The 55299-nt window shown below is 60.5% G+C and carries 55 protein-coding genes and 1 riboswitch (2 of these 56 only partly in view); of the genes, 33 read left to right on the top strand and 22 right to left on the bottom strand.

Annotated elements, in window-relative coordinates; translation table 11 throughout:
• The 3 genes in view from ACEN2T_RS03610 to speB are tightly spaced (at most 21 nt apart) and all read right to left on the bottom strand, a layout consistent with a single transcriptional unit that may run on beyond the window.
• Positions 1-769, bottom strand: partial view of a purine-cytosine permease family protein gene (locus ACEN2T_RS03610; RefSeq protein WP_122754453.1) — the 5' portion only. Its footprint begins 743 nt before the window's first position; the window shows 769 of its 1512 coding nt (coding positions 1-769); the start codon lies at positions 767-769; the stop codon falls past the left edge of the window.
• A gap of 21 nt (positions 770-790) precedes the next feature.
• Complete coding sequence (locus tag ACEN2T_RS03615) at positions 791-1216, bottom strand: YybH family protein (protein WP_442116326.1); 426 nt, start codon at positions 1214-1216, stop codon at positions 791-793.
• Positions 1216-2166, bottom strand: coding sequence for an agmatinase (speB, locus tag ACEN2T_RS03620; protein WP_032887762.1), 951 nt, complete (start codon positions 2164-2166; stop codon positions 1216-1218). Before speB ends, ACEN2T_RS03615 begins: the two co-directional genes overlap by 1 nt.
• Before the next feature lie 150 nt (positions 2167-2316).
• Here speB and ACEN2T_RS03625 point away from each other — a divergent pair, with 150 nt between their 5' ends.
• From ACEN2T_RS03625 to ACEN2T_RS03655, 7 genes are all read left to right on the top strand, one after another.
• The gene (locus ACEN2T_RS03625) at positions 2317-3210 is read left to right on the top strand and encodes a LysR family transcriptional regulator (RefSeq protein ID WP_017134867.1); all 894 of its coding nucleotides are present in this window, start codon (positions 2317-2319) and stop codon (positions 3208-3210) included.
• Positions 3211-3216: 6 nt separating this feature from the next.
• Positions 3217-3822, top strand: a complete 606-nt coding sequence (locus tag ACEN2T_RS03630; RefSeq protein ID WP_442116327.1) for a tRNA-uridine aminocarboxypropyltransferase — start codon at positions 3217-3219, stop codon at positions 3820-3822.
• A gap of 230 nt (positions 3823-4052) precedes the next feature.
• Positions 4053-4955 (top strand): cysteine synthase CysM, encoded by a 903-nt coding sequence (gene cysM, locus ACEN2T_RS03635; RefSeq protein WP_442116328.1) that lies wholly within the window; start codon positions 4053-4055, stop codon positions 4953-4955.
• Entirely contained in the window at positions 4955-6307 is a 1353-nt protein-coding gene (gene rlmD / locus ACEN2T_RS03640; protein ID WP_442116329.1) for a 23S rRNA (uracil(1939)-C(5))-methyltransferase RlmD, read from the top strand. The genes cysM and rlmD overlap by 1 nt, the downstream gene beginning before the upstream one ends.
• A 121-nt stretch (positions 6308-6428) precedes the next feature.
• Positions 6429-8672: a GTP diphosphokinase gene (gene relA / locus ACEN2T_RS03645; RefSeq protein WP_032887770.1), complete on the top strand. Its 2244-nt coding sequence runs from the start codon at positions 6429-6431 to the stop codon at positions 8670-8672.
• A 132-nt stretch (positions 8673-8804) separates the two neighbouring features.
• A complete protein-coding gene (gene mazG, locus ACEN2T_RS03650; RefSeq protein ID WP_442116330.1) occupies positions 8805-9638 on the top strand; it encodes a nucleoside triphosphate pyrophosphohydrolase in 834 nt (277 codons plus the stop codon).
• Between the two features lie 25 nt (positions 9639-9663).
• Positions 9664-10209, top strand: a complete 546-nt coding sequence (locus ACEN2T_RS03655) for a DUF2058 domain-containing protein (RefSeq protein WP_014719402.1) — start codon at positions 9664-9666, stop codon at positions 10207-10209.
• Positions 10210-10330: 121 nt separating this feature from the next.
• Here ACEN2T_RS03655 and ACEN2T_RS03660 read toward each other — a convergent pair whose 3' ends face one another.
• The 4 genes from ACEN2T_RS03660 to purM form a co-directional block, all read right to left on the bottom strand.
• Entirely contained in the window at positions 10331-10519 is a 189-nt protein-coding gene (locus ACEN2T_RS03660) for a hypothetical protein (protein ID WP_032887774.1), read from the bottom strand.
• Between the two features lie 308 nt (positions 10520-10827).
• Entirely contained in the window at positions 10828-11541 is a 714-nt protein-coding gene (locus ACEN2T_RS03665; RefSeq protein WP_032887775.1) for a DUF3108 domain-containing protein, read from the bottom strand.
• 8 nt (positions 11542-11549) lie between these two features.
• Complete coding sequence (gene purN / locus ACEN2T_RS03670) at positions 11550-12200, bottom strand: phosphoribosylglycinamide formyltransferase (protein ID WP_032887777.1); 651 nt, start codon at positions 12198-12200, stop codon at positions 11550-11552.
• Positions 12200-13258, bottom strand: coding sequence for a phosphoribosylformylglycinamidine cyclo-ligase (gene purM / locus ACEN2T_RS03675; RefSeq protein WP_014719398.1), 1059 nt, complete (start codon positions 13256-13258; stop codon positions 12200-12202). Before purM ends, purN begins: the two co-directional genes overlap by 1 nt.
• A 343-nt stretch (positions 13259-13601) precedes the next feature.
• Between purM and ACEN2T_RS03680 the strand changes: the two genes are divergently transcribed.
• The 5 genes from ACEN2T_RS03680 to ACEN2T_RS03700 all read left to right on the top strand — a co-directional run bounded on the left by ACEN2T_RS03680 (position 13602) and on the right by ACEN2T_RS03700 (position 18183).
• The gene (locus tag ACEN2T_RS03680) at positions 13602-14642 is read left to right on the top strand and encodes a DUF2066 domain-containing protein (protein ID WP_032887779.1); all 1041 of its coding nucleotides are present in this window, start codon (positions 13602-13604) and stop codon (positions 14640-14642) included.
• Between the two features lie 35 nt (positions 14643-14677).
• On the top strand, positions 14678-15751 hold the full coding sequence (locus ACEN2T_RS03685) for an AI-2E family transporter (protein WP_032887781.1): 1074 nt from the start codon (positions 14678-14680) through the stop codon (positions 15749-15751).
• Between the two features lie 203 nt (positions 15752-15954).
• Positions 15955-16659, top strand: a complete 705-nt coding sequence (hda, locus tag ACEN2T_RS03690) for a DnaA regulatory inactivator Hda (protein ID WP_032887783.1) — start codon at positions 15955-15957, stop codon at positions 16657-16659.
• A gap of 213 nt (positions 16660-16872) precedes the next feature.
• Entirely contained in the window at positions 16873-17502 is a 630-nt protein-coding gene (locus ACEN2T_RS03695; protein ID WP_032887785.1) for a C40 family peptidase, read from the top strand.
• A 144-nt stretch (positions 17503-17646) separates the two neighbouring features.
• Complete coding sequence (locus ACEN2T_RS03700) at positions 17647-18183, top strand: C40 family peptidase (RefSeq protein ID WP_099602998.1); 537 nt, start codon at positions 17647-17649, stop codon at positions 18181-18183.
• A 134-nt stretch (positions 18184-18317) separates the two neighbouring features.
• On the opposite strand, the gene ACEN2T_RS03705 is transcribed toward ACEN2T_RS03700, so the two are convergent.
• Positions 18318-19631 carry a PQQ-dependent sugar dehydrogenase gene (locus tag ACEN2T_RS03705; protein ID WP_442116331.1) on the bottom strand — a complete coding sequence of 438 codons (1314 nt, stop codon included), beginning with the start codon at positions 19629-19631 and terminating at the stop codon, positions 18318-18320.
• Positions 19632-19730: 99 nt separating this feature from the next.
• Positions 19731-19983, top strand: a riboswitch (cobalamin riboswitch).
• A gap of 79 nt (positions 19984-20062) precedes the next feature.
• Here ACEN2T_RS03705 and cobO point away from each other — a divergent pair.
• The 13 genes from cobO to ACEN2T_RS03770 all read left to right on the top strand — a co-directional run bounded on the left by cobO (position 20063) and on the right by ACEN2T_RS03770 (position 31407).
• On the top strand, positions 20063-20674 hold the full coding sequence (gene cobO / locus ACEN2T_RS03710; protein ID WP_027603802.1) for a cob(I)yrinic acid a,c-diamide adenosyltransferase: 612 nt from the start codon (positions 20063-20065) through the stop codon (positions 20672-20674).
• Entirely contained in the window at positions 20671-21978 is a 1308-nt protein-coding gene (locus tag ACEN2T_RS03715) for a cobyrinate a,c-diamide synthase (protein ID WP_032887791.1), read from the top strand. The genes cobO and ACEN2T_RS03715 overlap by 4 nt, the downstream gene beginning before the upstream one ends.
• Positions 21975-22625, top strand: coding sequence for a 5,6-dimethylbenzimidazole synthase (gene bluB / locus ACEN2T_RS03720; RefSeq protein ID WP_099603000.1), 651 nt, complete (start codon positions 21975-21977; stop codon positions 22623-22625). Before ACEN2T_RS03715 ends, bluB begins: the two co-directional genes overlap by 4 nt.
• A complete protein-coding gene (cbiB, locus tag ACEN2T_RS03725) occupies positions 22622-23530 on the top strand; it encodes an adenosylcobinamide-phosphate synthase CbiB (protein WP_122754447.1) in 909 nt (302 codons plus the stop codon). Before bluB ends, cbiB begins: the two co-directional genes overlap by 4 nt.
• Positions 23523-24512, top strand: a complete 990-nt coding sequence (cobD, locus tag ACEN2T_RS03730; protein ID WP_032887797.1) for a threonine-phosphate decarboxylase CobD — start codon at positions 23523-23525, stop codon at positions 24510-24512. The genes cbiB and cobD overlap by 8 nt, the downstream gene beginning before the upstream one ends.
• Complete coding sequence (locus ACEN2T_RS03735; protein WP_442116332.1) at positions 24509-25960, top strand: cobyric acid synthase; 1452 nt, start codon at positions 24509-24511, stop codon at positions 25958-25960. Before cobD ends, ACEN2T_RS03735 begins: the two co-directional genes overlap by 4 nt.
• A 157-nt stretch (positions 25961-26117) precedes the next feature.
• Entirely contained in the window at positions 26118-26639 is a 522-nt protein-coding gene (cobU, locus tag ACEN2T_RS03740) for a bifunctional adenosylcobinamide kinase/adenosylcobinamide-phosphate guanylyltransferase (protein ID WP_095185414.1), read from the top strand.
• Positions 26636-27691, top strand: coding sequence for a nicotinate-nucleotide--dimethylbenzimidazole phosphoribosyltransferase (cobT, locus tag ACEN2T_RS03745; protein ID WP_442116333.1), 1056 nt, complete (start codon positions 26636-26638; stop codon positions 27689-27691). Before cobU ends, cobT begins: the two co-directional genes overlap by 4 nt.
• Positions 27688-28263: an alpha-ribazole phosphatase family protein gene (gene cobC / locus ACEN2T_RS03750; RefSeq protein ID WP_122764577.1), complete on the top strand. Its 576-nt coding sequence runs from the start codon at positions 27688-27690 to the stop codon at positions 28261-28263. The genes cobT and cobC overlap by 4 nt, the downstream gene beginning before the upstream one ends.
• Before the next feature lie 2 nt (positions 28264-28265).
• Positions 28266-28994 carry an adenosylcobinamide-GDP ribazoletransferase gene (locus tag ACEN2T_RS03755; protein WP_442116334.1) on the top strand — a complete coding sequence of 243 codons (729 nt, stop codon included), beginning with the start codon at positions 28266-28268 and terminating at the stop codon, positions 28992-28994.
• Positions 28995-29036: 42 nt separating this feature from the next.
• The gene (locus ACEN2T_RS03760) at positions 29037-29441 is read left to right on the top strand and encodes a MarR family winged helix-turn-helix transcriptional regulator (protein WP_442116335.1); all 405 of its coding nucleotides are present in this window, start codon (positions 29037-29039) and stop codon (positions 29439-29441) included.
• A 63-nt stretch (positions 29442-29504) separates the two neighbouring features.
• Complete coding sequence (locus tag ACEN2T_RS03765) at positions 29505-30704, top strand: MFS transporter (protein WP_163035004.1); 1200 nt, start codon at positions 29505-29507, stop codon at positions 30702-30704.
• A gap of 151 nt (positions 30705-30855) precedes the next feature.
• The gene (locus ACEN2T_RS03770; protein ID WP_032887814.1) at positions 30856-31407 is read left to right on the top strand and encodes a glutathione peroxidase; all 552 of its coding nucleotides are present in this window, start codon (positions 30856-30858) and stop codon (positions 31405-31407) included.
• Positions 31408-31472: 65 nt separating this feature from the next.
• Here the strand turns inward: ACEN2T_RS03770 and ACEN2T_RS03775 are convergent, their stop codons facing one another.
• From ACEN2T_RS03775 to ACEN2T_RS03790, 4 genes are all read right to left on the bottom strand, one after another.
• Positions 31473-32756, bottom strand: a complete 1284-nt coding sequence (locus ACEN2T_RS03775; RefSeq protein WP_122754441.1) for an OmpP1/FadL family transporter — start codon at positions 32754-32756, stop codon at positions 31473-31475.
• Between the two features lie 146 nt (positions 32757-32902).
• Positions 32903-33385 carry a hypothetical protein gene (locus ACEN2T_RS03780; protein WP_032887818.1) on the bottom strand — a complete coding sequence of 161 codons (483 nt, stop codon included), beginning with the start codon at positions 33383-33385 and terminating at the stop codon, positions 32903-32905.
• 281 nt (positions 33386-33666) lie between these two features.
• Positions 33667-33891: a hypothetical protein gene (locus tag ACEN2T_RS03785; RefSeq protein ID WP_003175353.1), complete on the bottom strand. Its 225-nt coding sequence runs from the start codon at positions 33889-33891 to the stop codon at positions 33667-33669.
• A 444-nt stretch (positions 33892-34335) separates the two neighbouring features.
• Positions 34336-34641 carry a hypothetical protein gene (locus ACEN2T_RS03790; RefSeq protein ID WP_442116336.1) on the bottom strand — a complete coding sequence of 102 codons (306 nt, stop codon included), beginning with the start codon at positions 34639-34641 and terminating at the stop codon, positions 34336-34338.
• A gap of 456 nt (positions 34642-35097) precedes the next feature.
• Between ACEN2T_RS03790 and ACEN2T_RS03795 the strand changes: the two genes are divergently transcribed.
• Both ACEN2T_RS03795 and rmuC read left to right on the top strand, forming a co-directional pair.
• A complete protein-coding gene (locus ACEN2T_RS03795) occupies positions 35098-35421 on the top strand; it encodes a hypothetical protein (protein ID WP_032887821.1) in 324 nt (107 codons plus the stop codon).
• A gap of 61 nt (positions 35422-35482) precedes the next feature.
• Positions 35483-36961: a DNA recombination protein RmuC gene (gene rmuC / locus ACEN2T_RS03800; protein ID WP_095185419.1), complete on the top strand. Its 1479-nt coding sequence runs from the start codon at positions 35483-35485 to the stop codon at positions 36959-36961.
• A 33-nt stretch (positions 36962-36994) separates the two neighbouring features.
• Here the strand turns inward: rmuC and ACEN2T_RS03805 are convergent, their stop codons facing one another.
• The 3 genes from ACEN2T_RS03805 to ACEN2T_RS03815 all read right to left on the bottom strand — a co-directional run bounded on the left by ACEN2T_RS03805 (position 36995) and on the right by ACEN2T_RS03815 (position 41577).
• Complete coding sequence (locus tag ACEN2T_RS03805) at positions 36995-40465, bottom strand: hybrid sensor histidine kinase/response regulator (RefSeq protein WP_032887824.1); 3471 nt, start codon at positions 40463-40465, stop codon at positions 36995-36997.
• 120 nt (positions 40466-40585) lie between these two features.
• Positions 40586-40969 (bottom strand): YbaN family protein, encoded by a 384-nt coding sequence (locus ACEN2T_RS03810; RefSeq protein ID WP_032887826.1) that lies wholly within the window; start codon positions 40967-40969, stop codon positions 40586-40588.
• Positions 40970-40989: 20 nt separating this feature from the next.
• On the bottom strand, positions 40990-41577 hold the full coding sequence (locus ACEN2T_RS03815) for a UPF0149 family protein (RefSeq protein WP_032887828.1): 588 nt from the start codon (positions 41575-41577) through the stop codon (positions 40990-40992).
• A 279-nt stretch (positions 41578-41856) separates the two neighbouring features.
• On the opposite strand from ACEN2T_RS03815, the gene recQ reads away from it, so the two are divergent.
• Complete coding sequence (gene recQ, locus ACEN2T_RS03820) at positions 41857-43983, top strand: DNA helicase RecQ (protein WP_032887830.1); 2127 nt, start codon at positions 41857-41859, stop codon at positions 43981-43983.
• Positions 43984-44104: 121 nt separating this feature from the next.
• Positions 44105-44539, top strand: coding sequence for a MarR family transcriptional regulator (locus ACEN2T_RS03825; protein WP_032887832.1), 435 nt, complete (start codon positions 44105-44107; stop codon positions 44537-44539).
• A gap of 101 nt (positions 44540-44640) precedes the next feature.
• On the opposite strand, the gene ACEN2T_RS03830 is transcribed toward ACEN2T_RS03825, so the two are convergent.
• Entirely contained in the window at positions 44641-46830 is a 2190-nt protein-coding gene (locus ACEN2T_RS03830; protein ID WP_442116337.1) for a patatin-like phospholipase family protein, read from the bottom strand.
• An 84-nt stretch (positions 46831-46914) separates the two neighbouring features.
• On the opposite strand from ACEN2T_RS03830, the gene ACEN2T_RS03835 reads away from it, so the two are divergent.
• Positions 46915-47202, top strand: coding sequence for a SelT/SelW/SelH family protein (locus tag ACEN2T_RS03835; RefSeq protein ID WP_032888088.1), 288 nt, complete (start codon positions 46915-46917; stop codon positions 47200-47202).
• Between the two features lie 39 nt (positions 47203-47241).
• Here the strand turns inward: ACEN2T_RS03835 and ACEN2T_RS03840 are convergent, their stop codons facing one another.
• The 3 genes from ACEN2T_RS03840 to ACEN2T_RS03850 all read right to left on the bottom strand — a co-directional run bounded on the left by ACEN2T_RS03840 (position 47242) and on the right by ACEN2T_RS03850 (position 49389).
• Positions 47242-47523, bottom strand: a complete 282-nt coding sequence (locus ACEN2T_RS03840; protein ID WP_442116338.1) for a hypothetical protein — start codon at positions 47521-47523, stop codon at positions 47242-47244.
• A 132-nt stretch (positions 47524-47655) separates the two neighbouring features.
• On the bottom strand, positions 47656-48540 hold the full coding sequence (locus ACEN2T_RS03845) for a DMT family transporter (RefSeq protein ID WP_032887838.1): 885 nt from the start codon (positions 48538-48540) through the stop codon (positions 47656-47658).
• Between the two features lie 99 nt (positions 48541-48639).
• Positions 48640-49389, bottom strand: coding sequence for an AraC family transcriptional regulator (locus ACEN2T_RS03850; protein WP_122681137.1), 750 nt, complete (start codon positions 49387-49389; stop codon positions 48640-48642).
• Positions 49390-49522: 133 nt separating this feature from the next.
• Here ACEN2T_RS03850 and ACEN2T_RS03855 point away from each other — a divergent pair, with 133 nt between their 5' ends.
• Complete coding sequence (locus tag ACEN2T_RS03855; RefSeq protein ID WP_442116339.1) at positions 49523-50332, top strand: UDP-2,3-diacylglucosamine diphosphatase; 810 nt, start codon at positions 49523-49525, stop codon at positions 50330-50332.
• Between the two features lie 126 nt (positions 50333-50458).
• Here ACEN2T_RS03855 and ACEN2T_RS03860 read toward each other — a convergent pair whose 3' ends face one another.
• The 3 genes from ACEN2T_RS03860 to phhA form a co-directional block, all read right to left on the bottom strand.
• Positions 50459-51652: an amino acid aminotransferase gene (locus ACEN2T_RS03860; RefSeq protein ID WP_122764582.1), complete on the bottom strand. Its 1194-nt coding sequence runs from the start codon at positions 51650-51652 to the stop codon at positions 50459-50461.
• Positions 51652-52008: a 4a-hydroxytetrahydrobiopterin dehydratase gene (locus ACEN2T_RS03865; RefSeq protein WP_010208721.1), complete on the bottom strand. Its 357-nt coding sequence runs from the start codon at positions 52006-52008 to the stop codon at positions 51652-51654. Before ACEN2T_RS03865 ends, ACEN2T_RS03860 begins: the two co-directional genes overlap by 1 nt.
• Before the next feature lie 105 nt (positions 52009-52113).
• A complete protein-coding gene (gene phhA / locus ACEN2T_RS03870) occupies positions 52114-52905 on the bottom strand; it encodes a phenylalanine 4-monooxygenase (RefSeq protein ID WP_122681135.1) in 792 nt (263 codons plus the stop codon).
• 258 nt (positions 52906-53163) lie between these two features.
• Between phhA and ACEN2T_RS03875 the strand changes: the two genes are divergently transcribed.
• Both ACEN2T_RS03875 and ACEN2T_RS03880 read left to right on the top strand, forming a co-directional pair.
• Positions 53164-54726: a sigma-54-dependent transcriptional regulator gene (locus ACEN2T_RS03875; RefSeq protein ID WP_095185424.1), complete on the top strand. Its 1563-nt coding sequence runs from the start codon at positions 53164-53166 to the stop codon at positions 54724-54726.
• 272 nt (positions 54727-54998) lie between these two features.
• On the top strand, positions 54999-55299 hold the beginning of the coding sequence (locus ACEN2T_RS03880; RefSeq protein WP_032887850.1) for a flagellar basal body rod protein FlgF. It continues 440 nt past the right edge of the window; only the first 301 of its 741 coding nucleotides appear in the window; it begins with the start codon at positions 54999-55001; the stop codon falls past the right edge of the window.

Raw genomic sequence — 55299 nt, forward strand, 5'->3', positions numbered from 1 at the left:
GCGCCAGGACCACTGCCAGCATGATGCGCATTTTCGGCGTCTCACGGGGGATGTAGCGTGACCAGTCTCCGAGGAACGCGCCGAAGGAAATCGGGTTGCTCATGGCTACCAGCGCAGCGCCGATAAACGCGGCCCAGAAGCCGGTCTGGCCCATGGCGACGCTGCCTGAGAAGTGGCTGTCAAAGGCTGGCGCGAACGCGAAGATCCCCAGCAAAAACAGCAGGCTCGCCGCCCACACCGCAATTCGGTTGACCCACAGCATGAAGCGAAAGCCGTAGATGCACACCGTGAGGACAAGCAGGGCGAACAGGCCGTAGGCCAGGCCCAGGGTCAGGTCGGTTTCCGGCAGGCCAATCAGGCGTTTCGCACCTCCGACCAGCGCATCGCCTGAACTCCACACCGACAGTGAGAAGAAGGCAATTGCCGTCAGCAATGACAGAAACGAACCGACGATCCGACCGTGCACCCCAAAGTGCGCACCGGAAGACACCGCGTTGTTAGTGCCATTGATCGGCCCGAACAAGCCCATAGGCGCCAGGATCAGAGCACCCAGCAGCACGCCCAGCACAATGGCCCAGACGCCGGCCTGGAATGACAAGCCAAACAGCACTGGGAACGAGCCCAGCACGGCAGTGGCGAAGGTATTGGCACCGCCGAAGATCAGACGGAACAGATCCTTGGGGTTGGCGGTACGTTCGTGGTCCGGAATCTGTTCGACCCCGTTGGTTTCAATCTTGCGAATACTGTTTTCGTTGTTTTTATTATTCATGATCAGCTCCGATCACATTGGCTAAGGGGGCGGCAGCCCTTCCGGCACAGCGGACAAATGTTCGTGACAGGCCAGCCACAGGCCTTGTTTTTGTTGTGTGCGTAGCCCTTGCCGTTTGAAGACAATGGTCTCGCGTTCCTGGCTGAAAAATTGCTCCCCGTTCATGCGCAACTCGGTGGCCACGTCATGAATAAATATCGCCACATCCTCACCTTGCAGGCTGACAGACGGGTTGCTCGACGTGCAGGACAGCACCTCGAAGCCCTCGTCCGCGCGCCAGCTGTCCCACAACGCCTGGTAGGCATCGCGGCTGAGCAGCGGTTGGGGGAGGGTGTAGAACACAAAGCTGGCATCGGCCGTGAACGCACCGAAGTAGGCGGCGCGGTCATTGCGGGCGAAGGCCGCCACCAGGTCGGCGGCGGCTTGCAGCACCTCGTGCGTGCGCATCAGCGATGCGCCACGCCGGGCAGTACGCAGAGCATCTCGTACAGCAGGTTGGCGCCGAGCAGCGAGGTGTTGCCGGTGGTGTCGTAGGGCGGCGAAACTTCTACCAGATCACAACCAACCAGGTCGAGGCCCTGGCAACCACGGATGATCTCAATGGCCTGGATAGTGGTCAGCCCGCCGATTTCCGGAGTGCCTGTGCCGGGGGCCCAGGCGGGATCGATGCCGTCGATGTCGAAGCTCAGGTACACCGGGCCGCCGCCAACTTTCTCCCGCACTTCGGCCATCAACGGCGCGAGGGAGTGGTGCCAGCATTCTTCCGCCTGGACCACGCGAAAGCCCTGTTTGCGGCTCCAGTTGAAGTCTTCCGCGGTGTAGCCCTGGGCGCGCAGGCCGATCTGCACCACGCGGTCGCAATCGAGCAGGCCTTCTTCCACGGCGCGGCGGAAGGTGGTGCCGTGGGCGATTTTCTCGCCGAACATATGGTCGTTGACGTCGGCGTGGGCATCGATGTGCACCAGCCCGACCTTGCCGTGTTTCTTGTGGATCGCCCGCAGGATCGGCAGGGTGATGGTGTGGTCACCGCCCAGCGTCATGGGGATCACATCGTGTTCTAGGATCTCGTCGTAGGCTTCTTCGATGATGCGCACGGCGTCGAGCAGGTTGAAGGTGTTGATCGCCACGTCGCCGATGTCAGCCACGGAAAGCGAGTCGAACGGTGCTGCGCCGGTGGCCATGTTGTACGGGCGGATCATCACTGATTCGGCGCGGATTTCACGCGGCCCGAAGCGGGTGCCGGCACGCAGCGAGGTGCCGATGTCCAACGGCACGCCGACAAAAGCAGCGTCCAGGCCTTTGGCCGATTGCAGGTGGGGAAGACGCATCATGGTGGCGATGCCGGCGAAGCGCGGCATTTCGTTGCCGCCCAGTGGTTGGTGGAAGATCTTGTCCACGGGATTGCCTCATCGTTGTTTTGTTTATTAGGGGGCCGATTCTGCGAAATGCGAAGGAAGGGAAGAATCGGCAGAGGCAAATACTTAGTTCAGGTTTTTCTAAACTAATGCACGCGAGTAAACTGCCCCGGTCCTTACCCGGAGCCGACCATGGCCAACGCCTTGCCCGACCTGAAACTCCTGCGCATTTTCGTCAGCGTCGTGCGCCACCAGGGGTTCGCCAACGCCCAGCACGAACTCAACCTGTCCACGTCGGCCATCAGCACCTATATGAGCCAGTTGGAAAGCGCGTTGGGCCTGGTGCTGTGCCATCGCGGGCGCGGCGGCTTCAGCCTCACCAGCAAGGGCGAGTTGTTTCACCAGGAAACCTTGCGCCTACTCGGTGAGCTGGAAGGCTTCGAGCAGTACGCCGCCGCGCTCAAAGGGGAGTTGCGCGGCACCCTCAAGCTCGGCGTGCTCGATTCCACCGTCAGCGACAAGGCCCTGCCGTTCGCCGAAGTGATCGGCGCCTACAGCCTGGAACATCCGGCGGTGCATCTGCATCTCTCGGTGATGAGCCCGTACGAATTGCAATTGGGTGTGCAGGACAACCGCCTCGACCTGGCCATCGGCGCCTTCTCCAACCGTATGAGCGGGCTGATCTACATGCCGCTTTATCGCGAGCAGCATTGGCTGTATTGCAGCACGCGGCATCCTTTATTCAATGAGCGACGCATTCCCGAACAAGTGATCACCCAGCAACGCATGGTCGGACGCGGCTACTGGAGCCAGGCGGAACTCGCGCGCCACGGCTTCAAGCACAGCGCCGCCACGGTGGAAAGTATGGAGGCGCAGCTGATCCTGGTGCTGTCCGGCGCCTATATTGGTTACCTGCCGGAGCATTACGCCCAGGCCTGGGCCGACAAGGGCGACCTGCGCGTATTGCTGCCAGCCACCTTTGGCTATCAAGCGCCATTTTCGATGATCATGCGCCGGGGCCGCAGCCGTGAGCCGCTGATCCAGACCTTCCGCGATTTGCTCAAAGCCCAGCTCAATCAGGCCTGAAGAACCATGTCCAGACCCCAATGCTCCCGTTGCCTCAGGCCCACTGCCCATTGCTTGTGCGCGCTGATCCCCAACCTCGATAGCCGCACCCGCGTATTGCTGTTGCAGCACCCGAGCGAGGTCAACCATGCGCTCAATACCGCGCGGTTGGCGGCGCTGGGATTGAACAATGCGCAGTTGGTGGTGGGCGAGGTCTTTGATGACTTGCAGGCCCTGTTGAACCCGCCCGGCTACCAGGCGAGGCTGTTGTTTCCTGCTGACGATGCCCAGTCGCTGCAAGCCTACGCGCCAGGGGCTCAGCCGCTGTTGCTGGTGGTGCCTGACGGCACTTGGCGCAAGGCGCGCAAGCTGTTGCACCTCAATCCCTTGCTGGCGGCGTTGCCTCGGGTGACGCTGGCTGAGGCCGCCGTGTCCCGCTATCGACTGCGCAAGGCGCCCGGGCCAGGGGCGTTGTCGACGGTGGAGGCGATTGTGCAGGCGCTGCAAGTGCTGGAGGCGCCGGTGTCGTTTGAACCGTTGCTCAAGCCGTTTGATGCATTGATCGAAGGGCAGATTGCGGCGATGGGTGAGGAGGTCTTTCGGAAAAACCATGGCGATGGGCATTTGGGCTAGGCGGGGTATCGAGGCGCGGCCATCGGGAGCAAGCCCCCACACACATTCGACCGAGTTCCAGCATGAGAATGCGGTCCAGTGTAGGAGGGGGCTTGCTCCCGATGGGGTCCCCAAGCTCACCCTCTTTTCCGCTTATTCCTTTAAGCCATAAGCACCACACTTTGCGTGATATGGCCCGCCGGCCTTTCCCGGTATGATGTGCGCCCCGCAGTCTGGATTGCGAATACGCCATGACCTTGCAGTACCCTACAATCGCCGATTGCGTCGGCAACACGCCTCTGGTCCGCTTGCAACGCATGGCGGGTGAAACCAGCAATACCCTGCTGCTCAAGCTTGAAGGGAACAACCCGGCTGGCTCCGTCAAGGACCGCCCGGCGCTCTCGATGATTACCCGTGCCGAATTGCGCGGGCAGATCAAGCCTGGTGACACCCTGATCGAAGCCACCTCGGGTAACACCGGCATCGCCCTGGCCATGGCCGCCGCGATCAAGGGTTACAAGATGGTGCTGATCATGCCCGACAACGGCAGCGCCGAGCGTAAGGCAGCGATGACCGCCTATGGCGCCGAGTTGGTGCTGGTCACCCAGGAAGAAGGCATGGAAGGCGCCCGCGACCTCGCCGAGCGCATGGCCGCCCAAGGCCGTGGCCAGGTGCTGGACCAGTTCGCCAATGGTGACAACCCCGAGGCGCACTACACCACCACCGGTCCGGAAATCTGGCGTCAGACCCAGGGCACCATCACCCATTTCGTCAGCTCCATGGGCACCACCGGTACCATCATGGGCAACTCGCGCTACCTCAAGGAGCAGAACCCGGCGATCCAGATCGTTGGTCTGCAACCGATGGAAGGCGCGGCCATCCCAGGCATTCGTCGCTGGCCCGAAGAGTACTTGCCGAAGATCTACAACGCGACCCGCGTGGATCGCATCATCGACATGGCCCAGCGCGAAGCCGAAGACACCACCCGCCGACTGGCCCGTGAAGAAGGCATCTTCTGCGGCGTGTCGTCCGGCGGTGCCGTGGCGGGTATGTTGCGCTTGTCCAAGGAAGTGAAAAACGCGGTGATCGTCGCGATCATCTGTGACCGAGGCGACCGTTACTTGTCGACCGGCATTTTCGACGAACCCAACTGATGGCCAAGCACGAGAGAGGCCTGCGCTTCCAACCGACGGGCGGCAGCCGGGCCCCACAGATTCCAGTGGGCAAGAAACAACGCCTGACCATTGAGCGCCTGGCCAACGATGGCCGTGGCATCGTCTTTTTTGAAGGCCGCACCTGGTTCGTCAATGGCGCGCTGGCTGGCGAAGAAGTCGAAGCGCGGGTGTTGGGTACCCACGGCAAAGTGGTCGAGGCCCGCACCGAGCGGGTGTTCAAGGCCAGTGAACTGCGCCGTCCTGCACCGTGCGCGCACTTCGGCCGCTGTGGCGGTTGCAGCGTGCAGCACTTGCCCCACAACGAACAACTCGCCCTGAAACAGCGCATGCTCGCCGAGCAACTGTCCCGCGTGGCCGGTGTCGAACCGCAAGAGTGGGCCGCACCGTTGAGCGGCCCGGAGTTCGGTTACCGGCGCCGTGCCCGCGTGGCGGTGCGTTGGGATGCCAAGGCAAAAAAACTCGACGTGGGTTTCCGCGCCGTTGCCAGCCAGGACATCGTCGCCATCGATGATTGCCCGGTGCTGGTACAGGCCTTGCAGCCGATCATGCAGCGCTTGCCCAACATGCTTCGTCGTCTGAGCAAACCTCAGGCACTGGGCCATGTTGAGTTGTTCAGTGGCTCGTCCGTCGCGTTGTTGCTGCGGCATATGGCGCCGTTGTCGGAGGCGGACCTGCTGATCCTGAAAGAATTTTGTACCTTCCATGAAGCCCAGTTGTGGCTGCATGGCGAAGGCCAGCCGGAACCCTTTGAGGCCGATCAGTCACTAGGTTTCCGATTGGACGCATGGGACTTGGAGTTGGCGTACCGGCCGGGGGATTTTGTCCAGGTCAACGCCGGGGTCAATGAGGCGATGGTTGCCCAGGCCCTGGACTGGCTGGCGCCGCAACCTGATGAACGGGTGTTGGACCTATTTTGCGGCTTGGGCAATTTTGCCCTGCCACTGGCCAAACAGGTGCGTGAAGTGGTGGCAGTGGAAGGGGTGCAGACCATGGTGGACCGGGCTGCACAGAACGCCATCAGCAACAATTTGCATAATGCGCAGTTTTTTCAGGCCGATTTGTCCCAGCCTTTGACTGACGCGGATTGGGCCAAACAGGGCTTTTCTGCGGTACTCTTGGATCCACCCCGCGATGGTGCCCAAGAGGTTGTGCGCAAGCTCGCCACCCTGGGGGCCAAGCGCCTGGTGTATGTGTCCTGCAACCCGGCGACGCTGGCGCGGGACACGGTTGAGTTGGTCAAGCAAGGCTACCGGCTAAAACGGGCCGGGATCCTCGACATGTTTCCGCAGACGGCGCATGTCGAGGCGATGGCGTTATTTGAAGCGGGCTAGGATGCCCGTTTAATCCGACTGGCCTGCATTCTCCAAGGCCGTGAACTGCCAGGGAGTTTGCAGCAAAAGGTCGGCATGATTTTTGGCGCATCCAAGGTGCGTCGTAGGGAAGGTAAGCAAGATGGTACAGGTGAGAGCACACCAGCCGATCAACACCGACGGCAGTATCAACCTGGAGGCATGGCTGGATCATGCCATCAGTGTCGACCCGGCACTGGACCGTGAAGCCTTGAAAGCAGCCTGCGAGTTCGCTCGCGAGTCTGAGCAGCAAGACAATGCGGCCAAGAACCTGTGGGCTGAAGGCACTTCCAGCTTTCGCACCGGGTTGGAAATCGCCGAGATTCTTGCCGATCTCAAGTTGGACCAGGATTCGCTGATCGCCGCCGTGCTCTATCGCGGCGTTCGTGAAGGGCACATCCAGTTGCCGACGGTCAGCCAGCGTTTCGGCGCAGTGGTGGCCAAGCTGATTGACGGCGTCCTGCGCATGGCGGCCATCAGCGCGAGCCTCAGTCCGCGCCAGTCCATGGTGCTGGGCACCCAGGGCCAAGTCGAGAACCTGCGCAAGATGCTGGTCGCTATGGTCGACGACGTACGCGTCGCCCTGATCAAGCTGGCCGAACGCACCTGTGCGATCCGTGCGGTAAAAACCGCCGACGACGAAAAGCGCAACCGCGTTGCCCGCGAAGTCTTCGACATCTACGCCCCCCTGGCTCACCGCTTGGGCATCGGCCATATCAAATGGGAGTTGGAGGACTTGTCCTTCCGCTACCTGGAACCCGATCAATACAAACAGATTGCCACGCTGCTGCATGAGCGGCGGCTCGATCGCGAGCGGTTTATCAGCGACGTGATGGGCCAGTTGCGCTCCGAGTTGCAGGCCACCGGGGTCGACGCCGACATCAGTGGCCGTGCCAAGCACATCTATTCCATCTGGCGCAAAATGCAGCGCAAGGGCCTGGCCTTCAGCCAGATCTACGACGTGCGTGCGGTGCGCGTGCTGGTGCCGGAAATGCGCGACTGCTACACCGCGCTGGGCATCGTTCATACGCTGTGGCGTCATATTCCCAAGGAGTTTGACGACTACATCGCCAACCCCAAGGAAAACGGCTATCGCTCTCTGCACACCGCCGTGATCGGCCCCGAAGGCAAGGTACTGGAAGTGCAGATCCGCACCCACGCCATGCACGAAGAGGCTGAGCTGGGCGTGTGCGCGCACTGGCGCTATAAGGGCACCGACGTCAAGGCCGGGTCCAACCAGTACGAAGAGAAAATCTCCTGGCTGCGCCAAGTGCTGGAATGGCATGAAGAGCTCGGCGACATCGGCGGCCTGGCCGAACAACTGCGTGTGGATATCGAACCGGACCGGGTCTACATCTTCACCCCCGACGGCCACGCCATCGACCTGCCCAAGGGCTCGACGCCGCTGGACTTCGCCTACCGCGTTCACACCGAGATCGGCCACAACTGCCGCGGCGCCAAGATCAACGGGCGCATCGTACCGCTCAACTACAGCCTGCAGACCGGTGAGCAGGTCGAAATCATCACCAGCAAACACGGCACTCCGAGCCGCGACTGGCTGAACCCGAACCTAGGCTACATCACCACGTCGCGGGCACGGGCGAAGATCGTCCACTGGTTCAAATTGCAAGCGCGCGACCAAAACGTCGCCGCCGGCAAGACCCTGCTTGAGCGCGAACTGGCTCGCCTGGGCCTGCCGCAGGTGGACTTCGACAAGCTGGCCGAAAAGGCCAATATGAAGATCGCCGAAGACATGTTCGCCGCCCTGGGTGCCGGCGACCTGCGCCTGGCGCAACTGGTCAATCTGGCCCAGCAGTTGGTCGAGCCGGAACGCGGCAACGAACAACTTGAGCTGATCCCCCGTAAAGCCACCGGCTATAAGCCTGGCAAGCGCGGTGATATCCAGATCCAGGGCGTGGGCAACCTGCTGACGCAAATCGCCGGCTGCTGCCAGCCGCTGCCGGGGGATGCGATCGTCGGTTACATCACCCAGGGCCGTGGCGTGAGCATTCACCGCCAGGACTGCGCCTCGGTGCTGCAACTGGGTGGGCGCGAGCCGGAGCGGATTATCCAGGTCAGCTGGGGCCCGGTGCCGGTGCTCACCTACCCGGTGGACATCATCATCCGTGCCTACGACCGTTCCGGTTTGCTGCGTGACGTCTCGCAAGTGCTGCTCAATGAGCGGATCAACGTGCTGGCGGTCAACACCCGCTCGAACAAAGAGGACAACACCGCGTTGATGTCCTTGACCATCGAGATCCCGGGGTTGGACGCATTGGGCCGGTTGCTGGGGCGGATTTCCCAGTTGCCGAACATCATCGAGACACGGCGTAACCGCACACCATGATTCGCGGAATGAATGCAGGCTAAATGTGGGAGGGGGCTTGCTCCCGATAGCAGGCTGTCAGTTGATACATCTGGTGGCTGACGCACCGCTATCGGGAGCAAGCCCCCTCCCACACTGATCGGACACAGAAAGATGTATTCACTTGAAGACCTGCTGCACCTGATGAACCGCCTGCGGGACCCGCAATATGGGTGCCCGTGGGACCTCAAGCAAACCTACGCGACCATCGTCCCGCACACCCTCGAAGAAGCCTATGAAGTGGCCGACGCCATCGAGCGCGGCGACTTCGATCACCTGCAAGGGGAGTTGGGCGACCTGTTGTTCCAAGTGGTGTATTACAGCCAGTTGGCGCGGGAAGAGGGGCGTTTCGAATTTGCCGGCGTGATCGACAGCATCACGCGCAAGCTGATCCGGCGTCATCCCCATGTGTTCCCCACCGGTGATCTGTATGCGCCACTGGATATCCCACAGTTGAGCGAAGAGCAGGTCAAGGAGCGCTGGGAGCAGATCAAAGCCGAGGAGCGTGCGGAAAAATCCGATGTACCAGAGCAGCTTTCCCTGCTGGATGATGTGCCCACGGCGCTGCCGTCCTTATCCCGTGCCGCCAAATTGCAAAAGCGCGCCAGCCAGGTCGGTTTCGACTGGCCGTCTGCCTTGCCGGTGGTGGACAACGTGCGCGAAGAGCTGGATGAAGTGCTCGAAGCCATGGCCGATAATGACTCGGTAGCCATTGCTGATGAAGTCGGTGACCTGCTGTTTGCGGCGGTCAACTTGGCCCGTCACCTCAAGGTTGACCCGGAAACCGCACTGCGTGGCACCAATGCCAAGTTCGAACGACGTTTCCGATTTATCGAACAGGCATTGCGCGACACCCGTCGTCCCATAGAAGATTGCACCCTCGAAGAGTTGGACGCCCTATGGGGCGAAGCCAAACGTCAGGAAAAGAATGTGTCCAGCTGCGGTTGAGCAGTTGCCTAAGTGAGTAAGCACCATGAGCCTTTCCCTTCGCGACCAGTTGCTCAAAGCAGGTCTGGTCAACCAAAAGCAGGCCAAGCAGGTCGGCAAAGAGAAACAGAAGCAGCAGCGCCTGGTCCACAAAGGCCAAGCCGAGGTCGATGACACCCAGGCACGCCTGGCTGCCGAGGCACACGCCGAAAAGGTCAAACGTGACCAGGAGCTGAATCGCCAGCAGCAGGAAAAAGCCGAGGCCAAGGCCCGCACGGCTCAGGTCAAGCAATTGATCGAAACCTCGCGCCTGCCCAAGCTGACCACCGAGGATTACTACAACTTCGTGGATGACAAGAAGGTCAAGCGCCTGTCGGTCAACACGCTGATGCGTAACAAGCTGAGCAACGGCTCCCTGGCGATCGTGCACCACGGCGGCGGCTACGAAGTGATCCCGCGTGAAGCGGCGCTGAAGATTCAGGAGCGCGCACCAGAGCGCATTGTGCAACTCAACATCCTCACAGAAAGCCAGGTGCCGGATGAGGACGATCCGTACGCGGCTTACCAGATCCCGGATGATCTGATGTGGTAAAGCGTTCAAGCACCTGAGTGGTAAGCAGTACCTCTCAAAACAACAAACCCCGCTCAAAAGGCGGGGTTTGTGTTTTCAGGCGTCGGGCTGCGTGGGCCTTGTGCCGAAATCCTGCGAATATTCAGGAGCTTTGTGCCTGGCGTTTCATCTCAAGCGACTCAAGCTCGTTTTTATAATTGTGAGCGTCGCTCTCGTTGTGAAACATGCCGACCAGCAGGTCTTGTTGGTGTACATCCCAGATGTGAATCCCATGGCCCAGCGCTTCGTGGGACATATGTGCATCGTCGCGTTCAGTTACTTTTACAGTCATCTGCTTGCTCCAATTTCTGGTGGGTATGCGGCAAGTCGTCGCAGGTCTTTTTATACGATTTGTTAGCTTGCTAAGTAAACCGCTTTGGCGGTTTATGACAGAAGTTTCATGTTGGGCGGCAGCCTGATAGGGCTGTGTTGGTCATGCCGGCGCCATCGGGAGCAAGCCCCCTCCCACAGGGGTAAGTGTTCGCAGTTCAAATGTGGGAGGGGGCTTGCTCCCGATGATGGCAGACACTTGAACCCAAAATCCCCAGACGAAAAAAAGCCCCGCATTCAGCGAGGCTCTTGTTCAGCTCATCCGCGCAATCAGTTGCCTTTGACAGCCTTGCCGTCAACGGTACCGTCTTGCAGCATGATGTTGTATTCCTTGCCGTCGGTCTCAACCTGACGCAGGGCAACCAGGATGCCGCCCTGGTCCTTGGCAAACCACATCTGGGTGATGCGCTTGCTTTGGGTCGGGTCACGCACGCGCTCGACCTTGATCGCGTCGATGGAGCCTACCTTGGTCTGGACCTTTTCCGGGCCGATCACGCGGAAGTCGTAGGTGTCGACGTCGGTCCCTTCAACCACGTTGTAGCTCATGCTTTTCTTGCCGGCTGCCACATCGCGTTGCAATGCGAGCTGGTAGGTCGACTTGTCGAGCATGTTGCTTTGCAGGGCCACGTTCACCGGGTCTTTGTTTTCAAAACCGGTAACTTTCTTGGCGGTCTGGTCGAAGTCCAGGTTGATTTTCTTTGCCTTGCCCAGGCCGCCACGTTCGAAGCTGTAGCTCACGGGTTGCAGGGTGTCCTTGTCGAAGCGGATCACGCTGGTTTCGGTCAGGCTGGCGATCATCATGGATGCCTTGAAATTCAAGGTCCACGAGCCGTTGTCGTTCTTGGTCAGGCTGCGCTCAGCCGAACCACTCATGGGCAACTGTTTCCAGTCGGCGGTGTAGCTGGCGGAGAAGGGGTGAAGGTCGGCTGCCTGCACGGCAGGCAAGGCGAACAGCGCAACAGCGAAAAGCAAGGCGCGACGCATAAAATCTCCTAGGTTCGAATCAAGTGGCCGCTGGCCGCAAGTAACTGACCGTCCAATAATGCACCCTGGTCACCAAGAATCAACCGCCCCTCGGCAAACCAGCGCACAGCCAGCGGGTAAATCCTGTGTTCCTGGGTATGAACCCGTTGCGCAAGTGTCTGCGCCGAGTCGTCAGACTCTACCGGAACCACTGCCTGTACGACCAGAGGCCCGCCATCGAGTTCCTCGGTGACAAAGTGCACGCTGCAGCCATGCTCACTGTCACCGGCTTCAAGGGCGCGCTGATGGGTGTGCATGCCTTTGTATTTGGGCAGCAGGGAAGGGTGGATATTCAGCAGGCGCCCGTCGTAGTGCCGCACGAAATCGCCGCTGAGGATTCGCATGAATCCGGCCAGTACCACGAGTTTGGGGTTGAAGGCATCGATGAGTTCGATCAAGGCGCTGTCGAAGGCCTCGCGGCCCTCGAAAGCCTTGTGATCCAGCGAGCGGGTTTCGATACCCGCGTCCCTGGCACGTTGCAGGCCGTAGGCGTCGCTGCGGTTGGAGATCACCGCAGCGATGCGCACCGGGCTGTCGCCGGTGCGCGTGCTGTCGATCAGGGCCTGCAAGTTACTGCCGGTGCCGGAGAGCAGCACCACAACATCACAGGTCTGAGACATCAATGAGCCTTGAGGTTCTTCAGTTCAACCTGGGCCGCGCCCTCGGCAGCGGTGGCGATCTGGCCGATGACCCAAGGCTGCTCGCCGGCTTCACGCAGGACGTTCAGCGCAGTTTCAACGTGTTCTTGCGCTACGCAGATCACCATGCCCACGCCGCAGTTCAGCACGCGGTGCATTTCGGTTTCATTGACGTTGCCTTTCTCTTGCAGCCAGTCAAATACCGCAGGACGCTGCCAGCTGGCCACGTCGACGATCGCCTGAGCGCCTTTTGGCAGGACGCGCGGGATGTTGTCCAGCAGGCCGCCGCCGGTGATGTGGGCCATGGCTTTGACCGCGCCAGTGTCCTTGATCAGCTTGAGCAGTGGCTTGACGTAGATGCGGGTCGGGGCCATCAGCAGGTCGGTCAGTGGCTTGCCGTCGAGTTGGATGTTCTCGATGTCGGCACCGGACACTTCGATGATCTTGCGGATCAGCGAGTAGCCGTTGGAGTGCGGGCCAGAGGATGGCAGGGCGAGCAGGGCGTCACCGGCAGCCACTTTGGAACCGTCGATGATTTCGGCTTTCTCTACAACACCCACGCAGAAACCGGCCAGGTCGTAGTCTTCGCCTTCGTACATGCCTGGCATTTCAGCGGTTTCGCCGCCTACCAGGGAGCAACCCGACAGTTCGCAACCCGCGCCAATGCCGGTTACCACTTGGGTAGCGGTCTCGACGTTGAGCTTGCCGGTGGCGTAGTAGTCAAGGAAGAACAATGGCTCGGCGCCGCATACCACCAGGTCGTTGACGCACATGGCCACCAGGTCGATGCCGATGCTGTCGTGCTTGTTCAGGTTCAGTGCCAGGCGCAGCTTGGTGCCCACACCGTCGGTGCCGGAAACCAGAACAGGCTGCTTGTAGCCGGCCGGGATTTCGCAGAGGGCGCCAAAACCGCCCAGGCCGCCCATGACTTCGGGGCGCGCAGTGCGCTTGGCGACGCTCTTGATGCGTTCGACCAATGCTTCACCGGCGTCGATGTCTACACCGGCGTCCTTGTAGCTCAGGGAGGGTTGCTTGCTCATGATCCAGGCCTTTAGGGGGGATTCAGGGGTAACGACCGAGCGGGCAGGGGCTTTTGGTAAAAGGCCCAGCCGATGACGGTCTGCGAAGGCGCGCGATTTTATCAGGCTTGAGGGGCAGCGGCCATCCTCGGGCCGACGGGCAGGGCCATATAGGTTAAAAAAATGCTAATCGCGTCAGCCGTGGTACGTATTAAGGTATAGCCTTGAACCCGCTATCGTTATGACAGCATGAAAACTTACCAGGACCCTGTGAATGTTTTACCGGTTGCCGTGGTCACAGCCTTGGCAAACCGAGTTCACGCGGTCTGTTCCAGCCGCTAAATTTGTCGTTCGGGAATCTTCCATGCGTCTGTGTAAATTCTTCTTTATGGGCTGCTTGTCGTTGGTCAGCCTGGCGAGTCATGCCGAAACCCTCAATGGTCTTTATCAAGTACTTGAACCCGTCAGCAGCCAATCGCCCCAAGAGCGCGACCAGGCCACCCAGCGCGCGGTGCAGACCCTGGTAATCCGCCTGACCGGCGACGCCAAAGCCGCCGACGGCCCAGGCCTGGCGGCGATTCGCAAGGATCCGCAGCAAATCATCACGCAATACGGTTACGACGCCGGCCCACCCGAGAGTCTGCAAGTGGATTTCGACCCGGTCAGCACCGACCGCGCTCTGCGTGATGCGGGCCTGTCGATCTGGGGCAGCAATCGGCCGTCGATCCTCGGCTGGTGGTTGAACGATTCCACTGAAGGCAGCAGCCTGGTGGGGGATGGCCAGACCGTCGCCCAGGCGCTGCGTCATGCAGCCCAGCACCGTGGCTTGCCGTTGCGTCTGCCGCTGGGCGATCTGGATGAGCAGGTCGTCGCCACGGCGCCGAACCTGGAGAGTGCCGACGCCACACCGTTGCGCGCCGCATCCGAGCGCTACGGCGCCGACGCGTTGCTTGCCGTGCACGCGCGTCAGGAAGGTAACCAATGGCAGGCCAAATGGCGCCTGTGGCTGGGCGACAAGAGCGAACAGGGCACAGCCCAAGGCGCCGACACCGGCGCGGTGGCCGATGCAGTGATGCTGGCGGTCAGCCAGAAATTGGCGCCGCGTTTTGCGGTCAAGCCTGGCGTGAGCACCGAACAACTGCTGGAAGTGCAGGGGATGACCCTGGAGCGCTACGCGGCACTGGGTCATCTGCTGGAGCCGTTTGGTGGCCAGCCGCAGTGGGTTGACGGCAATCGCATTGTGTATCGGGTTAACGGGAGCGCCGATCAGTTGCGCACCCAGTTGAGCCTGGCCAAGCTGCAGGAGATCCCTGCGGGCGAGGCGCCGGCTACGCAGCCAGTCGCTGAGGGCGCGCAACCGGCCGCTGCACCTGAGCCTCAGGCGCAACTGCGTTTTCGTTGGTAACAGTTCTTCCTTATATAGAAGCAATGGAGTGGTTTATGGCGGATACGCGTCGTTGGGTGTGGCTTGGCGGGATCGTCCTGCTGTGCGTTTTTGTGTTCTTGCTGCATTCGATCCTGACGCCGTTCCTGGTTGCGTTGCTGCTGGCCTATCTGTTCGATCCGGTGGTGGATCGTTTGGAGAAAGCCGGGCTGTCGCGGACCTTGGGCGTAGTGGCGGTGTTTGCGCTGTTCACCTTGATCATCACCGCGCTGGTGCTGGTGTTGGTGCCGATGCTGGCCAAGCAACTGTTTCGTCTCTATGAGCTGGCGCCGCAGATGCTCGACTGGTTGCAGCACACGGCAATGCCGTGGGCCCAGGCCAAGTTGGGGTTGTCGGACGGCTTCTGGAAGTTCGATAAGGTCAAGGCGGCGATCAGTGAACATATGGGGCAAACCACCGATATCGTCGGTGTGATCCTCAGTCAGGCGACTGCGTCGAGCCTGGCGTTGATCGGCTGGCTGACCAATCTCGTGCTGATCCCGGTGGTGGCGTTCTATCTGCTGCGCGACTGGGACATCATGATGGCCAAGATCCGCAGCTTGCTGCCGCGTGATCGTGAGGAGCGCATCGTCTCCCTGGCCGGTGAGTGCCATGAAGTCCTTGGCGCATTCGTGCGTGGCCAGTTGCTGGTGATGCTGGCCCTGGGCGTTATCTACGCCGCCGGCCTGATGGCCATCGGCCTGGAGCTGGGCCTGTTGATCGGCCTGATCGCTGGCCTGGCGGCTATCGTTCCTTATATGGGCTTTGTGATCGGCATCGGCGCGGCGCTCGTGGCTGGCCTGTTCCAGTTTGGTGGTGACCTGTATCCGATGCTCGGGATTGTCGCGGTGTTCATGGTCGGCCAGGCCCTTGAGGGCATGGTGCTGACGCCGTTGTTGGTGGGTGACCGGATCGGTCTGCACCCGGTGGCGGTAATCTTTGCGATCCTGGCGGGGGGCGAGCTGTTTGGCTTTACCGGCATCTTGCTGGCATTGCCGGTGGCGGCGGTGATCATGGTGCTGGTGCGCCATATGCACGATTTGTACAAGGATTCGGATGTGTACACGGGCGTCGAAGACCCCGACCTGTAACCGCTGCTTCATAAACCCGGCTTCGGCCGGGTTTGTTGTTTATGGGGGGATGGCGTCAAACAATCCGCGTAAAACCGGCAAGTTAACGCAAACCTTTGATTTTGCTTGTGGTCTGCTGCATTGTGCGCCCCGCGTCACGGGTATAAACTTTGCAAACTTTACACAGAGGCCACTAGCGGTTCGATGGGAGCCGTTCAGTCAGCATGAAACCGATTCAGCTGCCCTTAGGTGTGCGTCTGCGTGATGACGCCACCTTTATCAATTACTACCCAGGCGCCAATGCCGCTGCACTCGGCTATGTCGAGCGGCTCTGCGAAGCCGACGCCGGGTGGACTGAAAGCCTGATCTATCTGTGGGGCAAGCACGGCGTGGGGCGTACTCACCTGTTGCAGGCCGCCTGCTTGCGCTTCGAGCAAATGGGCGAGCCGGCGGTGTACCTGCCTTTGGCTGAATTGATGGACCGCGGTATCGGGATCTTCGACAACCTTGAGCAATACGAGCTGGTATGCCTGGATGACCTACAGGCGATTGCTGGCAAGGCCGATTGGGAAGAGGCGCTGTTTCATCTGTTCAACCGCCTGCGAGACAGCGGACGGCGCTTGTTGATTGCTGCCTCCACATCGCCCCGCGAGTTGCCCGTCAAACTGGCCGACCTCAAGTCGCGCCTTACCCTGGCGCTGATCTTCCAGATGCGCCCGCTCTCCGACGAAGACAAATTGCGCGCCCTGCAACTGCGTGCCTCTCGCCGCGGCCTGCACCTCACCGACGAAGTCGGACACTTTATCCTCACCCGTGGCACTCGCAGCATGAGTGCGTTGTTCGATTTGCTCGAACAGCTCGATCAAGCCTCTTTGCAGGCCCAGCGTAAACTGACCATTCCCTTTCTCAAAGAAACCCTCGGCTGGTAGCAACCCCTTTATTTGCAGGTGTTTTGGCAAATTCCAGGCGTCAGAAAACCCGCGTTTGGGCCGGTTTGGCCACGCGAAAGGCGCTTATAGGGTGTTAAGGGCTTAGATGTCATAGTCCAAACAGGAAGTCACATAGATCACGATTGAATTTGCAAATCGATGTGATAGAGGGCATAGTCTCGGCTTCTTTACACATCAGCCACGGTCGTGCCCATGCTAAATCGCTTCGCACCCCTCGTGCCCCTCGCACTCGTTACCCTGTTGTTTGGTTGCGCCTCCCACCCTCAGCAGGTGGTTGAGCAGCAAAAGCCTCAACAACATTCCCAGGCAAAATTTGTTGCAGCGCAGTCTTCCACTGTCTATGAGGAAGAAGTTGCAACAGAGAAAGAACTGGCCGATTTCTCCGGCAGCAAGCCTTATCAGCTTCCAGTTCTGGCCGACAGCATTCTCGAACGCGGCATGTCCCTGATCGGTACCCGTTACCGTTTTGGCGGTACTTCCGAAGCCGGTTTCGACTGCAGCGGTTTCATCGGCTATCTGTTTCGTGAAGAAGCTGGCATGAACTTGCCACGCTCCACTCGCGAAATGATCAACGTGAACGCACCGTTGGTCGCGCGCAACAACCTCAAGCCCGGTGATCTGCTTTTCTTCAGTACTGCAGGTCGTGGTCGTGTCAGTCACGCCGGTATTTACCTGGGTGATAACCAGTTTATCCACTCCAGCAGCCGTCGCAGTGGCGGTGTCCGAGTCGACAACCTGGGCGACAGTTACTGGAGCAAAACCTTCATCGAAGCCAAGCGTGCACTCGCCATGGCCCCGACGACCGTTACCGCTAGCAAGTAAACTTAAAGTGATACTTGAAGTTTGACGTGTAAGCGCTAGAATCCCTGGACATTGTTGTAATCCGTTCGCGCGAGCCTTGCTTGCGCGTTCTGGTTTTCAGCGTTCGGCAGCGAAAGCCGCATCCAGACCAGGATTGTTCTGCACATGTCGACGTCAGCCCGCCTAGTTCTTCTCGTTTGCGCCGCGCTGCTCAGCGCCTGCGCCAGCCGTCCGCCGCCTGCTCCTGTCGCGGTCAAGCCCAAGCCAGTATTCAACTACGCCACTCAGAACTTCTCGCCTGCTGCTGAAGACGTGCTCTTCCGTGCGCTGGGCCTCGTCGGCACGCCTTATCGCTGGGGCGGCAACACGCCGGACTCGGGCTTTGATTGCAGTGGCCTGATCGGCTTTGTGTTCCGTGACGCCGCCGGCATTTCCCTGCCACGCACTACCCGTGAGCTGATCGTGATGCGCGCTCAGGACGTGAGTGAGCAGAACCTGCAAACCGGTGACCTGCTGTTCTTCGCCACCGGTGGTGGTTCGCAGGTCAGCCATGCTGGGATCTATGTGGGCGAGGGCCGCTTTGTCCATGCGCCGCAAACCGGCGGTACGGTGAAGCTCGATACCCTGTCCAAGGCGTATTGGCAGAATGCCTATCTGAGCGCCAAGCGGGTATTGCCAGCAAACCTGGCACGTAATCCCTGAACCCAATACCGAACTAAATGTGGGAGGGGGCTTGCCCCCGATAGCGAAGTATCAGTCACAGTATCTGTGCCTGACCCACTGCTATCGGGAGCAAGCCCCCTCCCACATTGGTTTTGTGATGCTTCTGGGGGCGTTTATTTGGCCGCCGACACCCGCCATACCTTGTTCCCCACGTCATCCGCCACCAGCAAGTCCCCTTGCTGATCAATCACCACGCCCACTGGGCGGCCCATGGCTTTCTCATCTTTATCAAGGAAGCCGGTCAGCACGTCCACCGGCTGGCCTTTAGGCTGGCCTGCGTCGAATGGCACGAAAATCACCTTGTAGCCGCTGTGCGGCTTGCGATTCCACGAGCCATGCTGGCCGATGAATGCGCCGTTGCTGAACGGCGCCGGGAGTTTGCTGCCCTCGGCGAACGTCAGGCCCAAAGAAGCGGTGTGCGGCCCTACGGCGTAGTCCGGCGCAATGGCCTTGGCGACCAGGTCCGGGTTCTGCGGCGTGACGCGCACATCCACATGCTGGCCGTAATAGCTGAACGGCCAGCCATAGAAACCGCCGTCCTTGACCGAGGTGATGTAGTCCGGCACCAGGTCGCTGCCGATCTCGTCGCGCTCGTTCACCGCCGTCCACAGCTTGCCGCTCTGCGGTTCCCAAGCCATGCCATTGGGGTTGCGCAGGCCGGAGGCGAAAATACGGTGCTGGCCGCTGGCGCGGTCGACTTCCCAGATCGCGGCACGCCCCTGTTCCGCCTCCAGGCCGTTTTCACCGACGTTGCTGTTTGAACCGACGCTCACGTACAGCTTGCTGCCGTCCTTGCTGGCCACGACGTTTTTCGTCCAGTGGTGGTTCAGCGGACCGCCTGGCAAGTCGACCACCTTGGAGCCTTGGGCCTTGATGGCAGTTTCGCCTGGCTGATAGGGGAAACGCAGCAGCTTGTCCGAGTCGGCCACATACAGGTCGTTTCCGACCAGGGTCATACCGAACGGCGAATTGAGGTTTTCCAGGAACACCGTACGTGTTTCGGCGACGCCGTCGTGGTCGGCATCGCGCAATAGAGTGATACGGTTCGGGCTCGGCACCCCGGCGCCGGCACGTCCCATGACCTTCTCCATGACCCAGCCGCGTATGCCCTTGGCGTCATCCGGTTTGGGCGGTGCGTTGGTTTCCGCCACCAGCACATCGCCATTAGGCAACACATACAGCCAGCGCGGGTGGTCGAGGCCCTCGGCGAACGCGGCCACTTGGGTGCCGGGGGCTGCCGTTGGCTTCGCGCCATCTGGCCAGCCGATAGCCGGAGCGATGTTGACGGTAGGGATCAGCGTTTTGTTCGGCTCCGGCAGTCGGGGCGAGGGGCCGGTGCCGTCGGAAACCTTCAGGGTTGAGCTTTCTCCGCACGCCGCGAGGGTGCCGGCAAGCATGATTAACAGGGCGAGTCTGGTTTTATGCATGGTGTTCTCCTTGATACCTGTAAGGGTAGAGGAGGGCGGTGGTGCGATGGTTCAAGTACTCGACCAGCTTTCATTGACGCTCCACCCCCAACCCACTAACCTTCGCCGCTTGTTCCAGGTGCTCTGTGACCCGTGGGTCGACAGAGTGAAACAGGGAAGCCGGTGAGTGAGCGCGCTTGTACACAGCGCCGCCGCAATTCCGGCGCTGCCCCCGCAACGGTAAATGAGTCAAGACGCTGCTTTTGCCACTGTATCGCGTGCGATATGGGAAGGCGCAGCGTTGGCCTGCTTGCTCTCTACAAGAGCTGCGCCACTCATGAGCCCGGAGACCGGCCTGGATCATCCAACAGCATCACGGTGGGCGATGCTTGGCTGTCTGTTTTTTCTTTTTCCTGCCCGCCGTTTTTGTCCAGCCCCAACGGAGAGCTGCCATGACCGATACCCCCGACCGCGACGAACGCCACCTGGCGCGCATGCTGCGCAAAAAAGCCGTGATCGACGAGCGCATCGCCAACTCCCCTAACGAATGCGGCTTGCTGCTGGTACTCACCGGCAACGGCAAAGGCAAGAGCAGCTCGGCGTTTGGCATGCTCGCTCGCGCCATGGGCCATGGGATGCAATGCGGTGTGGTGCAGTTCATCAAGGGGCGTAACAGCACTGGCGAAGAGTTGTTCTTCCGCCGCTTCCCCGAGCAAGTGCGTTTCCACGTCATGGGCGAAGGCTTTACCTGGGAAACCCAGGACCGCCAGCGCGATATCGCCGCCGCCGAGGCAGCCTGGGCGGTATCCCGCGAACTGCTGCAAGACCCAACCATCGGCCTGGTGGTGCTGGACGAGCTGAACATAGCCCTCAAGCACGGCTACCTCGACCTGGACCAAGTGCTCAGCGACCTGCAAGCCCGCCCGCCGATGCAACACGTGGTGGTCACTGGCCGTGGCGCTAAGCCGGAGCTGATCGAGATGGGCGACACCGTCACCGAAATGGGCATGCTCAAACACGCATTCCAGGCCGGTATCAAGGCACAGAAGGGCGTCGAACTTTGAATCAGCCCCGTCATTGCCCGGCCGTATTGATCGCCGCACCGGCGTCCGGCCAAGGCAAAACTACCGTCACCGCCGCCCTGGCCCGTTTGCACCGCAATCTGGGACGTAGGGTGCGCGTGTTCAAATGCGGTCCGGACTTTCTGGACCCGATGATCCACGAACGCGCCAGCGGTGCGCCGGTGTATCAATTGGATATGTGGATGGTGGGCGAGCAGGAAAGTCGCCGCCTGCTGTGGGAAGCGGCGGGGGAGGCCGACCTGATCCTGATCGAAGGCGTGATGGGTCTGTTCGACGGCACGCCCTCCAGTGCCGACCTGGCGCGGCACTTCGGCGTGCCGGTGCTGGGCGTGATTGATGGCACCGCCATGGCCCAAACCTTTGGTGCTCTGGCGCTGGGCCTTGCGCGCTACCAGCCGGATCTACCGTTCGCGGGCGTGTTGGCCAACCGCGTCGGCACGTTGCGTCATGCGCAATTGCTCGAAGGTAGCCTCACTGAAGGCCTGCGCTGGTACGGCGCGCTGTCCCGCGAGACGGGAATCGAGCTGCCGAGCCGTCATCTGGGCCTGGTTCAAGCCAGCGAATTGAATGACCTCGATGCACGCCTGGACGCCGCCGCCCAAGCCTTGGGCAGCAGTTGCGAAGTCGCTTTACCGCCGCCCGTGACCTTCGCCGCGCCTGAAGTGATCGAAGCTGAGCCGTTGTTGGCCGGTGTCCGCATTGCCGTGGCCCGCGACGAAGCCTTCGCCTTCACCTACGGCGCCAGTCTTGACCTGTTGCGGGCGATGGGCGCTGAGCTGACATTTTTCTCCCCGATCCACGATCGCGAATTACCTGACGCCGACAGTCTGTATCTGCCTGGCGGCTACCCGGAACTGCACCACCAGGCGTTGTCGGAAAATACTCCGATGCTCGACGCCATCCGTGCTCACCATGCGGCGGGTAAGCCGTTGCTCGCTGAGTGTGGCGGCATGCTCTACCTGCTGAACTCCCTCACCGACGTCGACGGCAACCGCGCCGAACTGCTCGGCCTGTTGCAGGGTGATGCAGTGATGCAAAAGAAACTGGCGGCCCTGGCGCTGCAAAGCGTCGAATTGCCGGAAGGCGTACTGCGCGGCCATACCTATCACCACTCCCTGACCAGCACCGAATGGCAACCGATTGCCCGTGGTCTGAGCCCCAATGGTGGGCGCGGGGCCGAAGCGGTCTACCGACAGGGGCGGATGACGGCCTCTTACGTGCACTTCTACTTTCCGTCGAATCCGGCTGCTGTGGCCGCATTGTTTTTACCCACGATAGCGCCATGACTGACAACGCCTTCCCCCAGGCCGACCGCGATGCCGTTTACCGCGCCATTGCCGAACGCCGCGACATGCGCCACTTCAGCGGTGGCACTGTCGCCCCTGAATTGCTCCACCGCCTGCTTCAGGCCGCGCATCAGGCGCCGAGTGTCGGCCTCATGCAGCCCTGGCGTTTTATCCGCATCAGCGACCGCCACCTGCGCGGGCAGATCCAGCAACTGGTGGAAGAAGAGCGCGTGCGCACAGCCGAGGCCCTTGGCGAGCGCACCGATGAGTTCATGAGGCTCAAGGTCGAAGGCATCAACGACTGTGCCGAAGTGCTGGTGGCGGCATTGATGGATGATCGCGAGCGCCATATTTTCGGCCGGCGCACCTTGCCGGAGATGGACATGGCCTCGCTGTCCTGCGCGATCCAGAATCTGTGGCTGGCCGCTCGCGTGGAAGGCCTTGGCATGGGCTGGGTCTCGTTGTTTGAGCCCCAGGCCCTGGCCGATTTGCTGGGCCTGCCGCCCGGCGCAAAACCTCTGGCTGTGTTGTGCCTGGGGCCGGTCGTCGAGTTCTATCCGGCACCGATGTTGCAGCTCGAAGGCTGGACCGAACCGCGTCCGCTGAGTGACATGTTGTATGAGAATACGTGGGGAGTAAGTCAATGAGTGTGGCCTTGCTGTGTGTCGCTGCAGTGGCGTTGGATGCGCTACTGGGCGAGCCCAGGCGCTGGCATCCGCTGGTGGCGTTCGGCAATTTTGCCGGGCGCATCGAGCAACGTTTCAACAGTGGCGGCCGTGGCTGGCGCAGTCACGGCGTGACGGCGTGGTTTATCGCCGTGGTGCCGCTGACGCTGCTGGCCACCGCGTTGTCGTGGGCGCCGTATATCGGCTGGGTGTTGGAGATTCTGGCGTTGTACTGCGCCCTCGGTATGCGCAGCCTCGGCGAGCATGTGATGCCGGTGGCCCAGGCGTTGCGCAGCGATGACCTGGATGAGGCCCGCACGCGGGTGAGTTACCTGGTGAGCCGCCAGACCAGTGAGCTGGATCGCACCGAAGTCGCCCGCGCCGCCACCGAATCAGTATTGGAAAACGGCAGCGATGCGATATTCGCCGCGCTGTTCTGGTTCGTGGTCGCTGGCGTACCGGGCGTGGTGCTCTACCGATTGAGCAACACCCTTGATGCCATGTGGGGCTATCGCAACGAACGCTTCGAGCGCTTCGGCTGGGCCGCAGCGAAAATCGACGACGTGCTCAACTACATTCCGGCACGCCTGGTGGCCTTGACCTACGCCGTGCTCGGCAAAACCCGCCTGGCCCTCAAATGCTGGCGCACCCAGGGCCCGACCTGGGACAGCCCCAACGCCGGGCCGGTGATGGCTGCCGGCGCAGGCGCCTTGGGTGTTGAATTGGGTGGTGCTGCGATTTATCACGGCGAAGTGCACCAGCGTCCGCCATTGGGCGAAGGCCCGGCGGCGGATGCCGACTCCATCGTCCGAGGCTGGCAACTGGTGCAGCGCGGCGTATGGTTGTGGCTGCTGATCCTATGTGCGGGGGCGCAATTCTATGCTTGAACACGGTGGCCGACTGCGTAAAGCATCCATTCAATACGGGATTGCCGAGGCCGACTGGCTTGACCTGTCCAGCGGTCTCGCGCCTTGGCCCTGGCCGATCCCGCCGATCCCGCTGCGTGCCTGGGCACGATTGCCAGAGACCGACGACGGCTTGGAACAGGCTGCCAGCGAGTACTACGGGGCCGCGCATTTATTGCCGGTGCCCGGTTCCCAGGCGGCGATCCAGTTGCTGCCGCGCCTGCGCCGATCCGGCAAAGTCGGCGTGCTGTCGCCTTGCTATGCCGAGCATGCCGAAGCCTGGCGCCGCGCCGGGTATGTGGTGCGCGAGGTGCAGGAACAGGAAGTCGACTTCTTCCTCGATAGCCTCGACGTTTTGGTGGTGGTCAATCCCAACAATCCTACAGGCCAGAGCCTGACTCCCCAGCGCCTGCTGGACTGGCACACACGGCTGGCCCAGCGCGGCGGCTGGCTGGTGGTGGACGAAGCGTTTATGGACGTGACGCCGGAGTTGAGTTTGGCAGGCCAGGCTCATCAGGTCGGTCTGATTGTGTTGCGCTCGTTCGGCAAGTTCTTCGGCCTGGCCGGCGTGCGTCTGGGGTTTGTGCTGGCCGAACGCAAGTTGCTCAAGTTGCTCGCTGAACAGGTCGGGCCTTGGGCCGTCAGCGGACCGACACGCGTGTTGGGGCAAGTGTGCCTGCGCGACACTGCCGGGCATACCCGTCAGCGGGCGCGTTGCGTCGAGGCAGGCGAGCGATTGTTCACGCTGCTTGAGCGCCACGGATTTCAGCCTCAGGGCGGCTGCGCGTTGTTCCAATGGCTGATCACCCCGCACGCCGAACGCATGCACGAATTCATGGCCCAGCGCGGCATCCTGCTGCGCCTGTTCGTCCACGACAGCAGCCTGCGCTTCGGCCTGCCCGACACCGAGGCCGATTGGTTGCGCCTCGACGCCGCACTGGCCGCCTATAAGGATGCTTCATGAGTACGCTGATGGTGCAAGGCACCACGTCCGACGCCGGCAAAAGTACGCTGGTGACCGCGCTGTGCCGCTGGCTGGTGCGCCAAGGCGTCGCAGTGGTGCCGTTCAAGCCGCAGAACATGGCGCTCAACAGTGCCGTGACGGCCGAAGGCGGCGAGATCGGCCGCGCCCAGGCGGTGCAGGCCCAGGCAGCTAATCTGGCGCCTCACACTGACATGAACCCGGTGTTGCTCAAACCCAACAGCGACACCGGTTCCCAAGTGATCATCCACGGCCGCGCCGTGACCACCATGAACGCCGTGGCCTATCACGACTACAAAGCCATCGCCATGCAGGCAGTGCTGGCCTCCCACGCACGGTTGAGCGAAGCCTATCCGGTGGTGATGGTGGAAGGCGCAGGCTCCCCGGCGGAGATCAACCTGCGCGCCAATGACATTGCCAACATGGGCTTCGCCGAAGCCGTCGACTGCCCAGTGCTGCTGATCGCCGACATCAATCGCGGCGGTGTGTTTGCCCATCTGGTCGGCACCTTGGAATTGCTTTCGCCCACCGAACAAGAGCGGGTCAAGGGCTTCGTCATCAACCGTTTTCGCGGCGATATCGCGCTGTTGCAACCCGGTTTGGATTGGCTGCAAGCACGCACTGGCAAACCGGTGGTGGGGGTTTTGCCCTACGTGATGGATTTGCACTTGGAGGCTGAAGACGGCATCGACCAGCGTCAGATCGACAAGGCGGCGCAGGTGCTCAAGGTGGTGGTGCCGGTATTGCCGCGCATCAGCAATCACACGGATTTTGACCCACTGCGCCTGCATCCTCAGGTGGATTTGCAGTTTGTCGGTCCGGGCCAGTCGATTCCTGCCGCCGACCTGATCATCCTGCCGGGCTCGAAAAGCGTGCGCAGTGATTTGGCGTATCTGCGTGCCAATGGCTGGGATACCGCCGTAGCACGGCATTTGCGGTATGGCGGCAAGGTGCTGGGGATTTGCGGCGGGTTGCAGATGCTGGGCGAGCAGGTGCATGACCCATTGGGGCTGGAAGGAGCGGCGGGTTCCAGTGAGGGGTTGGGGTTGTTGGCGTTCAGCACGACTTTGGAAGAAGAGAAGCAACTGCGCAATGTGCGGGGGCGGTTGTTGCTGGAGGATGCTGAGGTCAGCGGGTACGAGATTCATGCGGGTGTGACGTGTGGCGCTGCTCTGTCGAACGCCGCCGTGCTGCTGGAGGACGGTCGCAGTGACGGCGCGCAAAGTGCTGACGGGCAGATTCTCGGCACGTATCTGCATGGCTTGTTCGAGACCCCGGCGGCCTGCAGTGCGTTGCTGCGTTGGGCCGGGTTGCAGGATGTGCAGGAGGTGGACTACCACGCCCTGCGCGAGCGCGATATCGAACGCCTGGCCGATCTGGTGGAGAACCATTTGGACACCGATTTGTTGCGCAAACTGTGTGGGATTTAATGGTGTACACACGGTTCAAAGGTGGTAGAGGGCTTTTGGTGTACGTATCCATTCCTGCGTTCGGCCAGCGTGGTTTACGGGGCGACTTCAGATCAAAAGCAGGATCAAAAACGACTCGCTTCGCATCGTGGATGGGTGAATGGGTAGGGGGTGTCTCATGCTTCAACTGATTTTAGGCGGCGCTCGTTCCGGTAAAAGCCGCCTGGCCGAAAAGCTCGCCAGCGACAGCGCTTTGCCCGTCATCTATATCGCCACCAGTCAGCCGCTTGACGGCGAGATGAATGCCCGCGTTGCCTCGCATCGCGAGCGTCGCCCTGATCATTGGGGTTTGATCGAAGAGCCTGTCGAGCTGGCGCGTGTGCTACGCGAAAACGCCGCACCCGGTCGCTGCTTGCTGGTGGATTGCCTGACCCTGTGGCTGACCAATCTGCTGATGCTCGAAGACGCAGAGCGCTTGGTGTTTGAGCGCGATCAATTGCTGGAAACTCTGGCCACGCTGCCGGGGGAAATCATTTTTGTCAGCAACGAGACCGGAATGGGTGTCGTGCCGCTGGGCGAATTGACTCGCCGCTATGTGGATGAAGCCGGTTGGCTGCATCAAGCTTTGGCCGAGCGGTGTCAGCGTGTTGTCCTGACGGTTGCCGGCCTGCCCCTGACTTTGAAAGGTATTGCGTTATGACTGACACCTGGTGGATCAACCCTTGTAAGGCGATTGACGCCTCGGCGTACGAACAGGCCCTGGCGCGCCAGCAGCAATTGACCAAGCCGGCCGGTTCCCTCGGTCAGTTGGAAGCGCTGGCCGTGCAATTGGCTGGCTTGCAGGGCCAGGTCAAACCGTCGGTTGATCACGTGTGGATTGCGATTTTTGCCGGGGATCACGGCGTGGTTGCCGAAGGTGTGTCGGCGTATCCCCAGGAAGTGACCGGGCAGATGCTGCATAACTTTGTCACCGGTGGTGCGGCCATCAGCGTACTGGCGCGGCAATTGGATGGGCAGTTGGAGGTGGTCGACCTCGGTACGGTGAACCCGTCGCTGAGCCTGCCGGGCGTGCGTCACCTGAATATCGGTGCGGGCACCGCCAACTTCGTCAAGGGCCCGGCAATGACCGTGGCTCAGGGGCAATTGGCATTGCAAGCGGGTCGCGACAGCGTGCTGCGTGCCCGTGAAAGCGGTGCGCAGTTGTTTATCGGCGGCGAAATGGGCATCGGCAACACCACCGCCGCCAGTGCGTTAGCGTGCGCGTTGCTCGATTGCCGCGTCAGCGATCTGACCGGCCCGGGTACAGGGTTGAACGCTGAAGGGGTGAGCCACAAGGTTGCCGTGATCGAACGCTCATTGGCGTTGCATGGCGGGCAGCGTGGTGACGCACTGCACACCCTGTTCAACCTGGGCGGCTTTGAGATTGCTGCCTTGGTGGGAGCTTATCTGGCGTGCGCCCAAGAAGGCGTGGTGGTGCTGGTGGATGGGTTTATCTGCACGGTCGCCGCACTGGTGGCCACGCGTCTGAATCCGGACTGCCGCGATTGGCTGTTGTTCGGCCATCGGGGCGCTGAACCGGGTCATCGTCATGTGCTGCAAAGCCTTGATGCACAACCGTTGCTCGAACTCGGCTTGCGCCTGGGCGAAGGCAGCGGCGCCGCGTTGGCGGTACCGTTGTTGCGCCTGGCGTGTGCGCTGCACGGGCAGATGGCGACCTTTGCTGAAGCGGCCGTGGCAGACCGTCCGGCATGATTTTGCACCTGGACCTGCTGCGCCACGGCGAAACCGAGCTGGGCGGCGGCCTGCGTGGCAGCCTGGATGACGCCTTGACCGCCAAAGGCTGGGAGCAGATGCGCGCCGCCGTCATAGCGCAGGGGCCTTGGGACCGGCTCATCAGTTCGCCGCTGCAACGCTGCGCGCGCTTCGCTGATGAGTTGGCGGCGCGGCTGAAGGTGCCGGTGAGCTTGGAAAAAGACCTGCAAGAGCTGCACTTCGGCGCTTGGGAAGGACAGAGCGCGGCGGCGTTGATGGAAACCGACGCCGAAGGCTTGGGCCTGTTCTGGGCCGATCCCTATAGCTTCACGCCACCTGAGGGTGAGCCGGTCAGGGAATTTTCCGAACGTGTTTTGAGCGCCGTCTCACGCTTGCATCAGGACTATGCTGGTGAGCGCGTGCTGTTAGTCAGTCATGGCGGGGTGATGCGTTTGCTATTGGCCCAGGCCCGAGGCTTGCCCCGCGAGCAGTTGCTGAATGTCGAAGTCGGCCATGGTGGGCTGTTCAGCTTGCAGGTCGCTGCCGATGGCGTGTTGAAGGAAGGAATCTGACGATGCTGCCGTTCTGGATCGCCCTGCAATTTCTCAGCAGCCTGCCGATTCGCTTGCCGGGCATGCCGCAGCCACAGGAGTTGGGGCGCTCGTTGCTGTTTTATCCGGTAGTCGGGCTGCTGTTCGGTTTGCTGTTGTGGGGTTTGAATACGGCGCTGATGGGGGCGCCATTGTTGCTGCATGCCGCGCTGCTGCTGACGGCCTGGGTGTTGCTCAGTGGCGGGTTGCACTTGGATGGCCTGGCGGATAGCGCGGACGCGTGGCTCGGTGGTTTTGGCGACCGTGAGCGCACCCTGACCATCATGAAAGACCCCCGCAGCGGACCGATGGCGGTGGTCACCCTGGGCTTGGTGTTGCTGCTCAAGTTCACTGCACTGGTGGCCTTGATTGAGCAACACAACGGCGCTGCGCTCATTTTGGCACCGCTGATCGGGCGGGCCTCGATGCTGGCGTTGTTTCTGACCACTCGTTATGTGCGTGCTGGCGGGTTAGGTCAGGCATTGTCGGATCATTTACCTCGGCTCGTCGGCCAACAGGTGCTAATCCTCAGTGGTCTGGCCTGCATTCTTATCGGGGGATTCAGTGGTGGGATCGCGGTGCTGCTCGCGGCGATCTGCTTCATTGGTCTGCGCCAGTTGATGGTCAATCGCCTCGGCGGCACCACCGGCGACACCGCTGGGGCCTTGTTGGAGCTGCTGGAAGTCGCTGTATTGGTCGGTCTGGCGCTGTAACACTTTCTTGCATTTCAATAATCGCGGGTATATACACGTTCCATGCTTGCCTCCCAATGTTTATGCACCAACCTGCGACGCGCCGCCCGTGGCGTCAGCAGGCACTACGACGGCGCCCTCGACGGCTTCGGGATCAACGTTGCCCAGTATTCTTTGCTGTGTAACCTGCAGCGCCTTAATCAGCCGAGCATTTCCAGCCTGGCGGACGCCATGGGGCTGGACCGCAGCACCTTGGGGCGCAATCTCCGGGTGTTGGAGTGCGAAGGATTGGTCCAGTTGGTCGAGGGCAATGACCTGCGAAATCGCCTGGTGCTGCTGACCGAGGCGGGTGCAGAACGGCTGGCTGCGGCCTTGCCAGCCTGGGAAGCAGCGCAACAGAAATTGATCGATCAACTCGGCGCGGATAAACGCGAAACCTTGTTGGCCTTGCTGGATGAGCTCGCCTGAAGGCGAGCTTGTTCGAACATAAGCGGGTATATACCCGCGAGCGGAGAATAAGAAATGACCTCGATGTGGCGCACCAGTGGTTGGATCCTAGTGGGGAGTGCGCTGATCCTGGCGTTGTCATTGGGGGTGCGACACGGTTTCGGCCTGTTCCTTGCGCCAATGAGCAGTGAATTCGGCTGGGGTCGAGGCACGTTCGCCTTGGCGATTGCGCTGCAGAATCTGATCTGGGGCCTGGCGCAGCCATTTGCGGGGGCGGTGGCCGACCGGTTCGGCGCGACCAAAGTGGTATTTGTAGGTGGAGTGCTGTACGCCGTGGGCCTCGTGTTGATGGGCCTGTCCGATTCCGCGTGGTCGCTTTCGCTGAGTGCCGGTCTGCTGATTGGTATCGGTCTCTCTGGAACCTCGTTTTCGGTGATTCTTGGGGTCGTCGGCCGTGCCGTGGCGCCGGAAAAACGCAGCATGGCCATGGGTATTGCCAGCGCCGCAGGTTCATTCGGCCAGTTCGCTATGGTGCCCGGCACCTTAGGCTTGATCAGTTGGCTGGGCTGGTCCGCAGCACTGCTTGCGTTGGGCCTGATGGTGGCGTTGATCTTGCCGCTGGTCAGCATGCTCAAGGATCGGCCGCTGCCGGTACTGGCCGGGCAGCAGACCTTGCGCGAGGCATTGCACGAAGCCTGCGGACACTCCGGATTCTGGCTGCTGGCCTTTGGCTTTTTCGTCTGTGGTTTCCAGGTGGTGTTTATCGGTGTGCACCTGCCGGCCTATCTGGTGGATCAGCACTTGCCGGCCACCACAGGCACCACCGTGCTGGCATTGATTGGCCTGTTCAATATCGTCGGTACCTACACCGCCGGTTGGCTGGGTGGGCGTATGTCCAAGCCGCGTCTGCTGACCGGGTTGTACCTGTTGCGAGCGGTGGTGATTGTGCTGTTCCTGTGGGCGCCGGTGACCCAACTCAGCGCCTACCTGTTCGGCATGGCGATGGGCTTGCTGTGGTTGTCCACGGTGCCGCTGACCAACGGCACAGTAGCCACCTTGTTTGGCGTGCGAAATCTTTCGATGCTCGGTGGGATTGTGTTCTTGTTCCATCAGATTGGTTCGTTCCTCGGCGGTTGGTTGGGCGGGGTGGTCTATGATCGAACCGGCAACTACGATTTGATCTGGCAAGGTGCCATTGTGTTGAGCCTGCTCGCAGCCGCCCTCAATTGGCCGGTACGCGAGCGGCCGGTGGCGCGTCTACAGGCGCAAATGGAGGCGGCATGAGCCTGAAAGCACAGGGTTTATTGATTATTGCGGGGCTCATCCTGCTGGTGCTGGCATGGTGGGGCTGGCAGCGCGGCGGGCTGGCATTGATGCAACTGGGTATGTCGATCTGTTAAGTTCGATCCCTGAACTCTTGAAAGGACGTTTCGACATGCAGATGCGCTGGCTGGCTGTACCTGTGCTGATGGCGGCTTTTGGCGGTGTGGCGTTGGCTGCTGATTGCCCACCTTTGCTTGAAGGCCAATTGCCCAAACTGCGCGCCAAGGAATCCATCGACCTGTGCCAGCGCTTTGCCGGCAAGCCTTTGGTTATCGTCAACACCGCGAGCTTTTGCGGATTCGCCCCGCAGTTCAAAGGCCTCGAAGCCTTGTATCAACGCTACAAGGATCAAGGGCTGGAAGTGATCGGCGTGCCGTCCGATGACTTCAAGCAGGAAGCCAAGACCGGCGAGGAGACCGCCAAGGTCTGCTACGTGAACTACGGCGTGACCTTCACCATGACTGAGCCGCAGAAGGTCAAGGGCCCGGATGCAGTGAATCTGTTCAAGGTGTTGGCACAGCAGAGCAACGCGCCGAAGTGGAATTTCTACAAGTACGTGGTGGATCGCCAGGGTAAGGTGATTGCCGATTTTTCCAGCCTGACCAAGCCGGACAGCCCGGAGCTGATCAAGGCGGTGGAGCAGGCGATAGCGTCTAAACCCTGATCCGCGCCCAATGAAAAGCCCCGCCTCCTTTGCAGGAGAGCGGGGCTTTTTTACACCTGCCTGAATCAGAAGGTGTAGGTCATGCCCAGGCCGAAACCGTTGGCACTGTTTTCGTACTTGGCGCTGTAGTTGGACGGCAGCGAGGTGTTATTGACCTTGACGTCTTCTTCCTTGAGGTAGGAGTACGCCAGGTCGACCGTCATGTTATCCATGACCTTGTAGCCCAGGCCCACGCTGAAGATCGTCCGGTCGCCAGTAGGAATACGTGGCGAACGATCGGTGTTGTTGGTTGGCGACTGGTCGAAGGTCAGGCCGGTACGCAGTACCACCTGCTTGGTCAACTGGTATGAGGTACCCACGGCATAGGCCCAGGTGTCGTGCCAGTTTTGTTCTTCGGTGATGTTGGCGATTCGGCTAGGGGCCAGGGCGCCACCGTTTGTCCCAGTCACACCTTCGTTGTTGACGGTGATCTCTTTCAGGCGACTCCAGCGTGTCCAGGTTGCACCGCCGTACACTTTCCAGGCATCGGTCAGGTCTTGAGTGACCGACAGGTCGTAGGATTCCGGGGTCTCGATTTTCAAGGAGGCGTCGTAACGGTTGTTACGCAGCGCGCCTTGAGTCTGGGCCGGACCGCTGACGGTGGTGTGCCCCTCAAGCTTGTAATTGACCTTGGAGTGGTAGGTCAGGCCGACGCGGGTAGTATCGGTTGCCTGGACCAGCACACCAACATTGAAGCCCAGTGCGGTGTCATCACCCTTGATCTTGACGTTGGTGTCCGAGAAAGGCGCGCCGATTACCAATGTCTTGTCCGACTCCAACACCCCGGAGATGCGGTTGATGGTCGGACCAAAACCGATGGAAACCTTGTCGTTGAAGGCATAGCTGACAGTCGGCTGGAAGGTCATGACCTTCACTTCGCTCTTGCTGCCAAAGCCACGGCCCTGGAAGCCGTTTTCGTAGTCGGTCACCAGACCGAACGGTGCATAGACGCCGAAGCCGATGGCCCACTGATCGTTGAGTTTGTTGGTGTAGAAGCCGAATGGCACCGCAGTGAACGGAACCATATCACCTTTGTTGGAGCCGCTTGGGCGGCCACTTGCGTCCTTGATATCGGTCGAAGCATCAATGGCAGCAACACCGCCCGTGATCTGCTGGCCATTCAGGCGAGCCATACCGGCAGGGTTACCGTAAACAGTGCTTGCATCATCGGCAGAAGAGGAGCGACCTGCGAAACCCGTACCCATCCCGCTCACGCTTTGTTCGTTCAGTGCAAAGCCGCTTGCGAACAGTTGGGAGGATGCCATGGCAACGGCGAGGCTAAGTGTGGTCTTGAGCATTACTTTTTTCATTATTAGAACTCCGTGGTGATCACCGCTGCGGAAAGTACCAATAAAATTAACATCGCGCTATAGGCTGTAATGTCGGAGATAGAGCGGTTTTGTAGGACAATCCGACCAAAATCCAGCGTTTTTGGCGAATCTTGCAAATTGCCCGGTCAGCAGGCCACGTGATTCATGGGTGAAACACAGGTTTGCCAGGTTTGGGTGAAATCTCGCAGCCTTCCTTGCGGATGAAATATTTCTTTCCAGATACGTGCCATCGCTAAAACGTCACCGGATGGAGGCAGGGCAGGGCTGTGTTGTTCCACCAGAAGCCATGCGATGGCGGTGGCGTAACGAAGGTTTACGGTGAGCTCCAATTGGGGGGCGCTGAGAAAGGCGTGTTGGCTGGCCAGCCCGCGCACCAGGCTGGCACGCTCGGGGTCGAGTGCCAGGTAGGTGTCCCACAAGGCGCGATGACGGGGTTCGGTGATGCTGTACAGGCCGTGACCGCGTCGATCGTGCAAGGCGGAACCCAATTCCGACTGGCTGGCCGCGATACCCAGGAGCAGAGACTCTGCCGTAGGGCTCTGTCGGTCGAGGTACATCAGCGTCGGTCGGATTACATAACGACACAATTCACTGGCAGCGATACCCATACAAGCCTCAATCCGTGAAAGTGGTCGACGAGACCTGAGAAGGAGGGGGCTTGGCAGCAGTGGATCGGATCTCAGGCTCGCCGGAAGCGGATCACGCCGCTTGAGTTGAAGTGTAGTGTCATATTCACGATGTAAAGGCCTGTTTTTAAAACATCTTATTCAACCAGTTATAATGTTTATATCGATTTGAACTTAGTAAAACTTCGCAATTCAGGAATCGCAGGCAATAAAAAACCCTGTGTTTTAAACAGGGTTTTTTGTGTTTCAGCGACTCGGGTCGATCAGGCAACCAGTGCCTGACGGGTACGCTCGATCACGGCCTGCAGCGGTTCTGCGCTGGAGTATTGATCGGGGTACAGGCGTTCGCTGTGACGAGCGATGCCGTGTTCGTTGACCAGTGTGAAGCTGAAGCAGCCTTTGCGAGCGGCCATGATCAGGCAGTTCATTGGGGCAAAAGCATTAGTGAGGGTGCGAATGGCATCCTGAGTATGGATTTGAGCGTTCATATTATTGGTGTTCCTACAAATGACACGGATTAAGAGCCGTGCAACGTTAAAACGTTCCAGTAACGTTGATCACCATTGATCAAACGAAGAACCTGACTGGAACAAAGCAGCCAGTTTGAAGCGCTAATAAGTTAGGCGCGCTTGGGCTGGCAGGTAGGTACTTAGGAGGGCAGGCAGCACAACAGGGGCAAAGGTTCTGGGCCCAGGGTGAAGATCCTGATCAATTTGCAGGTTGGTTCGGTCAGAGTATGGAAACTTCGCGACACCCTTTGCTTGTTCAAAGGCAATGTCGTCGCAAGTGATACCTGGAAACCTTCGAGGTGGTCGATCCCGTGTTGTTCAGGGGAGTTGTTCGACCAGAATTGACTTTCAGCTTGGTACTAACGCCGCGGATAGTAACGGAATGAAACAGGTAATGGAAGTGTGTTACCAAAAAAACTTCAATCAGCCAGCCAGCAGGCTGCGGTAGATCAGTACGGTGATAGCTGCGGCCATCGAACAGCCCAGCCCATAGGCGGCTAAGGTCAGGCGCAGTGATTGGCCGGTCTCAACGACCTTCATCACATCGCGCATATCGTTGATGCGGCCTTCGCCGAGCTCGATGCACAGGCTTATGGCCGTGAAAGCGGCCGACAGCAAGATAGCGATGGCGAACAGCGCGCCATCTGGCGATGGCAGCGCGGCATTAATCCACAATGAGATGGCGCAGATGGCCAGTAACAGCACAGCGAATAACAGAATTCCTTTCATCGACCTAGTCCGCATTGCGTTGCCCGTCGGGCAGTGTGGAGAGCCGGTAAAGATTTGAAAAGTCCCCAATTGGCTTCGCGGTAACGTTTTTGAAGGCAGTCGCTCCAAAAAAAGCCGGGGATATAACCATCGGATCGGTACTTGTGCACATTGGTTGCGGCAGGTGTAACCAGGCTGTCCATCGCATCGCAGCCTCGCCATTTGCCTGTAATGGAAATTTAAGTCAATGAAAAATCTGGCTTTTTTTTATTGGTGAAAAAATCGTCAGTTTGACTGCGAGCCCCGCTCCATGGGCCTTTGCGCGAGTTTAAGGTAGGTTGTCCACTGAGTTATCCACAGCTTCTGTGGATTGTCCCAAGCGCTTGCTCTAGCACGGGCGTGCACGGTTTTTTGAGCTTTACCTGTACGAAAAAAAGAGTAGAGTGGCGCGCCTTCCGTTCTGTCCCACAGTGCTTTATGAAGTTTCGCTCAGTATCACCTTCTGTTACCGACACCCTACAGACTGTTACCGCACCCAAGCGCTTCTCATTGAAAGTGGCCCTGTGGTTGCTCGACAGCCCGCGCCTGGGACACAGCAGCAACGTCAAACACTTCGCCGGACGCTTGCTCAAGCAGCCGGCTCGTGAAGGCGTCGTCGCCGCACAAAGCCGCCTGGGCCAATTGATGTGCCGTGAATGCGGCAATGCCCGCGACCGCCGTATCGGTCACGACCTGCTGCGCATGGCCGCCCGTGCCGGTGACCTGCGCGCCCAACGCGAACTGGGCCAGGTCGAAGACTGAGCTGTCTTCCCGCCCTATGCTTGGTTAACCTTGCTCCTTTTCGGTGATGGCAGAAATGGCTATGGCTTTTGACTGGACCAGTATTGCCCTGGGCCTTGCAGGCGCTGCAGTGCCGTTGTTGGCCGTGTGCTGGCAGCTCCAGCGGCGGTTGACCGCGCGCACCACTGGCTGGGAATTGCTTGAAGAGCGCCTGGCCACTGCGCAACTGGCCCAGGAAGGCCTCGCCGCGCAACTGGATGCCAGCCGCGATGAAATCAGCGACCTGAGCCAGGCCAACGCCGCCAAGCAGGCCGACCTCGCCGCTGTGCGCCGCGAAGTCGAACTGCTGCAGATCGACCGTGACAACGCCCGCGACGCCGCCCACGCCTGGAACCTCGACCGCAGTGCAAAAGACACCGAATTACGGCGCCTCGACGCCCTGGCGGCCGGCTTGCGCGCCGAACTGCGTGAGCAACAGGACAGCCATCAACAGCGTCTGACTGACCTGCAAGGCTCGCGAGATGAGCTGCGCGCGCAGTTCGCCGAATTGGCCGGCAAGATCTTCGACGAGCGTGAACAGCGCTTTGCTGAAACCAGCCAGGAACGCCTCGGACAGTTGCTCGATCCGTTGAAGGAACGCATACAGTCCTTCGAAAAGCGTGTGGAAGAGAGCTATCAGAACGAGGCGCGTGAGCGTTTTTCCCTGGCCAAGGAGCTTGAGCGCTTACAGCAACTGAACCTGCGTCTGTCAGACGAAGCCACCAACCTGACCCGCGCCCTCAAGGGCCAGAAAACCCAGGGCAACTGGGGCGAACTGATCCTTGAGCGCGTGCTGGAACATGCGGGACTGGAGAAGGGGCGCGAGTACCAGACCCAGGTCAGCCTCAAAGGGCCGGACGGCGAACGCTTTCAGCCGGATGTGCTGATCATGTTGCCTGGCGACAAGCAGGTGGTGGTGGATTCCAAGGTCAGCCTGACGGCGTATCAACAGTACGTTGCGGCTGATGATGAAGTGATTGGCCAAGCGGCGCTGAAACAGCACGTGCTGTCGCTGCGCAATCACGTCAAAGGCTTGGCCGGCAAGGACTATAAGCGCCTGGAAGGCCTGCACAGCCTGGATTTCGTCTTGCTGTTTGTGCCGATCGAAGCGGCGTTTTCCGCCGCGTTGCAGGCCGAGCCGAATCTGTTTCAAGAGGCCTTCGACCGCCATATCGTGATCGTCAGCCCTACGACCTTGCTTGCGACACTGCGGGTGATCGATAGCCTGTGGAAGCAGGAACGCCAAAGCCAGAACGCCCGGGAAATCGCCGAGCGCGCTGGTTGGCTGTATGACAAGTTTGTGCTGTTTATCCAAGACCTGGACGAAGTGGGCAACCGTCTTCAGCAGTTGGATAAGGCCTACAGCGCCGCGCGAAACAAGCTGACAGATGGACGCGGAAATCTGGTCAGCCGCACCGAGCAATTAAGGCTGCTGGGTGCTCGCGCGAGCAAAAGCCTGCCGGCGGATTTGCTGGAGCGGGCGATGACCGATTCAGACGGCGTCGCACACCTTCCCGAATAAACGCAGCGCTAAATGTGGGGGGGCGCATCCGGTTTATAGAGGTAAGTGTCGACTCAGCAACGCCCGCAACGCCGCCGGCTTCACCGGCTTGGCCAGATAGTCCAAGCCAGCCGCATGCACCTCGGCAACCATCTCCGGACGGCCGTCGGCACTGATGACCACACCGGGAATAGGCTCCGCCAACTGCGCGCGCAGCCAACCCATCAATTCAGTGCCGGTTTCTCCATGATCCAAGTGGTAATCCACCAGCGCCAGTTGCGGCCGCACCCCTTCGGCTAACAACGCCGCGCACTGCGCCTGGTCGGTGGCGGTCCACACTTCGCACCCCCAGCGCGTCAGCAGGCTGCGCATGCCGATCAGGATGCTTTCTTCGTTATCCACGCACAGCACTTGCGCGCCGCTCAATGGCTGGCCGTTATCCGCTGTCGGCTTGGGCTGCGGGCTGGCCTGGTTGCGCGCCAGTGGCACGCGCACGCTGAACACGCTGCCTTTGCCCGGCCACGAGCGCACGCTCAGACGATGGCCCAGCACCCGGCATAGGCCGTCGGCAATCGCGAGGCCCAGGCCCAGGCCTTTCTCGGCGCGGGTCTGATGGCTGTCCAGGCGCTTGAACTCTTCGAAGATCACCTTCTGTTTATCCTGCGGAATACCGGGGCCTCTGTCCCACACCTCCAGGCACAACTCGCCCTTGCGCCGGCGTACGCCAAGCAGCACCGGGCCGTCGGCATAACGGAAAGCGTTGGTCAGGAAATTCTGCAGGATTCGTCGCAGCAGCTTGATGTCGCTGTCGACCCGCAGGCGACTACCGCGCAGGCGGAAGCGCAAACCTTGCTCCTGGGCCAGTGCCTTGAATTCCGCGCCTAAAGTGTCGAACAGCTCGTTGAGCACAAAGGGTTGGCGTTGCGGATTGATCTTGCCGTTTTCCAGGCGCGAGATATCCAGCAGGTCGCTGATCAGGTCTTCGGCGGAGCGCAGCGAACTGTCCAAGTGCTGCACCAGTTGCCGGGCTTCGCTGGACAGGCCGTCGTTCTGGTGGGAGAGGGCGGCTGAGAACAGGCGGGCGGCGTTCAATGGTTGCATCAGGTCATGACTGACGGCTGCGAGAAAGCGTGTCTTCGACTGGCTGGCGGATTCGGCCACGCCTTTGGCATCGGTGAGCGCCACATTGAGCTGCGACAGTTCATGGGTACGTTCGGTCACCCGCTGCTCAAGGCCTTCGTTCGCTTCGGTGAGCGCCTGCTCGGCTTCGCGGAACGCGGTGATGTCAGTGAAGCTCATGACAAATCCACCACCGGGCATCGGGTTGCCAATCAGCTCAATCACCCGTCCATTCGGGAACAAACGCTCGGAGGTGTGCGCGCGGCCCTGGCGCATCCAGTGCAGGCGTCGCGCCACATGCACTTCGGCCTCACCCGGGCCACAAAGGCCGCGCTCGGCGTTGTAGCGGATGATGTCGGCGATTGGCCGGCCGACGCTGATCAGCCCGTCGGGGTAGTTGAACAGTTCCAGGTAGCGTCGATTCCAGGCCACCAGCTTGAGCGACTGGTCGACGACGCTGATGCCCTGGGTAATGTTTTCGATAGCCCCTTGCAGCAGCGCACGGTTGAACTGCAGCACTTCCGACGCTTCATCGGCGATGCGTACTACGTCCTCCAGCTGCATTTCCCGCCCTTCAATCGCAGCTTTTACCACCGCACGCGTCGAAGAGGCGCCGAGCACACCGGCCAACAGGCGTTCGGTGTGGGCGATCCAGTCGTTATCGGCATTCTGATTGGGGTTGAAGCCTTTGCCCTGGCGGTAGGCAAAGCGGATAAAGCTCTGCTGGGCACGTTCTTCACCAACGAAACGTGCCGCCAGGCTGAGGAGGTCGCTGATCTGTACCGACAGCATTGAGCGGGCGTTGGCGCGCTGGCTAATTTCCTGGCCGATAAAACGCCCGGCTTGCCAGTGCTCCGACACCCGCGTGCGCGACAGCATCGACACCCACACAAACAGCGTGAAGTTACCCGCCAGGGAGAACACCGTGCCCAGGGTCAGCGACGTGACGGATAAACCCAACGGGTGGGAATGCATCCACGTCAGCCCAGGGAAAAGGCTGAGGGACCAGCCCAGGCTTTTCGCCGTTACGGGTAGGACCAATGTGTAGAACCACAGGAATGTGCCCGCCGCCAAGCCGGCAAACACACCGCGGCGGTTCGCCTGCTTCCAATACAGCGCGCCAAGCATGGCCGGGGCGAGCTGGGTCACGGCGGCAAAAGCGATCTGTCCGATAGTTGCCAGGCTTGCCGTAGAACCCAGTAAGCGGTAACTCACGTAAGCCAACAGCAAAATGATCACAATGCTGACCCTGCGCACCGAGAGCATCCAGTGGCGGAACACCTCGAACGGGCGCTCTGCGCTGGAACGGCGCAACAGCCACGGCAGCAACATGTCGTTGGAGACCATGGTCGACAGGGCGATGCTCGCCACAATCACCATGCCGGTGGCCGCTGAGGCGCCGCCGATAAATGCCAGCACCGCCAACGCCGGATGGGCTTCGGCCATGGGCAGGCTGATCACGTAGGAGTCCGGCAATACGGAGCCGGGCAGCAGCATCTTGCCGCCGAGAGCGATGGGGATGACGAACAGAGCGGCGAGGATCAGGTAGGCGGGAAATACCCATTTGGCTACGCGCAGATCCTGCGGGTCGATGTTCTCTACCACCGTCACGTGAAACTGTCGGGGCAAGCAGATGATCGCCATCATCGCTACGCCGGTCTGCACCACCATTGACGGCCAGTTGACGGTCTCCTTCCAGTATTCCTCCAAGCGTGGCGCGAGCATTGCCTGGCTGAACAGGTCGCCGAAACCGTCGTAAAGGCCGTAGGTCACGAACGCGCCCACTGCAAGAAAAGCGAACAGCTTGACCAGGGATTCAAACGCAATCGCCAGCACCATGCCACGGTGGTGCTCCGTGGCGTCGAGGTTGCGCGTACCAAACACGATGGTGAACAGCGCCAGCACCAAGGACACGATCAGTGCTGTGTCCTGGGCCCGCGTGCCGGTGGTATCGGCGCCCGCGCCGATCAGCAGGTTCACCCCCAGCACGATGCCTTTGAGTTGGAGGGCGATATAGGGCAGCACGCCCACCAGGCAGATCAGCGCGACCACCACTGCCAGGGACTGGGATTTGCCGTAGCGCGCGGCAATGAAGTCTGCGATGGAGGTGATGTTTTCCTGTTTGCTGATCAGAATCATCTTCTGCAGCACCCAGGGTGCCAACACAAGCAACAGCACCGGTCCCAGGTAGATCGGTAAAAACGCCCACAACTGTTCGGCGGCTTGGCCTACGGCGCCGAAGAACGTCCAACTGGTGCAATACACCGCCAGAGACAGGCTGTACACCCAGGCGCGCACGCGCGGCGGCAATGGCGCGCGACGGCGGTCACCGTAGAAGGCAATGGCAAACATAATGGCCATATAGGCCAGGGCAACGGCTGCAATCAGCCCGCTGGACAGCGTCATGGTAACTCCGAGCATAGAAACACCCGGGTATTCCTGCCCCGGTTGGACAGTCTCGCATGATGGCTGAGGTTAGTCAGTGTCGACCAAGGTCGTGTGGGATCTAATGTCGCAGGGCGGCGCTTAGCGCGGGGGCAGGGTTTTCTGGCGCAGGATGTAGATCGTGACCAGTACCGCACTGGTCAGCATGAACCCGCGTGCCCACGGCAGCGGCACCAAGTAGCACGAGAGGCCGATGCTCAGCCACATCAAGCCAATGGCGTAGACCTTACCCTTGAGTGGGATGCCATTGCCGTCCAGATAATCGCGAATCCAGGGGCCCAGGCGCGGATGTTCCACCAGCCACTGGTAGAAACGCGGGGAGCTTCGAGCGAAGCAGGCGGCGGCGAGCAGGAGGAAAGGCGTGGTCGGCAATACCGGTAGGAAAATGCCGATTACCCCCAGCGCTACGCTTAACCAGCCGATGGCCAGCAGCACGTAACGCAGGAGGAGCGAGCGATTGCCCATGGGTGTCACGGGCAAGGGACTCAGTGGTGACGAGGCTTGAGGATCGCCGGTTTTTCGTCAGGAGCGTTGCACAGCAGGTACAGGGCGGTCAGGGCTTCCGGGATCTGTACGATCATGTCGTCCATCAGGTTGGCGTCGGCGGCGATGTCGGAAAACTCAGCTTCTTCTTCAAACAGCCCTGAACCGACCATGATCGGCAGCAGCATTTCGCTGACTTCTTCCTCGGCGGTTTCGAACCAGGCAGCTTCACGCAGGAACACGCCTTCCATGAAACCGATGCACCAGCCGCGCAGGTCGGAGTCGTCCGGATCTTCGCCCAGGTCCAGCTCGCATGGCAGTTCGAATTCCTCATCGGAGGCCAGTTGGCGAGCGATGTGGGCCTTGAGGGCCAGCAGGGTGGATTCGATTTCTTCGCGCTGGGCGTCGTCTGCGTAATGAGGCTCTTCAGCGAATAGCGCGTCAATCCATTCACGGTCGGGAACGACGTCGGAGCAGATCGAAAGGGCGGTCAGGTAGCCGTGGGCGGCCACATAGTCCAGCGCCTCGTCATGCAGCTCATCGGCGTCGAGGAAGGCTTGCAGGCGGGTTAGTTGCTCAGCGAAGGACATTGAAGGACTACCTTGGGAATAAACGATGCTGAATTCTAGGCGTTCTTGCGCGCCCAAGCCAGTCGGCATGCAGATTTGCCCGGTTTTAGAGACGGGCTGCAATTCGTCAGCGGCGCCCTTTGCCGGATGGTGCTCGGGTATACTGCCGCGTTTTGTGATGCCCCAGCAGGCCAAGCGCCAGGTCGAGAAAACTCCACTTACGGATTATTTTCCGTGAGGTCGGATTTTTTCGACCAGCCTGTACAGAGGGATTTCGGCACTATTTTGTTGGAGTTATACATGCTCGATCAGGCTCAACGCGTCCTCAAGGACATCTTCGGCTACGACAGCTTTCGTGGCCGCCAGGGTGCGATCATTGAGCGCGTGGCCAAAGGCGGTGACGCCCTGGTACTGATGCCTACCGGCGGCGGCAAGTCGTTGTGTTTCCAGGTGCCTGCATTGTTGCGCAACGGGCTGGCCGTGGTGGTGTCGCCGTTGATTGCATTGATGGACGACCAAGTGGCGACCCTGGAAGAACTTGGTGTCGCCGCCGCCGCCTTGAATTCCACCCTCAGTGCCGAGCAGCAGCGTGACCTGGCCGCACGCATCAAGCGCGGTGAAGTGAAAATGCTCTACCTGGCCCCCGAACGCCTGGTGCAGCCGCGCATGCTGGCGTTTTTGCAGAGTCTGGAAATTGCCCTGTTCGCCATCGACGAAGCTCACTGTGTATCCCAATGGGGGCACGATTTCCGCCGCGAATATTTGCAGTTGGGTCAACTGGCGGAGCTGTTCCCGGACGTTCCGCGCATCGCCCTGACCGCCACCGCCGACAAGCGCACCCGCGAAGAAATCGTTGAGCGCCTGCACCTGCAGAACGCCGAGCGTTTCCTGTCGAGTTTCGACCGACCGAATATTTTCTACCGCATCGTGCCCAAGGAGCAGCCGCGCAAGCAGTTGCTCGCGTTCCTCTCTGAACGGCGCAGCGACGCGGGCATTGTCTATTGCCTGTCGCGCAAGAAGGTCGATGAGGTGGCCGCGTTCCTCTGCGAGCAAGGCTACCCGGCGCTGCCGTACCACGCCGGTCTACCTAATGAAACGCGCTCCGCTCACCAGAAGCGCTTCCTCAACGAGGAAGGCCTGATCATGGTGGCGACCATCGCGTTCGGCATGGGCATCGACAAATCCAACGTGCGTTTTGTCGCCCATATGGACCTGCCAAAATCCCTTGAGGCTTACTACCAGGAGACCGGGCGTGCTGGCCGTGATGGTTTGCCGGCGGATGCGTGGATGGTCTACGGCCTGCAGGACGTGGTGATGCTCAAGCAGATGTTGCAGAACTCCGAAGGCGATGAACGGCACAAGCGCTTGGAGCAGCACAAACTCGACGCCATGCTCTCGTTGTGTGAAGAGACTCGCTGCCGCCGTCAGACCTTGCTGGCGTATTTCGACGAAGACATGCCGGAGCCTTGCGGCCATTGTGATAACTGCATTGATGGCGTGCAGACCTGGGACGCTACCGAGCCCGCACGCCAGGCGTTGTCGACCATCTACCGCACCGGTCAGCGTTACGGTGTGGGCCATCTGGTGGATGTGTTGCTGGGTAAGGACAACGAAAAAGTCCGCAGCTTCGGTCACGAAAAACTCTCGGTCTACGGCGTCGGTAAAGCCCGCGCTGAGGGCGAGTGGCGTTCGCTGTTCCGCCAGATGGTCGCGCGCGGCCTGGTGGATATCGACATTGAAGGCTACGGCGGCCTGCGTCTGAATGACAGTTGCCGCCCGCTGCTCAAGGGCGAGGTCAGCCTGGAACTGCGTCGCGACCTCAAACCGCAAACCACCGCCAAGACCAGCACCAGCCAGGCCAGCCAGCTCGTGCGAGGCGAGGAGCGCGAGCAGTGGGAAGCCTTGCGCACCCTGCGGCGCAAATTGGCACAGGAACACAGTGTGCCGCCTTACGTTATTTTTCCCGACTCCACTTTGCTGGAGATGCTGCGCGAGCAGCCCACCACCATGGCCGAGATGGCGCGGGTCAGCGGCGTCGGTGCACGCAAACTGGAGCGCTATGGCCAGGCGTTCCTCGAAGTGCTCGGCGGCCAGGCCGAAGCACCGAAGGAAATCGCCGACATTCGGCACGAGCTGATCAGCCTGGCGCGTGCTGGCATGACGCCGATCCAGATCGCGGGCCAACTGCAATGCTCGGAGAAAAACGTCTACACCCTGCTTGCTGAATCCATCGGCAAGCAGCAGTTGTCCCTGGAGCAGGCCCTTGATTTGCCGGAAGATTTGCTCGGTGAAATCCAGGATGCATTTCTCGACGGAGAAGGCGAACTGCCACCGGTAGCCGAGATTGCGCCACTGTTCACAGGACGTGTTCCAGAGGGTGTTTTGTACTGCGTGCGGGCCGCTTTGCAGTCTGAATTCGAAATTTAGTGTGCCAATTACGACAATGTAACGATTCAGTTCATAGCAACTCTTGCCTAGTGGCATGGCTCATGCTTAGCTGGCTAATAATTAGCCACACTTTATTTTCAGTCTAACCCATGAGTTTTTTATGCCGTTAACCGATCAACACCGATTTGGCATGCAGCTGGCGCAAATGTCCCGAGGTTGGCGCGCCGAGCTAGACCGCCGTTTGGCGGGGCTGGGCCTGTCCCAGGCGCGCTGGCTGGTGCTGCTGCACTTGGCCCGTTTTGAAGAAGCTCCCACTCAGCGTGAGCTGGCGCAAAGCGTTGGCGTAGAAGGGCCGACCCTGGCTCGCTTGCTCGACAGTCTCGAAGGCCAGGGCCTGGTGCAACGCCAGGCAGTGGTTGAAGACCGCCGCGCCAAGCGCATTCTGCTGTGTGACACCGCGCGGCCGCTGATCGAACAGATTGAAACCATCGCCACTGAGTTGCGTCACGAGCTGTTCGTGGGCGTGGATGAAGCGGATTTGAGTGTGTGCATGCGCGTGCACGGGCACATCCTGGCGAATCTGGAAAAGTCCTGAACCCAAGTGCAGTGAAGATCAACGTGTGTGGGGCTAATTGTGGTGAGCGGGGCAAGCCCGTTCACCACAATTAGCCGCTCCAACATCGATTCAGCGTTGTCTCAGAACGTCTGCCCCAGGTTCAGGTACACCGCCTTCTGATTATCATCGTTGAACCCGTAGCTGAAATTCAGCGGCCCCAACGGTGTATCAAACCCCAGAAAAACACTCGCAGCGTTGATATAACCGCTGTCGAACTCATTGTCGTTGTTCCATGCCCGGCCCCGCTCCAGAGACGCGCCCAGGTACAACGGGAAATCCAACGGTAAGTACGAGCGCGGCGTCAGTCGGCGGTAGTACACCGCGCGCATCAGGCTGATGTTCTGCCCGGAAATCGCATCCTGGCGGAAGCCTGACAACTGTCGCGCACCGCCCAGCAGGAAGCTGGAAATCACCACATCGGAATCATCCAGGGTGCGCCCATACCGGCCGCCCAGCACCAGTGTGTCCGGGCCATGGCTCATGGCCTTGTCCAGCTTGAATTCCCATTGTCGATAGCGCTGGTCCGAACCCAGTCCCGGTTCGAACTCGCGGTAGGCCAGGCCGATGTCCTCACCGGTGTGCGGGAAGTACACGTTATCCAGGGTGTCGAAGGAGTACTTCAGTTCATAGAAACCTTCGCTGAAGCTCACACTCGGCAGGTCGCGGTCGCCAATGCGCACATCCGCCTTGCCCCAGGCCTCGCCGACACCGAAGCGGATCTCGCCGCTGTTGCCGATCTGCCGCCCCACGTTCAGGCCGAAACCATAGCGTTCCAGGCGGTATTCGGAGATGGGGTCGTTGTCCAGAATCAGCTCGACGTTCTGCGCCTGGGCGCTGAGATAGGGCGCGATGAAGTAGCGCGAGCCAGCGTCCATCGGTTGATAGAACTCGCTGTACAACTCCTGCCGATCACCGATCTGCACGCGGGTCAGCCACTCGGCACCGAGGCGATTGATGCCGTTCATGCGGTAGCTCGCGCCGAGGTTGAAGGCGCTGTCGCCGCGCATATCGTCCGACAGGTTCAAGCCCAGGCGCAGGTAGTCGGTGCCGCTGCGCTTGCCCCGCGCGCTGATCACCAAGGTGTTGTCGTGGCCTTTTTTCACCACGCGGTATTGCACCTGCTCGAAGTAATCCAGGCCGTACAACGTGCCCATGTCGGTTTGCAGGCGGCCAAGCTCCAACGGTTCGCCCAACGGTTGGCGGATGTAGTAGCGGATCACGTCGTCGCTGACTTTCGAGTCGTTCTCCAGCTTGATCGCGGTGATCACCGGAGTCCGCTCGCCCGGAGTCCGAGCGGCCACCAGTTCGGGGTCAACCGGTTCGGCGGGGCGCAAATGGGCCAGGCGAACGTCAAGGGCGCGGGTGGCACGGTAGCCAGCGTCGATCATGTCTTTGGCGCGGCCGAAATCGGTCACGCCAAAAGCGGACAGTGGCGGCTGGATCAGTACGTCCTTGGGATTGAGGGCCTTGAGCTGTTCTTCTGAGTTGCGCCGGGTCATCAGGGTGATGGACTGGTTGAGCACATCTACCACGGTCGCGAGTTGCTTGCGTGAGCGCAGCGGGGTGCCGATGTCGACCACGATGGCGATGTCCACGCCCATCTCACGCGCCACATCCAATGGGATGTTATCGGTCATGCCGCCATCCACCAGCAGCCGGCCATCCAGCTCTACAGGGGCGAACACCGCCGGGATCGACATACTGGCGCGGATTACCTGGGGCAGGTGGCCCTTGCGGAACACTACTTTTTCGCCGGTGGTGATGTCGGTGGCCACGGCGCGAAAGGGGATCGGCAGCTTGTCGAAATTACGCGTGTCGCTGCTGTGGGCGAACATGCTTTCCAGCAGCAGCGCCAGATTCTGGCCCTGGATCACGCCCAGGGGCAGGCCGAGGCTGCCGTCATCGCGGAAGCTGAGTTTCTGCTTGACCAGGAAATCCCGGTCATCCTGCTTGCGCCGAAACGGCACGTCTTCACGCGGCGGCGCGTCGGATAACGCCTGCTGCCAGTCGATGCTCAGGGCGAGCTTTTCCAGCTCGTCGATCTTGTAGCCCGAGGCGTATAACCCACCAATCACCGCGCCCATGCTCGTGCCGGCAATGGCGTCGATATGGATGCCCTGTTCTTCCAGGGCCTTGAGCACGCCAATGTGCGCCAGGCCGCGGGCGGCACCGCCGGACAGCACCAGGCCGATTTTCGGTCGGGGTGGTTCAATGGCGTCGGCAAGCAGGGGGACGAGGCACAGAAACAGGCAGGACAGCAGGCGGCGCATCAGGAATCTCAGGGCTGGGCGATAAAGGCCGGTATTATAGCCACTCGATCCTCATCACTCGTCATGCCAGGAACTTGTCAAATGATGTCCGTCAGCAAACCCGAGATCGTTATCACCTATTGCACCCAGTGCCAGTGGTTGCTGCGCGCCGCGTGGTTGGCTCAGGAACTGTTAAGCACCTTTGCCGATGACCTGGGCAAAGTGTCGCTGGAGCCAGCGACTGGCGGCGCGTTTCGTATTACCTGCGATGGCGTGCAGCTTTGGGAGCGCAAGGCTGACGGTGGTTTCCCTGAGGCCAAGGTGCTCAAGCAGCGCGTGCGCGATCAGATCGACCCGCAGCGTGACCTGGGGCACAACGACCGTACACAGTGAAGGTCACCGCCATCGGCTGACGGTGACTGATGGAGGCCGCTAATTGGCGGCCATTTTGCTTTTGATGAAGCCCACGACCCACGTCAGCACCAGGCCTCCGACGCCGCCGCCGACAATATTGCTGCCGACCGCCGCCACATCCAGCGCCTCACCGCCCGAAGCGCCCGTCAGTGCCGTCACGATCTGGCCCAATACAAGCCCGCCGACACCGCCCAGCATGGTATTGAGCCCGGTCCCCAGGCTTTGTTTGGTCATGCCGGCCAAATTGCCGCCGACGGCACCGCTGATGATTTGAACCAGTAAGCTGATAAACATTTCCATGATGTAGCCTCTGCATCGCGTTTAAGGAGTGACTACTCGCTTGCAGCAACTGCAGGGCACACCAAGGCTGTCGTCGAGCGGTCAGTTATCCGTTGAACGACTCCAGACTGTTGCGGATGTTTAAAGTATAGATCAGGTCGTTGCAGTCGGCTGTTTGGCCTGGCTGGCGCTGCCCATCAGCCCTGAGAGCACGATGGCGACGATGATCAGCGCGCCCCCCAGCAGCATGCGCAGCGTCGGGGTTTCGGCGAACAGCAGCCAGGCCGCGGTAATGCCGTAGACCGGCTCCATGGCAAATACCACGGAGGCGGTACGCGCCTTGATTACTGCGAGGCTGGCGACAAACAGGCTGTGGGCCAAGCCTGTGCAGAACACGCCGAGCAGGCCGATCCACAACCAGTCCAGCGCACGCACATCCGCCAACCCCGGCGCGGCCACGGGCAATAGGCACACCGCAACGACCACGTTCTGGCACAGCGCTGCCTGTACGGCAGGAATGCGTCCGGAGCTGGCACGGTTGTTCAGCGACAGTAAAGAGAACAGCAGCCCCGACGCGATGCCCCACAGCAGGCCGCCGGTGGCTTCGCTGGCCAGGTTGAAGTCCGGCGTCACCAGCACCAGGCCAACGGTGACCAGCGCCACCAACACGACTTCATTGGCGCGGATACGCTCGCGGAAGATCAGTCCTTCAAGGATCACGGTAAACGCCGGAAACGCCGTGAACCCGAGCGTGGCGACGGCCACGCCAGCGACTTTAACCGCCATAAAGAACGTCACCCAATGTGCGGCCAGCAACACGCCGCTGACCAGCAGGCGTTTCCAGTCGCGCAGTTCCAGCGTTTTCCAGGGTGCGTTGCTGACGAAGCGCGCAAACACTGCCAGGGCAATCACGGCAAACGCGGCGCGACCGAATACGATAATGGCCGGTGAGGCGGCCGCTAGCTTGCCGAATACGCCGGTAAGGCCAAACATCAGTGCGCCGATATGCAGGGCGCCGAGGGCTGAACGGGGAGTCATTGCGATCCTTGAACCAACGGGAGTGACAGGACCGCAGTCTAGAGGGTGCTACTACGCACGTCTGTCGCGCAGCTCGCGATTTTTAGCGCCAGCCTCGCCCTATGCCGAGCGCCGCAACGCGCCGGGAGAGGCGCCAAACTCGCGCAACATAGCGGCGGCAAAGGCACTTTGCGAGGTGTAGCCGACACGCTCGGCGATTTCACCGATGGGCAATGGCGTTTCGCGCAGCAGGTTCAGGGCCAGTTGCAGGCGACGGCTGCGGATGTAATCCATGGGCGTTTGGCCGCACTCGGTCACAAAGCGCGCATGCAGGCGCGCCACCGACAGGCCGGCAATCCGCGCAAGGTCGGCGACCTGCAGCGGATGGGCGACGTGGCGCTCTATATGCGTATTGAACGCCGCATACGGCAGGCGCCGGCCAGGTACCGGTTGGGCCAGTGAATGATTGAGGCTGGCCAGCAACAGCACCGCGCCCTGTTGCACGATCAGTGGGTCATCCACCGGGCTATGGGCCAGCCATTGCACCAGTTGGTGTTGTCGCGAATCCAACGCCAGGCGCGCCGGTTGATCCAGCAAGCGGCGGCTTGCATCGGCGTGTTCACCCAACGATTGCAGCACCCAATGCTCCGTGGGCACATCCAGCACCAGGCAGCGGCTGCCATCGCGACTGCCGCAGGCATGGTGGGCAGAGAAGGGCAGGACCATCACGCTGCTTTCACGCACCTGGCTGCCACGGCCATCGACTTCCAGGTCCAGATGACCGGACAGGCCGAACACCAACTGCGCATGTTCATGGCTATGGGCGATGGGCGCTTCGAGGTAGTGGCGCAGGGTGAGGGTAGGTCTCATCGCGGTCTCCTATGCAGTTCGCCAGTCTACAACGCTTCGCGAACACGGGCGTTGTCATCAGACTGACGCACAGTTGTCATGGGGTATTAATCGCTATGGCGCAAGCTCGCGAAAACAGCGTCGAGTGATGCCCATGACCAGTGCCGAGTTCACCAAGCCCAGCCGCAAGCAACGGGTACGTACCCTGTGGATTTCCGACGTGCACCTGGGCACCCGGGATTGTCAGGCCGAACATTTGTCGCAATTCCTCAAGGGTTACCACGCCGACAAGGTGTACCTGGTGGGCGATATCATTGACGGCTGGAAAATGCGCGGCGGCATGTATTGGCCCCAGGCCCATACCAACGTAATCCGTCGCCTGCTGACCATGGCCAAGCGCGGCACCGAGGTGATCTACGTCACTGGCAACCATGATGAGTTCCTGCGGCGCTATTCCAAGCTGATTCTGGGCAATATCCAGTTGGTCGATGAAGCAGTGCACGTCACCGCCGATGGCCGGCATTTGTTGGTGATCCACGGTGACCAGTTTGATGTGATCACCCGTTATCACCGATGGCTCGCATTCCTCGGCGACTCTGCCTACGAATTCACCCTCACGTTGAATCGCTGGTTGAACCATTGGCGTGCGCGGTATGGCTACGGCTATTGGTCGTTGTCGGCGTATCTGAAGCACAAGGTCAAAACGGCCGTGAGCTTTATCAGCGATTTCGAAGAAGCCATCGCCCATGAGGTGACCAAACGCGAGTTGCACGGCGTGGTGTGCGGGCATATCCACCATGCGGAGATTCGCAAAGTGGGCGAGGTGGATTACCTCAACTGCGGGGATTGGGTGGAGTCGTGCACGGCATTGATCGAGCACTGGGATGGGAGTATCGAGTTGTATCGGTTGGGGGACGCGCAGGCGAAAGAGGCGCTGTTGAAAGCCGAGATGGTCGCCAGCTGAAGGGTGTGCTCGGTCAAAATGTGGGAGGGGGGGTGCTCCCGATGAGGGAGTGTCAGCCAGTACACCTGTCACTGACCCACTCCCATCGGGAGCAAGCCCCCTCCCACATTTTCAGTCCCGGTTTCGTCAGTTGGATACGTCGGCGATGGCTTCGGCCAGGAGTGTCAGGCGTGTCGCATCAATACCCGCCACGTTGGCTCGCCCCGAACTGACCATATACACGCTGTGCTTTTCCCGCAGTTGCTTGACCTGCTCGGCACTCAAACCGGTATAGGAAAACATCCCGCGTTGCGAGCCGATGTGCGCAAAGCGCTCCGATAAACCATGGGGCGCCAACGCCTCCACCAGTCCGGAACGCAACTGCGCGATCCGCGCACGCATGGCTTCGACTTCCTCGCTCCACTGCTTTTTCAGCTCGGCATCACCGAGGATAGTCGCGACCACTGCCGCACCATGGTCCGGCGGCGTAGACCACAGATTACGCGCGATATTCGCCAGTTGGCTGCGTACATCCGTCAGCTTCTCGGCGTCTGCAGCGCACACGATCAGCGCGCCAACACGGTCGCTGTAGAGGCCGAAGTTTTTCGAGCACGAGCTGGTGACCAATACTTCCGGCAACTCTCTGGCAAACAAGCGCACCGCCCAGGCGTCCTGCTCCAGGCCATCGCCGAAGCCCTGGTAGGCGAAGTCGATCAGTGGCAGCAGTTGGCGCTCGCGCACGATCTGCAGCACGTGGCGCCAGTCATCCTGGGACAGGTCAAACCCGGTGGGGTTGTGGCAGCACGCGTGCAGCAGCACCACATCACCTTTTGGCACGGTGGAAAGGGTCGCTAGCATCGCCTCCACATCCAGGCGGTTGTCGGCGCCTACATACGGATAGTGGCTGACCTTGAGCCCGGCCTTGGCAAAGATGCTTTCGTGGATTGGCCAGGTCGGGTTGCTCAGCCACACGCCGCGTCCTGGAAGGTTTTGAGCGATGAAGTCGGCACTGAGGCGCAAAGCACCGGTACCACCCGGGGTTTGCGTGGCGCCGGCCCGGCGTTCACGAATAAGTGCAGAATCGGCACCGAGCACCAGCTCGCTGATCAATGTGCCAAACGCTGCATTGCCGTGGCCGCCGATGTACGTCTTGGTGGTTTGGGTGTCAACCAGGCGCTGTTCGGCGAGCTTCACCGAATGGGGAATCGGCGTCAGGCCCTGATCATCTTTATAGACGCCCACGCCGAGGTCGAACTTGTTCGGGTTGGTGTCCTGGGCATACAGGTCCATCAGCCCGAGGATCGGGTCGCCGGGCACGCGGCCAATGGCATCGAAATGCATTACTTGCGGCCCTCGGCGTCCTTGGCCACTTCGTCGGTGCGGGCGGCCATGATGAAGTCGTTGCGGTGCAGGCCTTTGATGGAGTGGCTCCACCACGTCACGGTGACTTTGCCCCATTCGGTGAGCAGGCCCGGGTGATGGCCTTCGGCTTCGGAGATTTCACCCATGGCGTTGGTAAAGGCCAGGGCGAATTTGAAGTTCTTGAACAGAAAAACCTTTTCCAACTGCATCACGCCGTCGCGGACTTCGATGTTCCAGTCTGGGATCTGCTTGAGCAGCACCGGCAATTCTTCATCGCTGACTTGTGGGGCATCGGCGCGGCAGGCTTCGCAGTGGGCTTGGTTCAAGGTGGTCATGTGGTGGTGTCCTGAATTCGAGTGTTTAAAAACGGTCGTCAGTGGCGTCACCCTAAAGCAACGCGGGGCCAGGGAACAGACTCACCTGGCCTTAAAAGCCACGGTTCACGCGGCCTTGGGTTTTGGCGGGAATTTCGGCGCATGCAACCCAAGCTGCATACCGCGTTCGACCATGCCCATGATGTCTTCCTGCGCGACTTCGAACAGGCGCTTGAGGTTGGGCAATACGAAATACAGCGGTTGGAGGATGTCGATGCGATACGGCGTGCGCATCGCTTCCAGCGGGTCGAAGGCCTGGTGCTCGGGCTCGTCCGACAGGCAGTACACGCTTTCCTTGGGCGACGACAAAATCCCGCCACCGTAGATGCGCCGACCCTCGGGCGTATCCACCAGGCCGAACTCGATGGTCATCCAGTACAGGCGCGCCAGGTACACCCGTTGCTCCTTGGTGGCTGCCAGGCCGAGCTTGCCGTACGTGTGAGTGAATTCGGCGAACCAGGGGTTGGTCAGCAGTGGGCAGTGGCCAAAGATCTCGTGGAAAATATCCGGCTCTTGCAGATAGTCCAGTTCTTCACGGGTACGAATAAAGGTCGCCACCGGAAATTGCTTGTTAGCGAGCAATTCGAAGAAGGTCTGAAAGGGGATCAGCGCGGGGACCCGGGCCACTTGCCAGCCGGTGGTCTCGGCCAGCACTTTATTGATTTCGCCCAACTGTGGAATGCGGTCCAGGGGCAGGCCAAGTTTGTCGATACCGTCCAGGTATTCCTGGCAAGCGCGGCCTTCGATCACTTTCAACTGGCGCGTGATCAGAGTGTTCCACACCGCGTGTTCTTCCGGCGGGTAGTGGATAAAACCTTGCGCATCGGGCTCGCGGGCCACGTACTGCGTCTGCTTCATACGGCTCTCCTGCTAGGCATTCGTTCTTGTTATGTCCTGCGATGAACCTATTGATAACCCGCGCGGAGCAGGATTCCATCTGTCTGTGAGCGGATCTTGTAGGAAAAAATACCGATTTTCGTAAAGTAATCGTTACGCTTGTGTGGTTCATCGCGCCGTTGGGCTGTGAAAAGCACATAAGCTGTCACATAATCTTGACGACTATCTGCGCCCAGCGACAAAAAGACGCGGCGCCTACCCACTTTTTCGGGCCCTTTCATGCGTATCAAAGTGCACTGCCAAAACCGCATCGGCATATTGCGGGACATTCTCAATCTGTTGGTGGAGTACGGCGTCAACGTCGCCAAGGGCGAGGTCGGTGGTGAGCATGGCAATGCCATTTACCTGTTTTGTCCGAACCTGGTGAACATGCAGTTCCAGGCATTACGTCCGCAGTTCGAAGCCATTGCCGGGGTGTTTGGCGTGAAAAGGGTAGGGCTGATGCCCAGCGAGCGCCGGCACATGGAGCTCAATGCCTTGCTCGGGGCGTTGGAGTTTCCAGTGCTGTCCATCGACATGGGCGGCTCCATTGTCGCCGCCAACCGCGCGGCGGCGCAGTTGCTCGGGGTGCGCGTGGACGAAGTTCCGGGCATTCCGCTGTCGCGCTACGCCGAGGACTTCGACTTGCCGGAACTGGTGCGCGCGAGCAAGTCGCGGATCAATGGTCTGCGGGTCAAGGTCAAGGGTGACGTGTTCCTGGCGGACATAGCGCCACTGCAATCCTCCGAGCATGACGACAGCGAGGCCATGGCTGGCGCCGTGCTGACCCTGCACCGCGCCGACCGCGTGGGCGAGCGCATCTACAACGTGCGCAAGCAGGAACTGCGCGGCTTTGACAGCATCTTCCAAAGCTCCAAAGTCATGGCGGCGGTGGTACGTGAAGCCCGGCGCATGGCGCCGTTGGACGCACCGCTATTAATAGAAGGCGAAACCGGCACTGGCAAAGAACTGCTGGCCCGCGCCTGCCACCTGGCCAGCCCCCGTGGGCAATCGCCGCTGATGGCGCTCAATTGTGCTGGTCTGCCGGAGTCGATGGCTGAGACCGAGTTGTTTGGCTATGGCCCCGGCGCGTTCGAAGGCGCGCGGGCCGAAGGCAAGCTCGGGCTGCTGGAGCTAACGGCGGGCGGTACGTTGTTTCTCGATGGCGTGGGGGAAATGAGTGCGCGCTTGCAGGTGAAATTGCTGCGCTTCCTGCAGGATGGTTGCTTCCGTCGGGTGGGCAGTGATGAGGAGGTGTACTTGGATGTGCGGGTGATCTGCGCAACCCAGGTGGATTTGTCCGAACTCTGCGCCCGTGGCGAATTCCGCCAGGACCTTTATCACCGCCTCAACGTGCTGTCGTTGCACATCCCACCACTGCGCGAATGCCTTGATGGGCTGGGGCCGTTGGTTGAACACTTTCTTGACCAGGCCAGCCGTCAGATCGGCTGCCCACTGCCCAAGCTGGCGCCGGCGGCGATGGAGCGACTCAGTCACTACCACTGGCCGGGCAATGTGCGGCAGTTGGAAAACGTGCTGTTCCAGGCCGTGTCGTTGTGCGAGGGCGGGACGGTCAAGGCCGAGCATATTCGCTTGCCGGATTATGGCGTGCGTCAGCCGCTTGGCGATTTTTCCCTGGAGGGTGGGTTGGAGGCGATCGTCGGACGGTTCGAGAAGGCGGTGCTGGAGAGCCTGTATGCCGAGCACCCGAGCAGCCGGCAGTTGGGCAAGCGGCTGGGGGTATCGCACACCACCATCGCCAATAAGTTGCGCGATTACGAAATTCTGAAGGCTGATAAATAACCTGTGTGGTTGGGGGGCTGCTTCGCAGCCCGGCGCGGGGCAAGCCCGCTTACCACAGCAAGCTCGCTCTCACATTTGATCTACGTCGTTGCCGTAAGCGGCAGTAGTCCGCCGTTTTTTCGACTATCCCCAGTCCTTCAAATCCTGCTGACTCAACGCAAACCCCCGTCCTGCCTGGGTTTTCCCCTTTTTTTAAAAGTTGGTTCGCAAATTGCTTAAGCCTCATCAGTACAGCGGTGGGCGGCAAGCCTGCGTCAGAAAGAGGAAAGAATGTGGACAAGTACCTTTATGTGGCAATGACCGGCGCCAGCCAGAATGCTCTGGCGCAGAAGGCCCATGCCAACAACTTGGCGAACATTTCCACCAACGGCTTTCAACGTGACCTGGAACAGGCGCGTTCGATGCCGGTGTTCGGTGACAGCTTTCCGGCGCGGGCCTTTGCCCTGACCGAACGTCCAGCCACCGACTTCACCCCCGGCGCGATGATCGAAACCGGTCGTGATCTGGACGTGGCGGTCAACGGCGACGGTTGGATGGCGGTGCAAACCCCGGATGGCAGCGAAGCCTATGTGC

Source organism: Pseudomonas sp. W22_MBD1_FP4, from assembly GCF_052113765.1.
GTDB classification, from domain to species: Bacteria; Pseudomonadota; Gammaproteobacteria; order Pseudomonadales; family Pseudomonadaceae; genus Aquipseudomonas; species Aquipseudomonas sivasensis.

Excerpts from the sequence above, each read along its gene's own strand:
- ACEN2T_RS03795 (WP_032887821.1), top strand. The coding sequence starts at position 35,098 with ATGAAGTTTCGCTCAGTATCACCTTCTGTTACCGACACCCTACAGACT.
- ACEN2T_RS03695 (WP_032887785.1), top strand. The coding sequence starts at position 16,873 with ATGCTAAATCGCTTCGCACCCCTCGTGCCCCTCGCACTCGTTACCCTG.
- ACEN2T_RS03790 (WP_442116336.1), bottom strand. The coding sequence starts at position 34,641 with ATGAAAGGAATTCTGTTATTCGCTGTGCTGTTACTGGCCATCTGCGCC.
- ACEN2T_RS03700 (WP_099602998.1), top strand. The coding sequence starts at position 17,647 with ATGTCGACGTCAGCCCGCCTAGTTCTTCTCGTTTGCGCCGCGCTGCTC.
- ACEN2T_RS03810 (WP_032887826.1), bottom strand. The coding sequence starts at position 40,969 with ATGGGCAATCGCTCGCTCCTCCTGCGTTACGTGCTGCTGGCCATCGGC.
- ACEN2T_RS03815 (WP_032887828.1), bottom strand. The coding sequence starts at position 41,577 with ATGTCCTTCGCTGAGCAACTAACCCGCCTGCAAGCCTTCCTCGACGCC.
- ACEN2T_RS03805 (WP_032887824.1), bottom strand. The coding sequence starts at position 40,465 with ATGACGCTGTCCAGCGGGCTGATTGCAGCCGTTGCCCTGGCCTATATG.
- ACEN2T_RS03765 (WP_163035004.1), top strand. The coding sequence starts at position 29,505 with ATGTGGCGCACCAGTGGTTGGATCCTAGTGGGGAGTGCGCTGATCCTG.
- ACEN2T_RS03840 (WP_442116338.1), bottom strand. The coding sequence starts at position 47,523 with ATGGAAATGTTTATCAGCTTACTGGTTCAAATCATCAGCGGTGCCGTC.
- ACEN2T_RS03875 (WP_095185424.1), top strand. The coding sequence starts at position 53,164 with ATGCGTATCAAAGTGCACTGCCAAAACCGCATCGGCATATTGCGGGAC.
- ACEN2T_RS03660 (WP_032887774.1), bottom strand. The coding sequence starts at position 10,519 with ATGACTGTAAAAGTAACTGAACGCGACGATGCACATATGTCCCACGAA.
- ACEN2T_RS03630 (WP_442116327.1), top strand. The coding sequence starts at position 3,217 with ATGTCCAGACCCCAATGCTCCCGTTGCCTCAGGCCCACTGCCCATTGC.
- ACEN2T_RS03735 (WP_442116332.1), top strand. The coding sequence starts at position 24,509 with ATGAGTACGCTGATGGTGCAAGGCACCACGTCCGACGCCGGCAAAAGT.
- recQ (WP_032887830.1), top strand. The coding sequence starts at position 41,857 with ATGCTCGATCAGGCTCAACGCGTCCTCAAGGACATCTTCGGCTACGAC.
- cobC (WP_122764577.1), top strand. The coding sequence starts at position 27,688 with ATGATTTTGCACCTGGACCTGCTGCGCCACGGCGAAACCGAGCTGGGC.
- ACEN2T_RS03780 (WP_032887818.1), bottom strand. The coding sequence starts at position 33,385 with ATGGGTATCGCTGCCAGTGAATTGTGTCGTTATGTAATCCGACCGACG.
- cobT (WP_442116333.1), top strand. The coding sequence starts at position 26,636 with ATGACTGACACCTGGTGGATCAACCCTTGTAAGGCGATTGACGCCTCG.
- ACEN2T_RS03850 (WP_122681137.1), bottom strand. The coding sequence starts at position 49,389 with ATGAGACCTACCCTCACCCTGCGCCACTACCTCGAAGCGCCCATCGCC.
- ACEN2T_RS03705 (WP_442116331.1), bottom strand. The coding sequence starts at position 19,631 with ATGCATAAAACCAGACTCGCCCTGTTAATCATGCTTGCCGGCACCCTC.
- ACEN2T_RS03855 (WP_442116339.1), top strand. The coding sequence starts at position 49,523 with ATGACCAGTGCCGAGTTCACCAAGCCCAGCCGCAAGCAACGGGTACGT.
- cbiB (WP_122754447.1), top strand. The coding sequence starts at position 22,622 with ATGAGTGTGGCCTTGCTGTGTGTCGCTGCAGTGGCGTTGGATGCGCTA.
- ACEN2T_RS03860 (WP_122764582.1), bottom strand. The coding sequence starts at position 51,652 with ATGCATTTCGATGCCATTGGCCGCGTGCCCGGCGACCCGATCCTCGGG.
- cobU (WP_095185414.1), top strand. The coding sequence starts at position 26,118 with ATGCTTCAACTGATTTTAGGCGGCGCTCGTTCCGGTAAAAGCCGCCTG.
- ACEN2T_RS03845 (WP_032887838.1), bottom strand. The coding sequence starts at position 48,540 with ATGACTCCCCGTTCAGCCCTCGGCGCCCTGCATATCGGCGCACTGATG.
- ACEN2T_RS03680 (WP_032887779.1), top strand. The coding sequence starts at position 13,602 with ATGCGTCTGTGTAAATTCTTCTTTATGGGCTGCTTGTCGTTGGTCAGC.
- ACEN2T_RS03655 (WP_014719402.1), top strand. The coding sequence starts at position 9,664 with ATGAGCCTTTCCCTTCGCGACCAGTTGCTCAAAGCAGGTCTGGTCAAC.
- purM (WP_014719398.1), bottom strand. The coding sequence starts at position 13,258 with ATGAGCAAGCAACCCTCCCTGAGCTACAAGGACGCCGGTGTAGACATC.
- ACEN2T_RS03760 (WP_442116335.1), top strand. The coding sequence starts at position 29,037 with ATGCTTGCCTCCCAATGTTTATGCACCAACCTGCGACGCGCCGCCCGT.
- ACEN2T_RS03770 (WP_032887814.1), top strand. The coding sequence starts at position 30,856 with ATGCAGATGCGCTGGCTGGCTGTACCTGTGCTGATGGCGGCTTTTGGC.
- ACEN2T_RS03825 (WP_032887832.1), top strand. The coding sequence starts at position 44,105 with ATGCCGTTAACCGATCAACACCGATTTGGCATGCAGCTGGCGCAAATG.
- ACEN2T_RS03865 (WP_010208721.1), bottom strand. The coding sequence starts at position 52,008 with ATGACCACCTTGAACCAAGCCCACTGCGAAGCCTGCCGCGCCGATGCC.
- purN (WP_032887777.1), bottom strand. The coding sequence starts at position 12,200 with ATGTCTCAGACCTGTGATGTTGTGGTGCTGCTCTCCGGCACCGGCAGT.
- ACEN2T_RS03785 (WP_003175353.1), bottom strand. The coding sequence starts at position 33,891 with ATGAACGCTCAAATCCATACTCAGGATGCCATTCGCACCCTCACTAAT.
- ACEN2T_RS03665 (WP_032887775.1), bottom strand. The coding sequence starts at position 11,541 with ATGCGTCGCGCCTTGCTTTTCGCTGTTGCGCTGTTCGCCTTGCCTGCC.
- ACEN2T_RS03830 (WP_442116337.1), bottom strand. The coding sequence starts at position 46,830 with ATGCGCCGCCTGCTGTCCTGCCTGTTTCTGTGCCTCGTCCCCCTGCTT.
- rmuC (WP_095185419.1), top strand. The coding sequence starts at position 35,483 with ATGGCTTTTGACTGGACCAGTATTGCCCTGGGCCTTGCAGGCGCTGCA.
- ACEN2T_RS03755 (WP_442116334.1), top strand. The coding sequence starts at position 28,266 with ATGCTGCCGTTCTGGATCGCCCTGCAATTTCTCAGCAGCCTGCCGATT.
- hda (WP_032887783.1), top strand. The coding sequence starts at position 15,955 with ATGAAACCGATTCAGCTGCCCTTAGGTGTGCGTCTGCGTGATGACGCC.
- ACEN2T_RS03835 (WP_032888088.1), top strand. The coding sequence starts at position 46,915 with ATGTCCGTCAGCAAACCCGAGATCGTTATCACCTATTGCACCCAGTGC.
- ACEN2T_RS03625 (WP_017134867.1), top strand. The coding sequence starts at position 2,317 with ATGGCCAACGCCTTGCCCGACCTGAAACTCCTGCGCATTTTCGTCAGC.
- mazG (WP_442116330.1), top strand. The coding sequence starts at position 8,805 with ATGTATTCACTTGAAGACCTGCTGCACCTGATGAACCGCCTGCGGGAC.
- cobO (WP_027603802.1), top strand. The coding sequence starts at position 20,063 with ATGACCGATACCCCCGACCGCGACGAACGCCACCTGGCGCGCATGCTG.
- ACEN2T_RS03615 (WP_442116326.1), bottom strand. The coding sequence starts at position 1,216 with ATGCGCACGCACGAGGTGCTGCAAGCCGCCGCCGACCTGGTGGCGGCC.
- ACEN2T_RS03775 (WP_122754441.1), bottom strand. The coding sequence starts at position 32,756 with ATGAAAAAAGTAATGCTCAAGACCACACTTAGCCTCGCCGTTGCCATG.
- ACEN2T_RS03685 (WP_032887781.1), top strand. The coding sequence starts at position 14,678 with ATGGCGGATACGCGTCGTTGGGTGTGGCTTGGCGGGATCGTCCTGCTG.
- phhA (WP_122681135.1), bottom strand. The coding sequence starts at position 52,905 with ATGAAGCAGACGCAGTACGTGGCCCGCGAGCCCGATGCGCAAGGTTTT.
- rlmD (WP_442116329.1), top strand. The coding sequence starts at position 4,955 with ATGGCCAAGCACGAGAGAGGCCTGCGCTTCCAACCGACGGGCGGCAGC.
- bluB (WP_099603000.1), top strand. The coding sequence starts at position 21,975 with ATGACTGACAACGCCTTCCCCCAGGCCGACCGCGATGCCGTTTACCGC.
- relA (WP_032887770.1), top strand. The coding sequence starts at position 6,429 with ATGGTACAGGTGAGAGCACACCAGCCGATCAACACCGACGGCAGTATC.
- cysM (WP_442116328.1), top strand. The coding sequence starts at position 4,053 with ATGACCTTGCAGTACCCTACAATCGCCGATTGCGTCGGCAACACGCCT.
- cobD (WP_032887797.1), top strand. The coding sequence starts at position 23,523 with ATGCTTGAACACGGTGGCCGACTGCGTAAAGCATCCATTCAATACGGG.